Annotated in this window: 61 protein-coding genes and 1 pseudogene (1 of these 62 running past the window's edge); 42 read left to right on the top strand and 20 right to left on the bottom strand. The window is 68.9% G+C overall.

Annotated elements, in window-relative coordinates:
- The 3 genes from MKK49_RS21845 to MKK49_RS21855 all read left to right on the top strand — a co-directional run.
- Positions 1-522, top strand: the 3' portion of a protein-coding gene (locus tag MKK49_RS21845) for a DUF429 domain-containing protein (RefSeq protein WP_244031993.1). Its footprint begins 258 nt before the window's first position; only the last 522 of its 780 coding nucleotides appear in the window; its start codon lies beyond the left edge, outside the window; its stop codon occupies positions 520-522.
- Between the two features lie 111 nt (positions 523-633).
- On the top strand, positions 634-1,179 hold the full coding sequence (locus MKK49_RS21850; protein WP_244031994.1) for an NUDIX hydrolase: 546 nt from the start codon (positions 634-636) through the stop codon (positions 1,177-1,179).
- A 17-nt stretch (positions 1,180-1,196) separates the two neighbouring features.
- The gene (locus MKK49_RS21855; RefSeq protein WP_244031995.1) at positions 1,197-1,889 is read left to right on the top strand and encodes a carbonic anhydrase; all 693 of its coding nucleotides are present in this window, start codon (positions 1,197-1,199) and stop codon (positions 1,887-1,889) included.
- 350 nt (positions 1,890-2,239) lie between these two features.
- Here the strand turns inward: MKK49_RS21855 and MKK49_RS21860 are convergent, their stop codons facing one another.
- On the bottom strand, positions 2,240-2,539 hold the full coding sequence (locus tag MKK49_RS21860) for a PilZ domain-containing protein (protein WP_244031996.1): 300 nt from the start codon (positions 2,537-2,539) through the stop codon (positions 2,240-2,242).
- 150 nt (positions 2,540-2,689) lie between these two features.
- Between MKK49_RS21860 and MKK49_RS21865 the strand changes: the two genes are divergently transcribed.
- From MKK49_RS21865 to MKK49_RS21915, 11 genes are all read left to right on the top strand, one after another.
- Positions 2,690-3,232: a hypothetical protein gene (locus tag MKK49_RS21865; RefSeq protein ID WP_244031998.1), complete on the top strand. Its 543-nt coding sequence runs from the start codon at positions 2,690-2,692 to the stop codon at positions 3,230-3,232.
- Positions 3,233-3,328: 96 nt separating this feature from the next.
- Positions 3,329-4,543 (top strand): DUF1217 domain-containing protein, encoded by a 1,215-nt coding sequence (locus MKK49_RS21870; protein ID WP_244032000.1) that lies wholly within the window; start codon positions 3,329-3,331, stop codon positions 4,541-4,543.
- Positions 4,544-4,546: 3 nt separating this feature from the next.
- Positions 4,547-5,272: a flagellar basal-body rod protein FlgF gene (gene flgF, locus MKK49_RS21875; RefSeq protein WP_244032002.1), complete on the top strand. Its 726-nt coding sequence runs from the start codon at positions 4,547-4,549 to the stop codon at positions 5,270-5,272.
- A 4-nt stretch (positions 5,273-5,276) separates the two neighbouring features.
- Positions 5,277-6,620, top strand: coding sequence for a flagellar protein export ATPase FliI (fliI, locus tag MKK49_RS21880; protein WP_244032004.1), 1,344 nt, complete (start codon positions 5,277-5,279; stop codon positions 6,618-6,620).
- Between the two features lie 85 nt (positions 6,621-6,705).
- Positions 6,706-7,929, top strand: a complete 1,224-nt coding sequence (locus MKK49_RS21885) for a flagellar hook protein FlgE (protein WP_244032005.1) — start codon at positions 6,706-6,708, stop codon at positions 7,927-7,929.
- A gap of 66 nt (positions 7,930-7,995) precedes the next feature.
- A complete protein-coding gene (gene flgK / locus MKK49_RS21890) occupies positions 7,996-9,456 on the top strand; it encodes a flagellar hook-associated protein FlgK (protein WP_244032006.1) in 1,461 nt (486 codons plus the stop codon).
- Positions 9,457-9,461: 5 nt separating this feature from the next.
- Positions 9,462-10,478, top strand: coding sequence for a flagellar hook-associated family protein (locus MKK49_RS21895; RefSeq protein ID WP_244032007.1), 1,017 nt, complete (start codon positions 9,462-9,464; stop codon positions 10,476-10,478).
- A gap of 105 nt (positions 10,479-10,583) precedes the next feature.
- The gene (flaF, locus tag MKK49_RS21900; protein ID WP_244032008.1) at positions 10,584-10,931 is read left to right on the top strand and encodes a flagellar biosynthesis regulator FlaF; all 348 of its coding nucleotides are present in this window, start codon (positions 10,584-10,586) and stop codon (positions 10,929-10,931) included.
- An 8-nt stretch (positions 10,932-10,939) separates the two neighbouring features.
- Complete coding sequence (gene flbT / locus MKK49_RS21905; protein ID WP_244032009.1) at positions 10,940-11,389, top strand: flagellar biosynthesis repressor FlbT; 450 nt, start codon at positions 10,940-10,942, stop codon at positions 11,387-11,389.
- Positions 11,390-11,418: 29 nt separating this feature from the next.
- Positions 11,419-11,838 carry a flagellar hook assembly protein FlgD gene (flgD, locus tag MKK49_RS21910; protein ID WP_244032011.1) on the top strand — a complete coding sequence of 140 codons (420 nt, stop codon included), beginning with the start codon at positions 11,419-11,421 and terminating at the stop codon, positions 11,836-11,838.
- 88 nt (positions 11,839-11,926) lie between these two features.
- Complete coding sequence (locus MKK49_RS21915; RefSeq protein WP_244032012.1) at positions 11,927-12,193, top strand: flagellar biosynthetic protein FliQ; 267 nt, start codon at positions 11,927-11,929, stop codon at positions 12,191-12,193.
- A gap of 59 nt (positions 12,194-12,252) precedes the next feature.
- Here MKK49_RS21915 and MKK49_RS21920 read toward each other — a convergent pair whose 3' ends face one another.
- Both MKK49_RS21920 and MKK49_RS21925 read right to left on the bottom strand, forming a co-directional pair.
- Positions 12,253-12,552, bottom strand: a complete 300-nt coding sequence (locus tag MKK49_RS21920) for a hypothetical protein (protein WP_244032013.1) — start codon at positions 12,550-12,552, stop codon at positions 12,253-12,255.
- A gap of 173 nt (positions 12,553-12,725) precedes the next feature.
- Complete coding sequence (locus MKK49_RS21925; protein ID WP_244032014.1) at positions 12,726-13,013, bottom strand: MTH1187 family thiamine-binding protein; 288 nt, start codon at positions 13,011-13,013, stop codon at positions 12,726-12,728.
- 147 nt (positions 13,014-13,160) lie between these two features.
- Here MKK49_RS21925 and flhA point away from each other — a divergent pair, with 147 nt between their 5' ends.
- The 6 genes from flhA to MKK49_RS21955 all read left to right on the top strand — a co-directional run bounded on the left by flhA (position 13,161) and on the right by MKK49_RS21955 (position 17,812).
- The gene (flhA, locus tag MKK49_RS21930) at positions 13,161-15,248 is read left to right on the top strand and encodes a flagellar biosynthesis protein FlhA (protein ID WP_244032015.1); all 2,088 of its coding nucleotides are present in this window, start codon (positions 13,161-13,163) and stop codon (positions 15,246-15,248) included.
- A gap of 11 nt (positions 15,249-15,259) precedes the next feature.
- A complete protein-coding gene (gene fliR / locus MKK49_RS21935) occupies positions 15,260-16,015 on the top strand; it encodes a flagellar biosynthesis protein FliR (protein WP_244032016.1) in 756 nt (251 codons plus the stop codon).
- A 1-nt stretch (position 16,016) separates the two neighbouring features.
- Positions 16,017-16,421: a hypothetical protein gene (locus MKK49_RS21940; protein ID WP_244032017.1), complete on the top strand. Its 405-nt coding sequence runs from the start codon at positions 16,017-16,019 to the stop codon at positions 16,419-16,421.
- Between the two features lie 82 nt (positions 16,422-16,503).
- Positions 16,504-16,983 carry a rod-binding protein gene (locus tag MKK49_RS21945; protein ID WP_244032018.1) on the top strand — a complete coding sequence of 160 codons (480 nt, stop codon included), beginning with the start codon at positions 16,504-16,506 and terminating at the stop codon, positions 16,981-16,983.
- A gap of 28 nt (positions 16,984-17,011) precedes the next feature.
- The gene (locus tag MKK49_RS21950) at positions 17,012-17,341 is read left to right on the top strand and encodes a flagellar protein FlgN (RefSeq protein WP_244032019.1); all 330 of its coding nucleotides are present in this window, start codon (positions 17,012-17,014) and stop codon (positions 17,339-17,341) included.
- Positions 17,342-17,365: 24 nt separating this feature from the next.
- Positions 17,366-17,812, top strand: a complete 447-nt coding sequence (locus MKK49_RS21955; protein ID WP_244032020.1) for a hypothetical protein — start codon at positions 17,366-17,368, stop codon at positions 17,810-17,812.
- A gap of 43 nt (positions 17,813-17,855) precedes the next feature.
- Here the strand turns inward: MKK49_RS21955 and fghA are convergent, their stop codons facing one another.
- The 4 genes from fghA to MKK49_RS21975 form a co-directional block, all read right to left on the bottom strand.
- Positions 17,856-18,689 carry an S-formylglutathione hydrolase gene (gene fghA, locus MKK49_RS21960; RefSeq protein WP_244032021.1) on the bottom strand — a complete coding sequence of 278 codons (834 nt, stop codon included), beginning with the start codon at positions 18,687-18,689 and terminating at the stop codon, positions 17,856-17,858.
- Between the two features lie 161 nt (positions 18,690-18,850).
- Entirely contained in the window at positions 18,851-19,987 is a 1,137-nt protein-coding gene (locus MKK49_RS21965) for an S-(hydroxymethyl)glutathione dehydrogenase/class III alcohol dehydrogenase (protein WP_244032022.1), read from the bottom strand.
- 308 nt (positions 19,988-20,295) lie between these two features.
- Complete coding sequence (locus MKK49_RS21970; protein ID WP_244032023.1) at positions 20,296-21,435, bottom strand: acyltransferase family protein; 1,140 nt, start codon at positions 21,433-21,435, stop codon at positions 20,296-20,298.
- Positions 21,436-21,959: 524 nt separating this feature from the next.
- Entirely contained in the window at positions 21,960-24,644 is a 2,685-nt protein-coding gene (locus MKK49_RS21975; protein WP_244032025.1) for a heparinase II/III family protein, read from the bottom strand.
- A gap of 196 nt (positions 24,645-24,840) precedes the next feature.
- On the opposite strand from MKK49_RS21975, the gene flgB reads away from it, so the two are divergent.
- The 16 genes and pseudogenes from flgB (at position 24,841) to MKK49_RS22055 (ending at position 38,689) form a co-directional block, all read left to right on the top strand.
- Positions 24,841-25,224 (top strand): flagellar basal body rod protein FlgB, encoded by a 384-nt coding sequence (gene flgB, locus MKK49_RS21980; RefSeq protein WP_244032027.1) that lies wholly within the window; start codon positions 24,841-24,843, stop codon positions 25,222-25,224.
- Positions 25,224-25,640 (top strand): flagellar basal body rod protein FlgC, encoded by a 417-nt coding sequence (flgC, locus tag MKK49_RS21985; protein ID WP_244032028.1) that lies wholly within the window; start codon positions 25,224-25,226, stop codon positions 25,638-25,640. Before flgB ends, flgC begins: the two co-directional genes overlap by 1 nt.
- Before the next feature lie 10 nt (positions 25,641-25,650).
- Positions 25,651-26,001: a flagellar hook-basal body complex protein FliE gene (locus MKK49_RS21990; RefSeq protein ID WP_244032030.1), complete on the top strand. Its 351-nt coding sequence runs from the start codon at positions 25,651-25,653 to the stop codon at positions 25,999-26,001.
- A gap of 69 nt (positions 26,002-26,070) precedes the next feature.
- Positions 26,071-26,859, top strand: a complete 789-nt coding sequence (gene flgG / locus MKK49_RS21995; protein ID WP_244032032.1) for a flagellar basal-body rod protein FlgG — start codon at positions 26,071-26,073, stop codon at positions 26,857-26,859.
- A gap of 116 nt (positions 26,860-26,975) precedes the next feature.
- On the top strand, positions 26,976-27,470 hold the full coding sequence (flgA, locus tag MKK49_RS22000; RefSeq protein WP_244032034.1) for a flagellar basal body P-ring formation chaperone FlgA: 495 nt from the start codon (positions 26,976-26,978) through the stop codon (positions 27,468-27,470).
- Positions 27,470-28,570, top strand: a complete 1,101-nt coding sequence (gene flgI, locus MKK49_RS22005) for a flagellar basal body P-ring protein FlgI (protein WP_056087654.1) — start codon at positions 27,470-27,472, stop codon at positions 28,568-28,570. The genes flgA and flgI overlap by 1 nt, the downstream gene beginning before the upstream one ends.
- Before the next feature lie 419 nt (positions 28,571-28,989).
- Positions 28,990-29,385: pseudogene (locus MKK49_RS24725) on the top strand (MotE family protein); the annotation flags it as partial.
- Positions 29,385-30,101: a flagellar basal body L-ring protein FlgH gene (flgH, locus tag MKK49_RS22015; RefSeq protein WP_244032038.1), complete on the top strand. Its 717-nt coding sequence runs from the start codon at positions 29,385-29,387 to the stop codon at positions 30,099-30,101. The pseudogene MKK49_RS24725 and the gene flgH, both read left to right, overlap by 1 nt.
- Before the next feature lie 54 nt (positions 30,102-30,155).
- Complete coding sequence (locus tag MKK49_RS22020) at positions 30,156-30,641, top strand: flagellar basal body-associated FliL family protein (protein WP_244032039.1); 486 nt, start codon at positions 30,156-30,158, stop codon at positions 30,639-30,641.
- Positions 30,641-31,408, top strand: a complete 768-nt coding sequence (gene fliP, locus MKK49_RS22025; protein ID WP_244032041.1) for a flagellar type III secretion system pore protein FliP — start codon at positions 30,641-30,643, stop codon at positions 31,406-31,408. Before MKK49_RS22020 ends, fliP begins: the two co-directional genes overlap by 1 nt.
- A gap of 122 nt (positions 31,409-31,530) precedes the next feature.
- Positions 31,531-33,213, top strand: coding sequence for a flagellar basal-body MS-ring/collar protein FliF (gene fliF, locus MKK49_RS22030; protein WP_244032043.1), 1,683 nt, complete (start codon positions 31,531-31,533; stop codon positions 33,211-33,213).
- Positions 33,213-33,854, top strand: coding sequence for a hypothetical protein (locus MKK49_RS22035; protein ID WP_244032044.1), 642 nt, complete (start codon positions 33,213-33,215; stop codon positions 33,852-33,854). The genes fliF and MKK49_RS22035 overlap by 1 nt, the downstream gene beginning before the upstream one ends.
- Before the next feature lie 3 nt (positions 33,855-33,857).
- Entirely contained in the window at positions 33,858-35,159 is a 1,302-nt protein-coding gene (locus MKK49_RS22040; protein WP_244032045.1) for a MotB family protein, read from the top strand.
- A 56-nt stretch (positions 35,160-35,215) separates the two neighbouring features.
- The gene (locus MKK49_RS22045; protein WP_244032046.1) at positions 35,216-36,472 is read left to right on the top strand and encodes a chemotaxis protein MotC; all 1,257 of its coding nucleotides are present in this window, start codon (positions 35,216-35,218) and stop codon (positions 36,470-36,472) included.
- Complete coding sequence (locus MKK49_RS22050; RefSeq protein WP_244032047.1) at positions 36,469-38,163, top strand: flagellar hook-length control protein FliK; 1,695 nt, start codon at positions 36,469-36,471, stop codon at positions 38,161-38,163. Before MKK49_RS22045 ends, MKK49_RS22050 begins: the two co-directional genes overlap by 4 nt.
- Complete coding sequence (locus MKK49_RS22055) at positions 38,117-38,689, top strand: transglycosylase SLT domain-containing protein (protein WP_244032048.1); 573 nt, start codon at positions 38,117-38,119, stop codon at positions 38,687-38,689. Before MKK49_RS22050 ends, MKK49_RS22055 begins: the two co-directional genes overlap by 47 nt.
- Positions 38,690-38,729: 40 nt before the next feature.
- On the opposite strand, the gene MKK49_RS22060 is transcribed toward MKK49_RS22055, so the two are convergent.
- From MKK49_RS22060 to MKK49_RS22110, 11 genes are all read right to left on the bottom strand, one after another.
- Positions 38,730-39,026, bottom strand: a complete 297-nt coding sequence (locus MKK49_RS22060) for a hypothetical protein (RefSeq protein WP_244032049.1) — start codon at positions 39,024-39,026, stop codon at positions 38,730-38,732.
- A 328-nt stretch (positions 39,027-39,354) separates the two neighbouring features.
- Complete coding sequence (locus tag MKK49_RS22065) at positions 39,355-40,041, bottom strand: response regulator transcription factor (protein ID WP_244032051.1); 687 nt, start codon at positions 40,039-40,041, stop codon at positions 39,355-39,357.
- A 399-nt stretch (positions 40,042-40,440) separates the two neighbouring features.
- Positions 40,441-40,896, bottom strand: a complete 456-nt coding sequence (locus MKK49_RS22070) for a hypothetical protein (protein WP_244032053.1) — start codon at positions 40,894-40,896, stop codon at positions 40,441-40,443.
- A complete protein-coding gene (gene flhB / locus MKK49_RS22075) occupies positions 40,896-41,954 on the bottom strand; it encodes a flagellar biosynthesis protein FlhB (RefSeq protein WP_244032054.1) in 1,059 nt (352 codons plus the stop codon). The genes MKK49_RS22070 and flhB overlap by 1 nt, the downstream gene beginning before the upstream one ends.
- A gap of 53 nt (positions 41,955-42,007) precedes the next feature.
- A complete protein-coding gene (locus MKK49_RS22080; protein ID WP_244032055.1) occupies positions 42,008-43,051 on the bottom strand; it encodes a flagellar motor switch protein FliG in 1,044 nt (347 codons plus the stop codon).
- A gap of 4 nt (positions 43,052-43,055) precedes the next feature.
- Positions 43,056-43,433: a flagellar motor switch protein FliN gene (gene fliN / locus MKK49_RS22085; RefSeq protein WP_244032056.1), complete on the bottom strand. Its 378-nt coding sequence runs from the start codon at positions 43,431-43,433 to the stop codon at positions 43,056-43,058.
- A 79-nt stretch (positions 43,434-43,512) separates the two neighbouring features.
- Positions 43,513-43,821: a hypothetical protein gene (locus MKK49_RS22090; protein WP_147711438.1), complete on the bottom strand. Its 309-nt coding sequence runs from the start codon at positions 43,819-43,821 to the stop codon at positions 43,513-43,515.
- Positions 43,818-44,756, bottom strand: a complete 939-nt coding sequence (locus MKK49_RS22095) for a flagellar motor switch protein FliM (protein WP_244032057.1) — start codon at positions 44,754-44,756, stop codon at positions 43,818-43,820. The genes MKK49_RS22090 and MKK49_RS22095 overlap by 4 nt, the downstream gene beginning before the upstream one ends.
- 2 nt (positions 44,757-44,758) lie before the next feature.
- A complete protein-coding gene (gene motA, locus MKK49_RS22100) occupies positions 44,759-45,631 on the bottom strand; it encodes a flagellar motor stator protein MotA (protein WP_244032058.1) in 873 nt (290 codons plus the stop codon).
- A 186-nt stretch (positions 45,632-45,817) separates the two neighbouring features.
- A complete protein-coding gene (locus MKK49_RS22105) occupies positions 45,818-46,972 on the bottom strand; it encodes a glycosyltransferase (RefSeq protein ID WP_244032060.1) in 1,155 nt (384 codons plus the stop codon).
- Between the two features lie 253 nt (positions 46,973-47,225).
- Complete coding sequence (locus MKK49_RS22110; protein WP_244032061.1) at positions 47,226-47,402, bottom strand: hypothetical protein; 177 nt, start codon at positions 47,400-47,402, stop codon at positions 47,226-47,228.
- A gap of 171 nt (positions 47,403-47,573) precedes the next feature.
- Here MKK49_RS22110 and MKK49_RS22115 point away from each other — a divergent pair, with 171 nt between their 5' ends.
- Both MKK49_RS22115 and MKK49_RS22120 read left to right on the top strand, forming a co-directional pair.
- Positions 47,574-48,320, top strand: a complete 747-nt coding sequence (locus MKK49_RS22115) for a YebC/PmpR family DNA-binding transcriptional regulator (RefSeq protein WP_244032062.1) — start codon at positions 47,574-47,576, stop codon at positions 48,318-48,320.
- Between the two features lie 98 nt (positions 48,321-48,418).
- Entirely contained in the window at positions 48,419-49,363 is a 945-nt protein-coding gene (locus MKK49_RS22120; RefSeq protein WP_313899197.1) for a glutaminase, read from the top strand.
- A gap of 6 nt (positions 49,364-49,369) precedes the next feature.
- Here the strand turns inward: MKK49_RS22120 and MKK49_RS22125 are convergent, their stop codons facing one another.
- A complete protein-coding gene (locus tag MKK49_RS22125) occupies positions 49,370-49,564 on the bottom strand; it encodes a DUF2735 domain-containing protein (RefSeq protein ID WP_244032063.1) in 195 nt (64 codons plus the stop codon).
- Between the two features lie 469 nt (positions 49,565-50,033).
- On the opposite strand from MKK49_RS22125, the gene MKK49_RS22130 reads away from it, so the two are divergent.
- The 3 genes from MKK49_RS22130 to MKK49_RS22140 all read left to right on the top strand — a co-directional run bounded on the left by MKK49_RS22130 (position 50,034) and on the right by MKK49_RS22140 (position 52,607).
- Positions 50,034-51,074 (top strand): glutamine synthetase beta-grasp domain-containing protein, encoded by a 1,041-nt coding sequence (locus MKK49_RS22130; protein ID WP_244032064.1) that lies wholly within the window; start codon positions 50,034-50,036, stop codon positions 51,072-51,074.
- Between the two features lie 153 nt (positions 51,075-51,227).
- On the top strand, positions 51,228-51,797 hold the full coding sequence (gene ruvC / locus MKK49_RS22135) for a crossover junction endodeoxyribonuclease RuvC (RefSeq protein WP_244032065.1): 570 nt from the start codon (positions 51,228-51,230) through the stop codon (positions 51,795-51,797).
- A 234-nt stretch (positions 51,798-52,031) separates the two neighbouring features.
- Positions 52,032-52,607, top strand: a complete 576-nt coding sequence (locus MKK49_RS22140) for a PilZ domain-containing protein (protein ID WP_244032066.1) — start codon at positions 52,032-52,034, stop codon at positions 52,605-52,607.
- Positions 52,608-52,663: 56 nt separating this feature from the next.
- Here the strand turns inward: MKK49_RS22140 and MKK49_RS22145 are convergent, their stop codons facing one another.
- Positions 52,664-53,281 (bottom strand): YceI family protein, encoded by a 618-nt coding sequence (locus tag MKK49_RS22145; protein WP_244032313.1) that lies wholly within the window; start codon positions 53,279-53,281, stop codon positions 52,664-52,666.
- A gap of 125 nt (positions 53,282-53,406) precedes the next feature.
- Here MKK49_RS22145 and ruvA point away from each other — a divergent pair, with 125 nt between their 5' ends.
- A complete protein-coding gene (gene ruvA / locus MKK49_RS22150) occupies positions 53,407-54,024 on the top strand; it encodes a Holliday junction branch migration protein RuvA (RefSeq protein WP_244032068.1) in 618 nt (205 codons plus the stop codon).
- Positions 54,025-54,153 lie beyond the last annotated feature (129 nt).

Below are 54,153 nucleotides of genomic sequence, written 5' to 3' on the forward strand. Positions count from 1 at the left end.
CGCGCCAGCGTGTTCCCGATGCCGCCGCGCGCGGCCGTCTACGCACCGGATTACGAGACCGCCAAGGCCCTGTCGCGGGCCGCGAGCGACCCGCCCTTCGCCCCCTCGATCCAGGGCTGGAACATCTTTCGCGGTGTGCGCGAGGTCGATGCCCTGCTGCGGGCGCGCCCCGGCCTCAGCGAGCGCCTCCACGAGGTCCATCCCGAGATCGCGTTCCGGCGGCTCAACGGCGACCGGGACCTCGCCGCCCCGAAGAAGCGGCCGGACGGACGCGCCGCACGCCGCGCGCTGCTTCTCGGCGCCGGTCTGCCCGAGACCCTGATCACGGCACGCCCCGCCGGGATCGGCGCCGACGACCATTTCGACGCCCTGGCGGCCCTCGTGGTCGCGCGCGATATCGCCCTCGGCCGCGCCGTGCCGATGCCCGACCCGCCGGGGCGCGACGCGTTCGATCTCCCCATCGTGATCTGGGCACCCGGTGACGTGCTGGAAAACACTGGCCCGCCGACGGTTTGTTGCTAAAGCACGGTCCGACGAGGTGAAGACCGACGCGGACGAAGAAAATTCAATTGTCTGAGGGAATAAAATATTTTTCGTGATCCGGGATTACGGACAATACTTCGGAGTGGACCCATGACATCACACGCCTCCGAGCTGCGCGCGCCCGATTTCACGAACCCGCCCGTTCGCGACATCGCCCGCGCCCTCGTGTTCGATCCGGCCGAGCGCCTCCTCCTCATCGCCTACGAGTCCGTCCGGCCCATCGATCCGGCAGCACCGGACGCGCGCACCTTCTGGTTCATGCCGGGCGGCGGCCTGGAGCCGGGCGAGACCCATGCCGAGGCGTGCCGGCGTGAACTCGAAGAGGAGATCGGCGTTGCCGATGCGCTCATCGGTCCGCAGGTCGCGGCGTGCGAGGGTCCCTTCCACCTGTTCCGGACGTCGCGCCATGCCCGCGAGCGCTACTTCGTGGTGCGTCTGGCCGACGACCGGATCGATACGCGCCGTCTCGCCGAGACGGAGGACAACCCCGTCCTCGGCACGCGCTGGTGGACCCTCGAGGAACTCGAGGCGACGTCCGAGCGGATCGAACCCGCGGGGTTGGCGCAACTCGCCCGCGCCATCGCCGGGGGCACCATTCCTGCAACGCCCGTCGCCCTGACGTGGCACGGCTCATGAGAAAGGCTGATCAACAGATGACCACGCAACAGGCCCGCACGTTCCCCGAGGCGCTCAAGAACGGATACCGCTCGTTCCTCGACGGCCGCCTGCCCGACGAGGCCAAGCGCTACGCCAAGCTCGCCAAGGGACAGGCTCCCGAGGTGCTGCTCATCGGCTGCTGCGACAGCCGCGTCTCGCCCGAGGTGATCTTCGACGCGAGCCCCGGCGAGCTGTTCGTCATCCGCAACGTCGCCAACATCGTGCCCCCGTGCGAGCAGGGCGGCGAGTATCACGGCACTTCGGCGGCCATCGAGTTCGCTGTCCAGGCCCTCGAGGTGAAGCACATCGTCGTGCTCGGCCACGCAACCTGCGGCGGCATCAAGGCCTTCGCCAGCCCGTCGAACCCCCTGTCGAAGGGCGACTTCATCGGCAAGTGGGTCTCCCTGGTCGGGCCGGCTGCCGATCGGGTCGAGAACCAGACCGGGCCGGATTACCTCACCCGTCTCGAATACGCGATGGTCGCCCAGAGCCTCGACAACCTCATGTCCTTCCCGTTCATCCGCAGCCGCGTCGAGAACGGACAGTTGTCCCTGCACGGTGCGCATTTCGGCATTGAGCGCGGCGAACTCCTCGTGCGCGACCCCGAGACCGGCGATTTCAAGCCCGCCGTCGATCGGGCCGGCAAGTCCATCAGCCCGACCGCGCTGATCAACTGCACGGAGCCGTAAGCGCGACGTTGGCCGATCATCCCGATCGACGGGGACGAATTGTCGATCGGGATGACGTGGCGAAGCGAGCGCGGTGGCTCGGCTGGCAAGGTCCTCGCCGGAAGACGCTGCCATGCCGTGCCCGCCCGCCTGCTTCGCTGGGTTCATCCCGGCGTCCACAGCGCACGGCCCCGTGGTGCTCGGGCTCGACGACACGATCGGGCGGCACCCCGGGGCCACGCCATCCGCCACGCCGCACGAATGGCCAAAGTCGCGCCGCGTGTCCCCAACGAAACTTCCGTTGCGTCGCATGCCCGGAATGGGAACTGACCGTGAGGGGGAGTTCTGTCGGGCACGCGGAACGCGCCGCGTCAGGGCGCTGCGTCGTTCGCCGTCACGAATCGCACCCCGGCGACCTCGCCCCTTTGCCAGCGCAGGCGAACCGCGACGGTCCGCAGGTCGTGGGCGGCGATGACGAGGTCGAAGGCGTCCGGCAACCGAACCGGCCGCGACAGCACGATCTTGGCGCCCGCCGGCGAGAGATCGCGCACTACGCAAGGGAGGAGCGTGTCCGGGCCCAGCACGATCCGGCCCTGCTGCATCACCCGATGGCGTCGGCGCGCGCGCGGGGCATCGGCGCCCCGGGCCGTTCCGTCCTGTTCGTCGCCCATCCGCCCAACCTCGCACCCGTCGCGGCGGATATCGGCTCATCATCGTTAACGGTCCATCCCCCGCGAGGCCGTCCGAACGCCGGTGTTAACCTTTTGTAAACCATATCCGCACAACGCTAGCGGATCAGGAACCTCTTCTCTCCAGGCGCCATGCCCGTCCGCCTCACCCCCGCTCCCGCCTATCGTCGTCCGCTGGCCGGGGCGCAGGCCCTGCGGCGCGCCCGGGACGCCGCTTTCGAGCGCGCCGCCATCGGCATCTGCCTCGGGCTCGCCGTCGTCTCCAGCGGGTTCGCCGCCTACACCATCACGGGCGGCACCCGCGACTACGCCGTGCAGCGCTTCCTGCCGGCTTCCATCGGCGCCTTCGCCTGGAAGAAGCCCGTCTCGCCCGTGCGGACCGCCGCCCTCGACCTCGACCCCACGACCACTGGCGCGCTGCCCGACCGCCCCTCCGGTCCGGAGGCCGCCCGTCCCGACCCGGTGGACCGCATGGAGCCCGGCGTCGCGGCGCGCGGCTACGTGCTGCGCCGGGTCGCCGGCGACGGCGCCTGGGTCGAGGGCCCGAACGGCCTGAGGCAGATCGTGCCCGGCGCGGTGCTGCCCGGCGCCGGTCGGGTCATCTCGATCCAGCCCACGGGCGCCGGCTGGGTCGTCGTCACCTCCGAGACCATCATCGGGCCGACACGGCTCTGACCATCGCTCCTCACCAAGGCCGGATCGACGGATGATCTCCCGCGCCGCCCCTATCCTCGCGCGCGCGCCTCGGGCCGCCGACCGGGAGACCCTCGCGTGCTGAGCACCTTCACCAACTACACGCTGATCACGAAGGATCTGACGGCCTCGCTCGCCCGCAAGGCCGCGTCCCCTGCGGTCGCGCGCGAGACCGCGTATTTCCAGGCCAACATCGGCGCCGTGAAGTCCATCGACGACTTCCTCGCCGACCGCCGGCTCTACACCTACGCCATGAAGGCCTTCGGTCTCGAGGAGATGACCTACGCCAAGGCGTTCATGCGCAAGGTGCTGACGGAGGGAACGGATACGCGGACGAGCTTCGCCAACCGCCTCGCCGACGACCGCTACGTCGCCTTCGCCCGGGCCTTCGACTTCGCGCAGGGCGCCTCCGCCACGGGCAGCGCGGGCACGATCACCGAGGCGGGCCGGACCGCCGCCGGCACGGCGCAACTGAATGGCGCCCTCGACCTGTCGGGGACCTTCGATTTTTCTGGCACCAACGCGGTCTCCTTCCAACTCTCGACCGGGGTGGATGCCGCGACGACGAAGTCGGCCACCATCGTCCTGTCCAAGGCGACCCTGGCCTCTGTCGTCGGGGATCTCGCCCAGGTGACGGCCGACGAGATCGCCGCCGCGATCAACGGTCAGATCGCCGCCTCGGGGAAGGGCAACCTCGCGGGCAAGGTCCAGGCCGGCATCGGCGTCCAGAAGAACCTCTTCTTCGAGACCACGGCCTTCAGCGATCTCGGGGACGATGAGGCGCCCGGCGGCACCGGCCTTTCCGCCGATACCCTCTACGAGGCCGGTGGCACCAACCGCACCCTCACCGTCCGGAACGTGGCCCCTGAGAGCGCGAAACAGACAATCCTCGACATCGGGTTCGGCACCGACCTGCCCATCGACGCGAAAGCCAAGAGCGTCACCGAGGCCTACCTGCGCCAGACCCTGGAGAGCGACGCGGGCAACGAGGACACCGGTGTCCGCCTCGCCCTCTACTTCGCCCGCATGGCGGCGGGGGCCACGAGCGGCTACGCGATCCTGGGCGACTCGGCCCTGTCGCAGGTGGTCAAGACCGTCCTGGGCCTGCCCGACGGCGGCAGCTCGTCCGAGGCCCTGGCGCGGCAGGCCGCCCTCATCGAGGCCAAGGTCGATCTCGGGAGCTTCCGGGACCCGCAGAAGCTCGACGCCTTCATCAAGCGCTTCACCGCCATCTGGGACGCGCAGAACAACACCGCGTCCGATCCGATCCTCGCCCTGTTCGGGACCGCCTGACCCATGCAGAACGGGCTTTACGTCGCGCTCTCCGGCCAGATCGCCGTCGAGAAGCGCATGAACGCGGTGGCCAACAACGTGGCCAACCTCGCAACCTCCGGCTACCGCGCCGAGGACACCAAGTTCTCGGCCCTCCTCGCCCAGGCGAGCAAGGGACCCATCGCCTTCGCGTCCTCGGGCGACACCTACATCCAGACCCGGTCCGGACCGGTCACCAAGACCGATTCGCCCCTCGACGTGGCGATCCAGGGCGATGCCTGGCTCAGCGTCGGCGGCGCGAGCGGTCCGGTCTACACCCGCGACGGCCGCCTCACGATGGACGCCACGGGGCGCCTGCGCAACGTCAGCGGCCTGCCGGTGCTCGACGCCGGCGGCGGCCCGATCCTCCTCGATCCCCAGCAGGGGCCGCCGACCATCGGCCGCGACGGCAGCGTCTCGCAGGGCCCCAACCAGGTCGGCTCCATCGGGCTCTTCACCCTCGACCCGAAGGGGACCCTGCGGCGGGCGGACTCGAACGCCGTCGCGTCGAGCCTTCCAGCGAAGCCCGTGCAGGACTTCACCCGAATCGGCATGGTCCAGGGCTTCGTCGAGGGCTCCAACGTCAACCCGATCCTGGAGATGACCAAGCTCATCACCATCCAGCGCGCCTTCGAGAGCGCGGCCAATCTCACGGCCGAGACCGAGACGTCGTTCCAGAGCGCCATCCGCTCCCTGAGCCCGCAGGGTTGAAGTGATGCGGGGCGATTCGACCGGGGCCGACGTGCTCGACCGCCTCACGGCCGCCCTCGCGTCCGGCCGCGAGGCCCTGCCCCTCGTCCGGGTCTCGGGGCCGATCCAGGAGGTCACCGCCACCGCCGCCCGCGTCGGCGGCGTCGCCCCCTTCCTCAAGCTCGGCGACCGGATGGGATTCTGCGCCGGCGGCCGCGAGCAGGTCGGGGAGGTGGTGCGCATCGATGCCGGCGGCGTCACCCTGAAGCCGTTCGAGGCGCGCATCGAGGCCGGGATCGGCACGCGGGCCCATCGCCTCGGCGAGCCGACCCTGCGGCCCCATGCGGGCTGGAAGGGGCGGGTCATCGACGCGCTCGGCCGGTCCATCGACGGGCGCGGCGCCCTCGTTCCGGGGCCGCGCGCGGTGCCCGTCGATGCCGCTCCGCCGCCCGCCATGGCGCGCGGCCGGGTCGAGGCGCCGCTCCGCACCGGTGTCCGGGCGCTGGACCTGTTCACGCCCCTCTGCCTCGGCCAGCGCATCGGCATCTTCGCGGGCTCCGGTGTCGGCAAGTCGACGCTGCTCGCCATGCTCGCCGGGGCCGCCGGCTTCGACAGCGTCGTCGTCGCCCTGGTGGGCGAGCGCGGCCGCGAGGTGCGCGAGTTCCTCGAAGGCCCGATGGCGCCCAATCTCGACAGGGCCGTGGTGGTGGTCTCCACCGGCGACGAGAGCCCGATGATGCGGCGCCAGGCGCCCAAGGTCGCCATGGCCGTCGCCGAGGCATTCCGCGATGATGGCGAATCCGTCCTGCTCATCGTCGATTCCGTGACCCGCTACGCCCATGCCGCCCGCGACGTCGCCCTGGCGGCGGGCGAGCCGGCGGTGGCGCGGGGCTATCCGCCGAGCGTGTTCTCGGATCTGCCGCGCCTCCTCGAACGGGCGGGTCCCGGCCGCGACGGCGCCGGCTCCATCACGGGCATCTTCTCCGTGCTGGTGGACGGCGACGACCACAACGACCCCGTGGCCGACTCGATCCGCGGCACCCTCGACGGCCACGTGGTCCTCGACCGGGCCATCGCCGAGCAGGGGCGCTATCCGGCCGTCGATCTCCTCGGCTCGATCTCGCGCCTCGCCACCATCGTGTGGACCCCCGAGCAGCGCGAACTCGTGCGCCGCCTCAAGGCGATGATGGCCCGTTTCGAGGAAACCCGGGATCTGCGGCTCATGGGCGGCTACCGCGCCGGCGAGGATGCCGAACTCGATCAGGCCATCCTCCTGGTGCCGCGCATCTACGAGGCCCTGCGCCAGGAACCCGGCATGGCGCCGAGCGCGGACGCCTTCCTCGAACTCGCCCAATCCCTGCGGAGCTGATGCCCAAGGACGCGACCAGCCCCGCGCAAGCCATCCTGCCTTTAGTGCCGACCAGCACGGCACACCGTCTCACCGAGGTGACCCCATGAGTCTCATCAGCGTCCTGCGCACCGGCGTCTCCGGCATGAACGCGCAGTCGAGCCGCATCTCGACGGTGGCCGAGAACATCCAGAACGCCAGCACCACGGGCTACAAGCGCACGGGCACCGAGTTCTCGTCCCTGATCCTCGATTCGAGCAGCACCGGCGACTACAATTCCGGCGCCGTCGAGACGGTGATCCGCCGGTCCGTCTCGGCGGGGGGGCCGATCTCCTTCACCACCTCGAAGACCGATCTCGCCATCCAGGGCAACGGGTTCTTCGTGGTGCGCGATGCCAGCGGCTCCACCTCGCTCACCCGCTCGGGCAACTTCGTCGAGGACGGCCCGACGGGCAACCTCGTCAATTCCGGCGGCTTCACCCTGATGGGCTACGCGGTCGGCGAGAACGGCGAGGCGACGCCGGCCCTCAACAGCACCGCCAACATGGTGCCGGTCAACGTCTCGACCCTCGGCATGCGGGCGACCCCTTCGACGAAGGCGTCCATCGGTGGCAACCTGCCGTCGGAGGCGGCTTCCCTCACCGGGGCCCTGTCGGCGACGAACTACACCAAGAAGACCTCGATGGTGACCTACGATAAGCTCGGCAACAAGGTCACGGTCGATATCGCGTTGGCTAAGACCGCAACGGCCGGCGAGTGGAAGGCGGAGATCTATCCGCCCGGCTCCACCACCGCCATCGGCACCACGACCCTGACCTTCGACGCCAACGGAAAGATCGCGCCTGCTTCGGCGGCGGCGGCCAAGACCGACCTCACCTTCGCGGATGGCCGCAAGATCGCCCTCGACATGAGCGGCATCACCCAGCTCGGCGGCACCTACGATCTCACGGGTACGGCGGACGGCAAGGCGCCCTCGGCGGTGACCGGCTCGGACTTCGCCTTGGACGGTTCGGTCTACGCTCTCTACGAGGACGGCAGCCGCATGCTCGCCTTCAAGGTGCCGCTCGCCAACGTCGCGAGCCCCGACAACCTCGAGCCGCGCGCCGGCAACATCTACGTGCCCACCAGCACCTCCGGCGACCTCCAGATCGGCTTCGCCAGCCTCTCCGGCCTCGGCTCCATCAAGTCGAGCGCCCTGGAGCAGTCCAACGTCGATGTCTCCTCCGAGCTGACGGCCATGATCGAATCGCAGAGCGTGTACACGGCGAACTCCAAGGTGTTCATGACCGGCAACGAGCTCCTCGACACCCTGATGAACCTCAAGCGCTGACGCGTCGGCCGGCGCCCCCGCGCCGGCCACACGGCTCGCACCGCCCGCTCCCCCAGGAACCCGACGATGGGCCTCTCCCTGGCGCTCAACAGCGCCCGCACCTCGCTCTCGGCCACCGCCGCGCAGATCGCCGTCACCGCGCGCAACACCGCCGGGGCCAACGATCCGTACTACGCGCGCCGCATCGCCTCGGTGGTGACGGCCGGCGGCGGCAGCGCCGTCAGCGTGCTCCGCGCCGCCGACTCGGCCCTGTTCGGCCGCAAGCTCCTCGGCACCTCGGCGGCGGCCGGCAGCCAGGCCGTCCTCGACGGGCTCCAGACCCTGAGCCGGACCGTCGGCGACACGGATTCGACGACGTCCCCGGCCGCCCGGCTCGGCGCCCTCAATGCCGCCCTGCAGGCGGCGGCCAACAAGCCTGATTCCGTCGATCTGGCGCGCAACGCCGTGGAGAGCGCCCGCGACCTCGCGGACAGCCTCAATACGGCGGCGGCTGCCGTCCACACCGTCCGCCAGCAGGCCGATGCCGGCATGGCGACCTCGGTGGCGCGGATCAACGATCTCCTGGTGTCCTACGAGACCGCCAACCAGACCGTGACCCGGGGCACGGCGCTCGGCTACGACGTCACCGACGCCCTGGACGACCGCGACCGCATCCTCACCCAGCTCTCGGAGGAGATCGGCATCTCCACCGTCGTGCGCGCGGGCAACGATGTCGCGATCTACACCGACAGCGGCGTGCCCCTGTTCGAGCGCGGCGCGCGCAAGGTCAGCTTCGCTCCGACCGCCGCCTTCACCGCGGGCTCGACGGGCAACGCCGTCATGGTCGACGGCGTGCCCGTCACGGGCGCCGCCTCGCCGATGCCCATGCGCTCCGGCCGGCTCGCGGGCCTGTCGACCCTGCGCGACGACGTCGCCGTGCGCTACGAGACCCAGCTCGATGCCATGGCGGGCGGCCTCGTCTCCGCCTTCGCCGAGCCCGACACGAGCGGCGCGGGGGGGGCGGCCAAGGCCGGCCTGTTCACGGACGGGACCGCGACGGTCCCGGCGGCGGGAGCGCTCGCCCAGGCGGGCCTCGCCAGCCGGGTCCGGATCAACGCCGCCGTCGATCCCCGGACGGGCGGTTCGCTCGCCACCCTGCGCGACGGCGGCATGAACGGCCCCGGCTACGTCACCAATGCCGGTGGCGACGCGGCCTATGCCGGTCGCCTGCGCACCCTCGCCTCGGCACTGGGCACCGATCGGGCGTTCGATGCCGCCACGGGGCTGCGCGCCAACGCCAGCCTGCTGTCCTTCGCCACGGATTCGGCGGGGTGGCTCGAAGGCCAGCGCAAATCGGCCGCGTCGCTGGCCGACTACGAATCGACCCTGCTGGCGCGGACAGGCGACGCCCTGTCCAACGCGGTGGGTGTCAACACCGACGACGAGACCGCCCAGGCCCTGCAGCTCGAACGGTCCTACACCGCCTCGGCCAAGCTGCTGACCCTGGTGAACGACCTCCTGAAGACCCTGATGGATGCGGTGCGATAGACGCCATGCGGACGAACGCCACCTCGACCCTGAGCCTCTGGAATGCGCCGCGCGCGGGCGCGCAGCGCATGCAGACGGAGATCGCCCAGGGGACCAAGGAACTCGCCACCGGCCGCTACGCCGATGTCGGGCTCCAGCTCGGCAGCGGGACGGGCTTGGCGCTCGGCCTGCGCCAGCAGAGCGCAGAGCTCCAGGCCCTGAAGGACGGCAATGCCGGCGCGTTCCTGCGCCTGAGCACGACCCAGGCCGCGCTTCAGCAGATCCAGGCGGCGGCGGATTCGACCCTCAAGACCCTCGTCGGCGTGCCCGCCGCCGACCGGGCCAGCGTCGTCAAGGACGCGGCCACGAGTCAACTCGCGGCGCTGACCGCCGTCCTGAACACCACCGCCGACGGCCAGTTCGTCTTCGGGGGGACCAACACGGCAACGACGCCGATGACCGCCTACGTCACCGGATCGGCGGCCAAGACCGCCGTCGATGCGGCCTTCGCGAGCGCGGGCGGCACCGCCATGACGGCCGCGCAGATGAAGAGTTTCCTCGCCGAGGGCGGTCCCCTCGACACGCTGTTCAGCGGTGCCGGGTGGCAAAACTTGTCGAAGGCCTCCGATACCACCCTCGACAGCCGGATCTCCCTCAGCGAGACCGTCGAGACCTCGGCCACCGCCAACGCGGCCGCCTTCCGCAAGCTCGCCATGGCGTACGTCGCCTCCGGCCTCGACCTGTCGAGCCTGCCCGCCGACGTCCAGGCGGTGGCCACCGACCGGGTCGCGGGCCTGCTCGGCGAGGCGAGCAAGGGCCTCGTCGCGATCCAGGCCAATCTCGGCCGTTCGCAGGCGCGGATCACCGACGCGAACACCCGCCTCGACGCGCAGAAGGCGCTTCTCGCCAAGCAGGTCCTGTCGATGGAGGGCATCGACCAAGCCGAGACCAAGACGCGCATCGATCAGCTGACCACCCAGGTGCAGATTTCCTATTCGCTGACCTCGCAGCTGCGCCAGCTCAGTCTGGTCTCCTATCTCTAACGACGTTTTCTTCTCTCCAACGACGTTTTTTTCGACGCGGCGACACGACGGCCCCATTCGCGACCATGGCGCGGCGGGCCGGAGACAGGACGAGGCGGACCCGACATGTACCAGTTTTCCTACGCGGACATCATGGAAGATGCCCCCGAGATCGGCCGGGAGCGCGAGCGCGCTGCCTTCGACCGGGCGCTGGATCTCATGCGCATCGCCGACCGCCCCGACGCGGCGACGGCTGACCGGACGGCGGCGGCCGAGTTCACCCAGAAGCTCTGGGCCGTCCTCATCGACGACCTCACGAGCCCCGAGAACGCCCTGCCGGAATCCCTGCGCGCCGACCTCGTCTCCCTCGGCCTGTGGAGCATGCGCGAATCCAACGCGGTCCTCAGCACCCCCGGCCACAGCCTCGCCGCCCTGATCGAGGTCAACGCCTCGATCCGCGACGGATTGCGGTGAGGTCCGGCATGCGCCTGTCCCTGCGCGCCGGCGAGCGGGTCTTCATCAACGGGGCCGTCCTGCGCGTCGATCGCAAGGTCTCCCTCGAGCTCCTCAACGATGCGACCTTCCTGCTGGAGACCCACGTGCTCCAGCCCGAGGAGGCGACCACGCCCCTGCGCCAGCTCTACTTCGCGGCCCAGACCATGGTGATCGAGCCCGTCAACGCGGCTCGCGCCCGTGAGCTCTACCGCGCGCTTCAGGCCGGCATCCTCGACGCGGTGACCGAACCCGCCATCCGCGACGGCCTCGCGGCGGCGGGAGCCTGCGTCGAGGCCGACCGGCTCATCGAGGCGCTCAAGCTGATCCGGGGCCTCTACAGGTCCGAGGCCGCCCTGTTCGCCGCCGCCCCCGGGCCGGAGATCCCGGTCGGCCCCGCCGGCCTGTCCGGCCCAGAACCCATTCCCCGCACGGCCTGAAGGCCCTCACATCCGGAGACGCAGTCATCATGGCCGTCGGAAGCAGCACCAGCACCCCCACCACGCAGACGGCCACGGCCGCCACCGCCGCGAAATCCGCGAGCGGCGTCGCCGCTTCGATGAACTCGGACACGTTCCTGACCCTGCTGATGGCGCAGCTCAAGAACCAGGACCCGACGAAGCCGATGGATTCCACGGCCTATGTCGGCGAACTCGCGACCTTCTCGCAGGTGGAGCAGGCGACGAAGACCAACTCCAAGCTCGATTCCCTGTTGTCCTCGAGCTTCCTCGCGCAGGCCGACCAGATCATCGGCCGCACCATCACCTCGGCCGACGGCAACACCACCGGCGAGGTCCAGTCCGTGAAGATCACCAGCGAGGGAGCGCTCGCCCGCCTCACCAACGGCAAGGACGTGCTCCTGGCCCAGGGAATCTCGCTGTCGCAGTGAGGCTCTCGCCGCACCCCGAAACGGTGTAGGCAGGGTCGGACGCGGCGCGCGGGCGCGTCGCCGACCGCTTTACGAGGAAGGTCACCGGATGAACGAGGTCGATGCCCTCGAACTCGTGCGCGCCGCGATCTGGACCGTGATCGTCGGCGCCGGCCCCGCCATCGGCGCGGCGATGCTCATCGGCATCGCCATCGCCCTGCTGCAGGCGCTCACCCAGATTCAGGAAGTGACGCTCACCTTCGTGCCCAAGATCGTGGTGATCCTGCTCGTGCTCCTCATCACCTCGTCGTTCATCGGCGCGCAGATCTCGACCTTTGCCGAGAACACCTACGGGCGCATCGTCACGGGGTTCTGAGGGGCGTCGGGGGAGGGGCGGGCCACCTTCCGATCCGCGGGCCTAACTCCTGTCCGGGGTCAGGAATTGTAGGTCACGAGGGCAACCACCCACGATCCGTGCTCGTGGACGAGGGCATGGGCCTCGGTGTCGTTCGTCGTGGCGCGATCGGGATCGGACGGTTCGATCTCGTAGACGTCGTAGCTCGCCGCCGTGCTCGCGGGCCCGACGTGACCGAAGCCGCGCGGCGCCCGTCGGAACTGGCGATCGAACAGGCAGACCGCGTCGACGGGCGAGGCCACATCTCCGGCCTGACCGAACCGGGCCGTGTCGCCGTAGATCCGTCCTGTGATCTTCTCGATCGCGATGAAGCGCGCCATGCCAATCCCTGGGTGTCCTGCTCCGGCCGAGGTGGTGCCGCAGGGCGCCCGGTGCAAGCGACGGGACTCAATCGACCCGAGAACCACCCGGTCGTAATCGTTGGGGGGGAAGCGGCCCCACATCCTCGATCCATTGGACCGCACGCGGTCGGTCGGCCCGCGCGTTCCGCCCCCTATGACACCGCCGCCAGCTTGTCCGCCATGGACTGCTCCTTGTCCCGGCGCGACGAGAACGTCATGGTGAAGAACACGCGGCTCACGCCGAGTTCGGCGAGCCGGGCCTCGCAGGCCTCGGCGAGCGCGCAGATCTCGCTGAGCTCGCCCTCGATGTTGGTGCCGTTGGCATGCATCTCGGCGGTGAGCGGACTGGCCTCGAGGATCGCCTTGATTTCCCGCACGTAGGGCGAGACCGACGGGCCGACCCCCATGGGGACGATGCACAGATCCGCGACGACCTTCATGGGCTTGGCTCCCGGGTGCCCGAACGCCGGGCGAGGGGGGCTTCTATCACGCGCGGTCGGGCCGGGGCGATGACGAGCCGCATCCCCATCCCCACGCAAGCTTGAACCGCGACAAGACCCCGTTCATTCACGGGGTAGGCATCCGCCATGGCGGCAAGCGACGCGATCGTCCTGGAGCGCAGGTCCCAGCGGGATATCGGGTTCGCGGCCGGCATCGTCGCCATCCTGGCGATCCTGTTCCTCCCCGTACCGGCGATCCTGCTCGATATCGGGCTGGCCTTCTCCATCGCCCTGTCGGTGCTGATCCTGATGGTGGCCCTCTGGATCAAGAAGCCGCTCGAATTCTCGGCCTTTCCCACGGTCCTGCTCATCGCGACCCTGCTCCGACTGGCGCTCGGCATCGCCACCACGCGGCTGATCCTCGCCAACGGCCAGCACGGGGTCTCGGCCGCCGGTCACGTCATCCAGGGCTTCTCGCAGTTCGTGATGAGCGGCGACTTCGTCATCGGCATCGTGGTGTTCCTCATCCTCATCACGGTGAACTTCCTCGTCATCACCAAGGGCGCCACCCGCATCGCCGAGGTCGGCGCACGCTTCACCCTCGACGCCATTCCCGGCAAGCAGATGGCCATCGACGCCGATCTCAACGCCGGCCTCATCGACGACAAGGAGGCGCAGTCGCGCCGGCGCGAGCTCGAGGAGGAGAGCGCGTTCTTCGGCTCCATGGACGGTGCCTCGAAGTTCGTGCGCGGCGAGGCCATCGCCAGCTTGATCACCATCGCCGTCAACGTCTTCGGCGGCATCATCATCGGCACCACCCGCCACGGCATGCCAATGGGCCAGGCGGCCGACGTGTTCACCAAGCTCTCGGTGGGCGACGGCCTCGTCTCGCAGATCCCGGCCCTCATCGTGTCGCTGGCGGCCGGCCTCCTCGTCTCGAAGGGCGGCACCAGGGGCACGGCCGAGCAGGCGGTGCTCGGCCAGCTCGGCGCCTATCCCCGCGCTCTGGCGGTCGCCGCCGCCCTGATGTTCATGTTCGCCCTGGTGCCGGGCCTGCCCTTCGTGCCGTTCATGGTGCTGTCGGGCCTGATGGCGTTCACCGCCTACGCCATCCCGCGCAAGATCGCCGCGCAGAAGGCCGTGGTCGACGCAAGGGCGCTCGCCGTCGAGGACCAGAAGCAGCTCGCCGCCCGCGAATCCCTCTCGGTCAAGGAATCTCTGAAGACCCCCGAGATCGAGCTCTGCCTCGGGCGCCAGATCTCGGCCCAGTTCGCCACCTCGCAATCCGAGCTGTCGCACCGGGTCGCCAAGATGCGCCGCAAGTTCGCGCGCCAGTACGGCTTCGTCGTTCCCGACATCAAGCTCACGGACAGCGTGGCGCTCGCGCCGAAATCCTACCAGATCCTCATCCACGGCACGATTGCGGCGACCCAGGACATCCGCCCCGGCGAACTCCTCGTCGTGGTGGGCGAGGGGCCGGTGCCGGACGTGCCGAGCGACGAGGTCCGCGAACCGGCCTTCGGCATGAAGGCGCGCTGGGTGCTCGATTTCTACGCGGCGGAGGTGCGGCGCGGCGGCTTCGAGCCCATCGACGGCGCCTCGGTCCTCCTCACCCACCTCTCGGAGGTGATCCGCAACAACCTGCCTCAGCTCCTGTCCTACAAGGACATGCGCGGGCTGCTCGAACGCCTCGACCCCGAGTACAAGCGCCTGCTCGACGAGATCTGCCCGTCGCAGATCTCGTATTCGGGCCTCCAGGCGGTCTTGAAGCTGCTCCTGTCCGAGCGGGTCTCCATCCGCAACCTGCACCTCATCCTCGAGGCGGTGGCCGAGATCACGCCGCACGCCCGCCGCGCCGAGCAGATCGCCGAGCATGTCCGCATGCGCATCGCCCAGCAGATCTGCGGCGATCTCGCCGAGAACGGGACGCTCGCGGTCCTGCGGCTCGGAAGCGCCTGGGACCTGTCGTTCCACCAGAGCCTCAAGCGCGATGCCAAGGGCGAGGTCGTCGAGTTCGACATCGACCCGCGCCTCGTCGAGCAGTTCGGCACGGAAGCCGGGGAAGCGATCCGCAAGCACATGCGCGAGACCCGCAGCTTCGCCCTCGTCACCGCGCCGGATGCCCGCCCCTACGTGCGGATGATCATCGAGCGGCTCTACCCGACGCTCGCCGTGCTCTCGCACCTCGAGATCGCCCGGGGCGTCGAGATCCGGTCCCTCGGGACCATCTCGTAGGGCCGCCGCGCGTGACCGCCGCGGCACCCGAGAGCATTCTGGCCGCCTTCCTCATCTTCTGCCGGGTCGGCGGCTGCCTCCTCGTGGTGCCGGGGTTCTCCAGTCCGCGCGTGCCGGCCCAGGTCCGCCTCCTGATCGCGCTTACCGCGTCGCTCGCCATGACGCCCCTGGTGCTGCCCCTGTTCCAGGGCCGCCTCGCGGCGCAGGACCCGGCCACCACCCTGGCCTGGATCGCCAGCGAGACCATGACCGGCCTCGTCATCGGATTTCTCGGGCGGATCTTCTTCACGGTGCTGGAGACGGTGATGAACGCCGCCTCCACCATGGTGGGGTTCGGCGGCATGCCGGGCGCCGTGGCCGAGGGCACCGATCCGGTGCCGGCGGTGGAGGCCCTGATCATGATGGCGGCCACCGCCCTCCTGTTCGCCGCCGACCTGCACTGGGAGCTGTTTCGCGGGCTCGTCGATTCCTACGGCCGCCTCCCGCCGGGCGAGGGCATCGGCACCCAGGCCGCCCTGGTGCGGATCGTCGACCAGGTCGGCATCGCCTTCGTGCTGGGGTTGCGCATCACCGCGCCGTTCATCGTCTACGCGGTGGCGGTGAACCTGGCGGCCGGCTTCGTCAACAAGCTCGTGCCGCAGATCCCGGTGTACTTCATCGCCACGCCGTTCATCATGTTCGGCGGCCTGCTGCTGCTCTACTACCTCTCGAACGAATTCATGACGCAGTTCCTCATGGGCTACGTCGATTACCTGCGGCGGGGCTGACATGGCCGTGACCACCCGCCAGCGCCTGGAGCGCGCCCGTCGCCTGCTCACCGTGCAGGAGCAGATGCGGGGGATCGCCGAGCGGGACCTCGCCGCGACCCGGCGCGAACTGGCGCGCGTCGAGGCCGACCGCGCGGCGATGCTCACGACGCTCGCCGGCGAGACCATGCACGGCCTGTTCCTCGACGCCGCCGCGCGCCGGCTCCGGGGCCTCGCGGGGGAGGCGACGCAGCTCGACGCCACCGCCGCGCAGCAGGCCGGGGCCGTGCGCGAGCGGGGCCTCGCCGAGAAGCGCGTGGCGCGCCAGGTCGAGACCCTCGCCCGGACCCGTACCCGCGAGCGGGAGCAGGCCGACGCGCTGGAGCAGCTCGACCTCATGGCCGCCCGCGGCGGCGGCCTGTCGTGAGGGCGGCCGGCTCAAGCCTCCCGCAAGCCACGGGGCCTATCCCTCTGCGCCGACGATCTTCCTCCGACTCTCCGCGGCATCCATGAGCATCTCCACGCCCACCGATATCGTCCTCGACGTGGCCCGGGCCGCCGATCCGGCCCGGTACCAGGAGGCGACCGCCAAGCTCGGGGCGCCCGGCGCCACGGACCCGGCCGCCTTCGGGGACGCCTACCGCATGGCCGGTGCCTCCGTGCACATGCCTCTGGACGCGCGCAGCACGCTCACGGCACTCCAGACCGACAACGTGGTCTCCGGGGCGGGCAAGATCGGCGATCCCTACAAGCAGTTCGAGGCCTTCGTCCTGCGCCAGTTCGTCGAGACGATGATGCCGTCGAAGGCCGCGTCGGTGTTCGGCAAGGGCAATGCCGGCGGCATCTGGAAGTCGATGCTCGCCGATCAGATCGGCACCCAGGTCGCCAAGGCCGGCGGGCTCGGCATCGCCAAGATGCTGGAGGCCGCGCGACCCCTCGATAAGACGACCCCCGCCGCGAGCCCGGCCAGCCCATCATCCGGCGTGTGATCGTCGTTCACATCATCGAAGGCCCCCCATGCTGATCGCGTCCCTGAAGCGGCTCGAGGCCACCGTCGTGGCGGAGACGGAGGCCTTGCTGTCGCACCGCCCGTTCGACCAGGAGGCGGTGAACCGGCGCAAGAGCCAGAGCCTGCTCGAACTCAGCCGCCTGACCCGCGGCCTCGACCCGGACGAGGTCGCGCCCGAGGTCGCCGACCAACTCGCCCGCCTGAGCCGGGCGCTCGCCCGCAACCAGGGCGTCGTCTCCCAGCACCTGCGCGCCGTCGAGGAGATCTCGGAGATCGTCACCCAGGCGATCCGGGATTCGGAATCCGACGGCACCTATTCCGGCCACCCGCGCCGCTGACATCGCTCCCACCGGGCCGACCGCATGAAAATCCTCGTCACCGGCCTGTGGATCTGCGCCGTCACCATCCTGTCCTGCTACGGCGCGGTGACGTGGGGCAGCGGGCTCTTCTCAAAGAAGGAAGAGCCGTATCTGGAGGGTTTGCAGTATCAGAAGCTGGCGCCCATCAATGTTCCCATGGTGGCCGATGGGAAGGTGCAGGGCTACATCGTGGCCGTGCTGGTCTTCACCGCCGATGCGCGCCTGATGCACACCCTGCCGGTCCCGCCGAACGCCTTCGTCATCGACGAGACTTTCCGCCAGATCTACGCCGACCCGCAGATCGATTTCAAACGCCTGTCGCGTTACAACGTCACCCAGCGCCTCGCGGAGGTCCGCAAGGCGGTCAACGAGCGCCTCGGCGCCGACGTGGTGAAGGACGTCCTCGTCGAGGAGTTCAACTTCGTCGCCAAGCGCGAAGTCCGCTCGTGATTTTAGGGTCTCCCCGGCCTTGGATGCTGGAGAGACCCGAAAACTACTTCAGGCGGGCTGCGGCCCAGGCGATGTGATCGTCCATGAACGTCGAGATGAAGAAGTACGAGTGATCGTAGCCCTCGCGCATGTTGAGGGTCAGGGGAATGCCTGCCTTCTGACACGCCTCTTCGAGCAGCCAGGGCCGCAGGCCGTCCTGTAGGAAGCTGTCGCCGGTGCCCTGATCGACGAGGAATTCCGAGAAGCGGTGGCCGTCCGCGATGAGCAGGGTGGCGTCGTGGGCGCGCCACTTCGATTCGTCGGGTCCGAGGTATTTCTCGAGGGCCGGCTTCGACCAGCCGGCCGTGGAGGGCTGGGCGATCGGCGCGAAGGCCGAGCAGGACTTGAAGCGGTCGGGGTAGGTCAGCGCGATGGTCAGCGCCCCGTGGCCGCCCATGGAATGGCCGAAGATGCCCTGGCGGCTCATGTCGGCCGGGAACTCCTTGGCGATGAGGGCGGGCAGCTCCTCGGTGACGTAGCTCCACATCCGGTAGTTCGTGGCGTAGGGCGCTTGCGTGGCGTCGACGTAGAAGCCCGCACCCGAGCCGAACTGCCAGTTGCCCTCCTCGTCGGGGATGCCGGAGCCGCGCGGGCTGGTATCGGGCGCGACGATGATCACGCCGTGCTCGGCCGCGGCCTTACGGTACTCGCCCTTGTCCATGACGTTGGCGTGGGTGCAGGTGAGGCCCGACAGGTACCATAGGACCGGCACCGGGCCGGCCTCGGCCTGGGGCGGCACGAACACCGCGAAAGTCATTGGGCAGCCGGTGGTCTCGGACTCGTGCTTGTAGACGCCCTGCGTGCCGCCATGGGCGCGGGCCTTCGAGATGGTTTCCATGTGTGCTCTCCTGCTGGGGGCAAGAATCGCCCCTCCCCGTTTTGGGGAGGGGTCAGGGGTGGGGGGTGGATGACCCTCGCGCTGCGGAGGCCGGCGGCACCACCCCCACCCTCAATCCCTCCCCGCGCGGGGGAGGGAGGCAGCGTCGGCCAAGACCCGTCTCAGTAGACCACTACCGAGCGGATCGACTTGCCCTCGTGCATGAGATCGAAGCCGTGGTTGATGTCTTCCAGCGGCATGGTGTGGGTGATGAGATCGTCGATATTGATCTTGCCCTCCATGTACCAGTCGACGATCTTCGGCACATCCGTGCGGCCGCGGGCGCCGCCGAAGGCCGAGCCCTTCCAGACGCGGCCGGTGACGAGCTGGAACGGACGGGTCGCGATCTCCTTGCCGGCCTCGGCCACGCCGATGACGATCGACTCGCCCCAGCCGCGGTGGCAGCATTCGAGCGCCTGGCGCATCACGTTGACGTTGCCGGTGCAGTCGAACGAGAAGTCGGCGCCGCCGCCGGTCACGTCGAGGATCGCCTGGACGACGTGATCGTTGCCGACCTCCTTCGGATTGATGAAGTGGGTCATGCCGAACTTGCGGGCCATCTCCTGCTTGTCCGGGTTGATGTCGACGCCGATGATCTTGTCGGCACCGACCATCCGGGCGGCCTGGAGAACGTTGAGGCCGATGCCGCCGAGGCCGAACACCACCACGTTGGCGCCGGGCCAGACCTTGGCGGTGTAGATCACCGCGCCGATGCCGGTGGTGACGCCGCAGCCGATGTAGCAGATCTTGTCGAAGGGGGCGTCTTCGCGGATCTTCGCCAGCGCGATGGCCGGCAGCACCGTGAAGTTCGAGAAGGTCGAGCAGCCCATGTAGTGGAACAGGGAGTTCGAGCCGCCCGGGCTGCCGCCGGTGGAGACGCAGGAGAAGCGCGAGGTGCCGTCCGGCATCACGCCCTGGCCCTGCGTCGCGCGGATCGCGGTGCAGAGGTTGGTGCGCTGCGACAGGCAGGACTTACAGCTGCGGCATTCCGGGGTATAGAGCGGGATGACGTGGTCGCCGACCTTCAGGTCGGTCACCCCGGCGCCGACCTCGCGGACGATGCCCGCGCCCTCGTGGCCCAGGATCGCCGGGAACTTGCCCTCGGAATCGAGGCCCGACAGGGTGTAGGCGTCGGTGTGACAGATGCCGGTGGCCATCAGTTCGACGAGGACTTCGCCGGCCTTGGGGCCTTCGATGTCGATGGTCTCGATGGTGAGGGGCTTCTTGGCCTCCCACGCCACCGCTGCGCGCGTCTTCATGCGTGTGTTTCTCTTGTTTTGGACGATCACGGACGGCGTCGAACTGCCGACTCTTCGGTTCGCGTCATCGTCACGATGGCGATCCGAACGGCCCGAAAATCTGGGTCGTGTGATGATGCTTCTGGCGGGGATATGCAACGCCCCGCTGCCGCGGTTTCCCTCGCGCCGGCGGATTTGAGGCTCGCGCGGACGCCCCGCCCTGCCCCGAAGGGCGTGCGGCTGAGCCTCGATGCCTCTTAGGGAACGCCCGTTGGGCCGTCTTGCGCAGAGTGGAGAACCGACCGCGATGGGGCGGCGTGTAGGGTCTCCTAACCGGGCCGTGCGACGTAGGATGTGGCCGACCTGTTCTTCACGAATGTCGCCATGTAGGCACCGACCCGATAGTGGTGCCGCTCGAAGCACAGATAGAAAGCATATGCGAAAACGTGCGAGACGATGAACGCAACTGCAAGTGCCTCGATGGAGGGAGCGTTGACGATTTGTGTATAGATGACGATGATGATCGTGTTGTGAACCAAGTATAGACTGTAACTGTAGCTGGCGACGAACACGACGGGTTTGGAAATGAATTTCCATTCTCCCTTGTTGGCACCCAGGATCATGAAGATTCCGAACAGACACATCGCGATGAAGGCGATGGTCTGCAGTTCGTAGGTCAATTCCCCGATCTTCAGGATTCGTCCGGCAAAGCCGATGAGCCCGACCAAGGCGAGAATGTAGTATCGTCTCACGCCATAATCACGTTTTCTGTTGGTGATGACGAAAATGTATCCAAAGACGGACCCGATCACCCACACCAGGCTAAGACACTGACCGGCATTCGCGAACGAGCTGTAGATCACCACCGGGACGAAGATCATGATCGGGAAGATGATCAGCGGATTAGAAATCTTTTCTTTGCGTGCTCCGACAAAGAAAGCCAGAGAGAATGCGAAGTAGATCCAGTATTCGATCGAGACGGTCCAGAAGGGCTCGGCGGTGTTGTAGGAGTGAATGCGGAAGGAATCGTTGTGCGTGAGGCGCGCCAGGATCTGGAATAGTGGATAATCTTCCAGCATCAGCAGGTTCACGATGATCGTTTCGAGCCCCGTGTTCGTGCCGGGCTGCCCCCAATGCCCGACGGAGAACAGGGAGTTGACGGCAACGGCCAAGGCGATGGCGGGAACGTAGGGCGTGTAGATCCGCGCAGTTCTGTCGATCATGAACGGCACGAGTTGCGGCCCGGGCAGATAGATGCGACGGCAGGCCGCAACCGTGATCAGGAATCCCGACAGCAGGAAGAAGACCGTGACGGCCGATATGCCGAGGAAGGAGACGGACTTGATCCTGAATATTTCCAGGCCGTGCTCGATCATGACCATCGTCGCCGCAACGGCCCTGAGAAAGTCCAGATAGATCCGCTGCGCTGGCGAGATCTTGTAGGGCGTGTCCGGAGAAATGTTCAGCAACTTCAATTCTCTTTGACGGCCGTGTGATGTGCTGGCGTCGGGTGGGTCTCAGAGAAAGCGAGGTCTCGCGGCTGCCGCGCGCGGGATTTTCGGAGGGATGGGGGCTCATTCATCGCTTGGAGGCATGGGTTGCCCGCAGGCCCTCACCGATGGCGCACGGAGCCTCAAAACGCTGAACCATTTCGGGTTCCCCGCCAAGCAATGATTTCGATCGCATTGAAATCAACGTGGATAACACAGGCTTGGTTTGTCGCGCTCAAACTCAGCAAATCTTTAAGTAGTCCGACTTTATTCCGTCGGCAAAAGACGGAAACGCTTTAGTGTTCTCTCGAAAATGTGACCCGAGTATCCATCGGCGACGATCGTTTTTCCCCGAGTTTCGGTCCTGTCGTCGCGGACGGAGCAGCGTGTTTTGTCCGGAACTGATCGGTGGCGAGGGCAGTCGGCCTTCAGGCCCTCTGATGGGGGCGGAACGCGCGCGTGCCGTCATCGCAACGGGACGCGATGGGCGATCGAGGGTGGTCTCAGGTCCCCGCAAGCAACCGCGCCACCGCCTCGCTGGCCACGAGCCGGCCGAGATGCGCTTCGCCCGACGCGTCGGCGGCGAGGATGAGGCCGCCGCAGGCGCCGTCCCGGCCCGCGATGGCGTAGCGCAGGACGCTCGTCGGCTGGAGCGGGCCGGAGCCGTCCGAGACGAAGCCGCGCAGGGCGCCCGGGTGTTCGCTGCAGCCGATGGCCAGCGACAGGCCGGCGGTCCGGCCCGTCAGCGCCACGGGCACGAGGGAGAGCCGGGCGCGTGCCGCCTGCGCCACCGCCCGGCGTGGGCCGGCCAGCGCCACGACGATCTCCGGCCCGACATGCACGAGCCCCTCGAAGGTCACCGGTCTGTCCCCGGCCGTGAACCGGTCGAGGACAGCCAAGCCCGATAGGTCGTCGAGGAGGACGAAGACGCGGATGTGGCCGTAATCCGGACCGTGCACGTTGGTGCCGATGGCGCGGACCTGGGCCCCGTCGAGGCGGATCGATCCGGCGGCCCACGCCTCGCCGGCCCCCGGCTCGCGCCCGTCGGGCCACGCGACGTTGTGGCCGTGGGCCGACAGGATGTGGTGCCGCGCCGCGCCCGTCTCGATCTGGCCCGAGCCCCCGGACTCGACGATCCAGCGCACGCCCTCGCTGGCATGGACGAAGGAGGTGCAGTCGCGATGGGCCTGACCCGAGAAGCCCTGACTCGAGAAGGTGCAGGCGAAATGCGACCAGCCCCGCCCCGGTGCGTCGGAGCGGGCCGCGATCATGCCGGTGCCGGACTCGGACCACAGGGGCGGGGTACGCGCCTCGGGGCGCCCGCGCGGGTCGCGGCGCTCGGCCACGAGGGAACTGCCGGACCGTGCCATGAGGCGGCCGATCCAGGCCGCCGGATCGCCGCCGGGCGGCGTGTCGCCGAAGGGCGGCAGTCGCCCGCCCGGATCGAGCAGGCGCGCGAGCCCGGGCAGGGCCTTGGCGACCCGCGCCGCCAGGAGGGGGGCGAGACCGTCCGCATCCAGGCTCTGGGCGAGCACCCGCAGGAGGGTGGCGCATTCGAGGCGTTGATGGAGGGAGGGGTCCGAGAAGCGCCCCTCGGCGTCGAGCTGGCTCTCCAGGCCGGCGCGGAGCCCTGCTCGTGCAAGGCTGAGCCAATGGGCGGAGAGCGGCAGGCGCGGCAGGGCGCGGGCGACGCCCATCAGCACCGCCGCCGCCTGGATCTGGTGGAGCGCGCGCCCGAACGTGTTCTGGCCGACGATCTCGGCCAGGGCGAAGCCGTGGCGCACCACCTCGCCGGTGAGCACCAGGGAGGCGGCGCCGCCGGCCTTGCCCGCCCGCCCGAGGAGGTGGACCAGGGCCTCGGTCCGGACCGTGAGGGCGGAGGGGTGCAGGGCGAGGCCGTCGGCGGGCGATCCCCACGGATTGGTCCGCGACCACGACAGGGCGAGAGCCAAGGCCGTCGCCGCACCCCCGGGCGTGCCCGCCAGGGGCACGAGCCAGCCGAGCCCCTGGTACGCGATCCGCCACGCCACCGACCGGAACGGGTCCTCCGTCCAATCGGGCGCCTCGGGCACGGTCCAGGCCGGGTGTGAGCCGAAGCGCAGCACCCGGTCGAGGCCGGTGCGCGGGGCGCCCTCGCCGCGCTGCAGGCTCCTTGCTGTGGCCAGGACCTGCGGGATCGCGGCGGCCGCCTCCGGGGTCGGGCACCAGCCGGCGATGGCGGCGGCTGGCAGCCCGAGACGCTCTGCGAGGCGGGCGAGGAAGTCCGGCGCCTCCAGGGGGTCGTCGCCGCACAGGCTCTCCAGGCGCAGGCGGTCCTCCAGGGCGATCTCGGGCGCCGCGAGCAGTTCCGCCTCCGGGCTTGCGTCCTCCCAGGTGGCGAAGCCGACCTCGACCCGGTCGGCGCCGGGCACGGGGGCCAGTTCCAGGGTGAAGCGCCGGGCCTGCTGGTGGGCCGACAGGTCGATGAGGGCGCCGAGCGCCGGCACCGAGATCGTGCCCGGATAGGGCGGTGCCAGCACGGCGCCGTGGGCGTCCCTGTAGACCACCCGCGCCAGGGCCGCGTGGGCGCCGGGGGTGGCGGTGAAGATCTGCCCGCGCAGGACGAGGCCGCAGCCCGGAACCAGGGCGTGGCCGATCCAGTCCGGCTCCGGCCCGAGGCGGCGGCGCATTCTTGCAGCGGGGGAATGACCCGGGGCGAGGGACTGCTGCATCTGCGCGAGGCGAACCTGCGCCACCGTGAACGGCCGGGTGTTGCGCCAGGACCGAACCGTCACGGTGATCCCGGTGGCCGGCGCGGGCAGCAGGAAGGCGAGGCGGATGATGCCGGCGCGCAGGGGCAGCGCGTCGGCCGGCAGGTAGGCCGGCCCGGGAATCCAGGTGCCGTGCGGGTCGAGCAGGGTCCGGTCGAGGCCCGGCACGTGATCGAAGTCGAGGCTCGATCCGTCCGGCGCCAGGCAATCGATGCCCACGAGGGCGAAATCGAGGGCGCTCACCGCGGCCTCCCCGGCCTCCCAACCGAGGCGGAAGGCGAGGCTGCACCACGCGTCACCGGCGAGATCCGGAAAGCCGAACACCACCCGCGAGAAGCGGTTCTTCTCCGGAATCCAGTGCTCGTCCTCGCCGGGGCCGATGGTGGCGCCCCCGGCATGGCGGGCGGCCTGCGGGCGTTGGCCGTCGCGATCGCTCAAGCGGAACGGCCGGGAACGCGGGGCGGGACGGGCATTGGGCGGCTCGATGGTCGGGCGCGGTTGTGCGGAAGGGCCTTGCCGGCACTGAGGCGCGGCGGGCGAGACTGTCAAGGTGCCGGGGCCGATCACGCTTGCGTCAGCCTGGGACAAGATTGGTTCCCTAGGAACCGAGCATGGACCGAAACCGGAGCGCAGGGTGACTGGCGTCTATCTCTTCGATCTCGCCTCGCAGCAGGCGCGCTACCTCGGCGTGCGGCAGGCGACCATCGCCAGCAACGTGGCGAACGCCAACACGCCCGACTACAAGGCGCGCGACGTGGTGCCCTTCGCCGACGTGATGGCCCGCACCGGCGCCGCCGGCCTCGCGATGACGGCGAGCGCCCATGTCGCCTCCGAAGAAGGCCGCATCCCGACGAAGCCCGTCACGGCGGCCGACGCCTGGGACGCCCTGACCACCTCGAGTTCCGTGAGCCTGGAGCAGGAGATGCTCAAGGCCGGCGAGGTCAGCCGCGACCACAGTCTCAACATGGGCATCGTGAAGGCGTTCGACCGGATGCTCAAGGCGGCGGTGAAGAGCTGATGATCGATCCGCTCGCCGCCTCGACCCGTTTCGCCAGCGCCGGCATGGAGGCGCAGTCCCTGCGCCTGCGCATCGCCGCCGAGAACGTCGCCAACAGCCAGTCCGTGGGCGATTCCCCCGGCGCCGATCCCTATTCGCGCAAGACCGTGAGCTTCTCCGCCGCCCTGGACCGGGCCGCCGGCGGCGCCAGCGTCAAGCTGCGTGCCATCGGCACCGACAACGCCCCGTTCCGCATCGAGCGCGACCCCGGCAGTCCGGCGGCGGATGCCGAGGGCAACGTCAAGCTGCCCAACGTCAACACGCTGATCGAGATGGCCGACATTCGCGAGGCCAACCGCTCCTACGAAGCCAACGTGCAGGTGATCAAGCAGGCCCGCGCCATGGTCTCCAGCATTATCGACCTCCTGAGAACGTGAGACCCCGCCGATGATCGACGCCCTCGCCTCGCTGTCGGCCTTCGACAGGGCCGCCGGCCTCTCCGGCCCCAGCGCCGCCGCCCCCTTGCGGCCGGCGAGCTTCGCCACACTGCCGACGGCGTCCACGGGCGGCGCGCTGCCGGGCGCCGATTTCGGCGACGTCATGGCCCAGCTCGCCGCCGGGGTGCGGACCTCGCTCCGCACCGGCGAGGCCACCGCCATCTCGGGGATCCAGGGCAAGGCCTCGACGCAGCAGGTGGTGGAGGCGGTGATGTCCGCCGAGCAGAGCCTACAGACTGCCATCGCCGTGCGCGACAAAGTGGTCGCCGCCTACCTCGAACTCAGCCGCATGCCGATCTGAGTCTCCCTCGGCCTTTTTCGAAGACCGGTTCCCACTGTTCGGGCTGACGCTCGAAGGACTCTGAAAGCCATGAGAGCACTCGCCATCGCCGCGACGGGCATGAACGCCCAGCAGATGAACCTCGAGGTCATCGCCAACAACATCGCTAACCTGAACACCACCGGGTTCAAGGGCGCGCGCGCCGAGTTCACCGATCTGCTCTACCAGGCCGAGCGCCAGCAGGGCGTACCGAACCAGGCCGGCCAGGAGCCGGTGCCCGAGGGTGCCATGCTCGGCCTCGGCGTGCGCACGGCCGCCATCCGCAACCTGCACCGGCAGGGGCCGCTCGCCAACACGGCGAACCAGCTCGATGTCGCCATCAACGGGCGCGGCTACTTCCAGATCACCAACCCCAACGGCGAGATCAACTACACCCGCGCGGGCTCGTTCAACCGCAACAACACCGGGCAACTCGTGACCCTGGAGGGCTACACCGTCGAGCCGGCGATCACGATCCCGACCAACGCGGTCGACGTGGTGATCAACGGCTCCGGCCAGGTCTTCGCCAAGATCGACGGCCAGGTCCAGGCGCAGAACATCGGCCAGATCTCGCTCGCCAACTTCGCCAACGAATCCGGCCTCGAGCCCCTCGGCAACGGCCTCTACCGCGAGACCGCCGCCTCGGGCGCGGCCGTGACCGGCGTCGCCGGCGACCTCAGCTTCGGCAAGATCCAGCAGGGCTATCTGGAGAGTTCCAACGTCGATCCGGTGAAGGAGATCACCAACATGATCACCGCCCAGCGCGCCTTCGAGATGAACTCCAAGGTGATCCAGGCGGCCGACGAGATGGCCGGCACCGTCTCGAAGGGCATCCGCTGACGGGGCGGACGCCGCCCCTGCCGAACCTTTTCCGATCCCGACGACACCGCACCCTGCCGGCGACGGCGGACCGGCCGCGCGCGGCGCCCCGGCTTTCACATCAAGGCACGACCACCATGGGCCAAACGACCTTCGGAGGCGGACTCGCCGGCGGCCTCACAGCCTTGGTCGCGGCCTTGGCCCTGGCCCTGGCCGGCGCCGCCCCGTCCCGGGCCACCGAACTGCTCCTGCCGGTGCCCACCGTGACGATCTATGCCGGCGACGTGATCAAGCCGGGCATGCTGCGCCTCCAGGCCTACCCCGAGAGCTTCAAGGCCCGCACCGCCGTCATCGACGCGCCCATGGCCATCGCCGGGCGCACGGCGCGGCGGATGCTGTTGCCGGGCGAGCCCGTTCCGGTCAACGCCGTCGAGGACCCCCGCCTCGTCAGCCGCAATGTGGCGACGCAGATCGTGTTCGAGGAGCAGGGCCTCCTCATCACCGCCGTCGGTTCGCCCCTCCAGAACGGGGGCCTCGGTGAGACCATCCGGGTGCGCAACGCCGATACCGGGCGCATCATCCTCGGCACGGTGATGGCCGACGGACGCATCCGCACCGGCGCCGGCCAGTGATGCGTCTCGGGTTCCTCGTCCTCGCGCTGATCCTCGCCGCCCTTCCGGCGCAGGCCATGGGCACGCGCATCAAGGACATCGCCAATCTCAAGGGCGTGCGCGACAACCAGCTCGTGGGCTACGGCCTCGTCACCGGCCTGCAGGGCACGGGCGATACCCTGCGCAACGCCCAGTTCACCGAGCAATCCCTGCAATCCATGCTCGACCGCATGGGCATCAACGTCCGTGACGCCCGCCTGCGCACCCGCAACGTCGCCGCCGTGATGGTGACGGCCGACCTGCCGCCCTACACCGGCACCGGCTCGCGCATCGACGTCACCGTGACGTCGCTCGGCGACGCCACCTCGCTGAAGGGCGGCACCCTGCTGATGACGCCCCTCATGGGCGGCGACAGCCTGACCTACGCCGCGGCCCAGGGGCCGCTGGCCGTCTCGGGCTTCGCCGTGGGCGGCGCCGCCGAGACCATCACGCAGGGCGTGCCCACCGCCGGCCGCATCCCCAACGGCGCCATGATCGAGCGCGAGGTGCCGGGCACCTTTCGCGACCTGCCCGAACTCGTGTTCGAGCTGAAGAACCCCGACTTCAAGACCGCCACCATGGTGGCCGACGCCATCAATGCCTACGCCCTGCAGCGCTTCCGCCGCCGGGTCGCCACCGCCCGCGACCAGCGCGCCATCGCCCTCGTCCGCCCGCCACAGGTGACCCAGACCCGGTTCGTGGCCGAGATCGGCGACGTCACCGTCCAGCCCGATGCGCCCGCCCGCGTCGTGGTGGACCAGCGCACCGGCACGGTGGTCATCGGGCGCAACGTCCAGATCTCCACCGTGGCCGTGACCCACGGCAACCTCACGGTCCGGGTGACGGAAACCCCCGAGGTGTCCCAGCCGGCGCCGTTCTCCAACGGCGTCACGGCCGTGGTCCCCCGCACGGAGGTCGCCGTCAACGAGCAGTCCGGCCGGATGGCGATCATCGGCGGGTCCGACCTCCAGACCCTGGTGCGCGGCCTCAACAATGTCGGCCTCAAGCCCAGCGACATCATCTCGATCCTCCAGGCGGTGAAGACCTCCGGAGCCCTGCAGGCGGAGCTCGTGGTTCAATGAGTTCGACGAAAGTGCCGCGCATCGCCGGCGAGGCGGCCCGGATGATCGTCCCCGGCCGTGCGCCGGCCGTCTCGTCGCGATGGCTCGCTCTGATGGCCGCGCGGATGCTGGCGGTCCTGGGGCTCCTGGCCGTGGTTTCCCTCGGCCTCGGTCCGGTGCGCGCCCAGGGTGGAAAGTCCGAGGGTGGCAAGTCCGAGAACGGCAGGTCCGAGGGTGGCAAGCCGGCCGTGTCCGGCCTGAATCCCGGTCCGTTTCCCAAAGCCGGGGCGAGCCGGCCTAAACTGGCCGATTTCAAACCGGTCGAACCGGCCCCGGAAACCAAGCCCGTCGCCGAAGCCGGCAAGCTCCCCGAGGTCGTGCAGGTGGCCGAGGTCAAGGCAGCGGAGGCGCCGCCCGAACCTGTCAAACCCGCCCCGAAGCCGTCGGCGTACTGCGCCAGCATCGCGGATGCGGCGGCCGATGCCCGCTTCGCTTGGCAGAAGGAGCAGCTCGCGACCCTGGAGAAGCAGGTCGACGAGCGCATCCGCCGCCTGGAGGAGAAGCGCGCCGAGTACGAGACTTGGCTTGCCCGCCGCAACGAGTTCCTCGCCAAGGCCGATACCGGCGTGGTGGCGATCTACCAGAAGATGCGCCCCGACGCCGCCGCTCTCCAACTCGCCAACATGCCCGACGAGGGCGCGGCGGCCATCCTGACCAAGCTCAACGCCCGCACGGCGAGTGCCATCCTGAGCGAGATGGAGGCGGCCCGTGCCGCCCAGCTCGCCCGGATGATGACCGATGCGGGCAAGAAAGCCCGTGAAAGCGAGAAATCCTGATGTCCGCCACCCGTCTGCGCGTCGGCTTCGTCCTGGCGGTCCTCGCGCCGGCCCTCGGCGCCTGCCACGCGCCCCTGGACCCGCTGGGCCAGCCGCCGCTCCTCACCCCCATCGGCACGGGCCTCGCCCCGCCCCGCGAGGCCCTGCCGACCACCTTCGGGTCGCTCTCACGCCGCACCTACCACTCGACCTGGTCGCCCGCGAGCGTCGACCTGTTCCAGGACCCGCGCGCGCGCAACGTCGGCGACGTGATCACGGTGTCGATCCTCATCGACGACAAGGCCCAGTTCGGCAATTCGAGCGACCGCTCGCGCAGCCAGAAATCGAGCCTTGGCTTCGATTTCGGCTACGGTGTCTCGGGCGTGAAGGACGCGGCCACGGCGGATGCCGGCATCCGTTCGGGCACGGAGACCAAGGGCGCGGGCAACATCGACCGCTCCGAAGTGCTGCGCCTGTCGGTGGCCGCCATCGTCACCGAGCAGATGCCCAACGGCAACATGGTCGTCTCCGGCTCGCAGGAGGTGCGGGTCAACAACGAGGTCCGCGTCCTCAACGTCGCCGGCATCGTCCGCCCGCGCGACATCTCGCGCAAGAACACCATCGACTACGACAAGATCGCCGAGGCGCGCATCTCGTATGGCGGGCGCGGGCGCATCACCGACGTGCAGGGCCCGACCGTCGGCCAGCAGATCTTCGAGACCCTGGCCCCGTTCTGATTGTCCGTGACGGTCTAACGCGCTGACGACGCCCCCTTTCCGGAAAACCACACGATGGCGGCCAAGGACGAGACGAAGACGGGCGGCGGCAAGGGCTGGATCGCCGCCCTGGCCCTGGTGAGCCTCGTCGCCATCGGCACCGGCGGGGGCCTCGGCCTGTACCTTCTCTCCACGGTGGAGAAGGCGGTGGACGTGAAGACGAAGGATGCGGAGAGCAAGGCGGTCAAGGTGCTGAAGTACACCGGCGACCTGTCGCTGCGCCCCGTCGGCTCGGTGGTGACCAACCTCGCCGATTCCGGCGATGCCTGGGTGCGCCTCGAATCCTCCGTGGTGTTCAAGACCGGCGCCGTGCCCAACCCCGACGTGGCGCTCGCCGAGATCCGGGCCGATATCGTCGCCTACCTGCGCACGGTCTCCATGCGGCAGATCGAGGGGGCGAGCGGCCTCCAGCACCTGCGCGAGGACCTCAACGAGCGCGTCGCCCTGCGCACCAAGGGCCAGGTGCGCGAACTCATCGTCGAGATGCTGGTGGTGCAGTGATGTTTCGTGGGCCCATCGTCAGAACCCTCGCGCTTTTCCTCGTTGCCACCCTCGCCCTCACGGGGGCGGCCGGGGCGCAGTCGGCCACGGGCCTGCCGGCCCTCGATGCCCTGCTGCCCGCCGGCAACGGGGCCGCGAGCGGGCGCATCCTGCAGCTTGTGGCCCTGCTCACGGTGCTGTCCCTCGCACCCGGCCTCCTCGTGATGGTGACGAGCTTCACCCGCTTCGCCATCGCGTTCTCGTTCCTGCGCTCGGGCCTGGGGCTCCAGAGCACGCCGGCCAACATCTTCCTCGTGAGCCTGTCCCTGTTCATGACGTTCTACGTCATGTCGCCGACCTTCGACCGGGCCTGGAACGAGGGCCTGCGCCCGCTCACCGAGAACAAGATCACCGAGCTCGAGGCGATCCCCAAGATCGTCGAACCGTTCCGCGAATTCATGGTGGCGCATGTGCGCCCGAAGGACCTCCAGACCTTCACGGATCTGGCCAGCCGCACCATCCCCAAGGCCGAGGGCGGCGAGACCGTCGACCTGCGCATCCTGATCCCGGCCTTCATGATCTCCGAGCTGCGGCGCGGCTTCGAGATCGGGTTCCTCATCGCCCTGCCGTTCCTCGTGATCGACATGATCGTGTCCACGGTGGTGATGTCCATGGGCATGATGATGCTGCCCCCGACCGTCATCTCCCTGCCGTTCAAGGTGCTGTTCTTCATCCTCATCGACGGCTGGAACATGCTCGTGAGCGGGCTGGTGCGATCGTTCTTCTAGCCACGCGGCCAAAGGTTCCCGCCCGGCATCACGTTTTCACGAGGCGGCGCAATCTCCGCGCAAGGCAGCATCGTGAAAAGGGCTCCATCAGATCGCGGGTCTGAAGCGGAGCAGCCCACCGAATGTCCGGTCTCCAACACGCCGAACGTCTCTGGAACAACATCCTCGCGCTCGGAGGCCGGCGGATCGCCGCCCTCTCCCTCATCGGCGTGGTGGTCTTCCTCGCGGTGGGGCTCGGAGCGTACTACCTCAGCCGCCCGGCTCAGGAGACCCTCTATACCGGCCTCAGCCGCGAGGATGTCGGGCGCATCGGCTCCGTCCTGAAGGACGCCAACATCCCGTTCGACGTCAGCGCCGACGGCGCCGCCGTCCTCGTCTCCTACGGCAACACCGCCACGGCCCGCATGCTGCTCGCCGAGAAGGGTCTGCCGCAAAGCGCCAAATCCGGCTACGAGCTGTTCAACGATCTCGGCTCGCTCGGCATGACCTCGTTCATGCAGGAGGTGACCCGCGTCCGGGCGCTGGAGGGCGAGATCGCCCGCACCATCCAGGGCATGAAGGGCGTGAAAGCCGCCCGCGTCCACATCGTCCTGCCCGACCGGGGCTCGTTTCGGCGCGACCAGCAGCCGCCCTCGGCCTCCGTGGTGGTGCGCACCGAGCCCGCCGACGACGTCAGCGGCGCCCAGTCCATCCGCCACCTCGTCGCCTCGGCCGTCCCCGGCATGAAGCCCGACCGCGTCACCGTCATCGGCTCGGACGGCGCGCTGCTCCTGTCGGGCGACGACGCCAACGCCCAGCCGACGGGCAAGATGGCGACCCTGGAGAAGACCATCGGCCACGAGGTCCAGGACAACATCCGCCGGACCCTGACGCCCTACCTCGGCGTCGGCAACTTCGAGGTCAGCGTCGCCGCCCGCCTCAACACCGACAAGACCGTGAAGAACGAGACGATCTTCAACCCCGACCAGCGCGTCGAGCGCTCGACCCGGGCCGTGCGCGAGACCGAGAACGCGCAGAACCGCAACGCCAACAAGACCACTTCGGCCGCGCAGAACCTGCCCGACGCCCGCACCCGCTCGGACGGCAACGATTCCTCCAGCAACGAGACCCAGAAGCGCGAGGATCTGACCAACTACGAGATCTCCTCGCAGACGATCCAGACGGTGAGCGACGGCTACGCCATCCGCCAGATCTCGGTCGCGGTCCTCGTCAACCGCGCGCGCCTCGCCTCGCTCGCCGGCCCGGACGCCACCAAGGCCCAGATCGACGCCCAGGTCGCCGAGATCGAGCAGCTCGTCGGCTCGGCCGCCGGCTTCAACAAGGAGCGCGGCGACAACGTCAAGGTCGCGGCCGTCGGCTTCGTCAACGACGGCCAGCCCCTGGAGGCGGTGCCGCCGCTCGGGATCATGGACGTGCTGATGCGCCAGTCGGCCACCCTCATCAACGCCGGCACGATCCTGCTCGTCGCCGGCCTGCTGATCTGGTTCGGCCTGCGCCCGGCCATGCGCGCCATCCTGGAGATCCCCGCCGCCCAGCAGGAAGAGGTTCTGGCGCTCGCCGCCGCGACGGCCGCCGCCAACGGCAACGCGGCGCTCGTCGACGGCACCGCGCCGGCCCTGGCCCTCGGGGGTGCCAGCGATGTGCCGAGCCTCGCCGCCCCCGCCGGCGGCGTCGCCGGCATGATCGAGGATCTCGCCGACAAGCTCGCCCGCTCGCCCCAGAAGCGGCTGGAACAGATGATCGAGACCGACGAGGCCCAGGCGGCCGAGATCCTGAAGCGGTGGCTCCTGCGTGAGGCCGCCTGATGGCCCCCGCGCTCGCCCGCCTCCTGCCCGACTTCTCCGTCGCTCCCATCAGCCCCCGCGCCCCGGACGGCCTCGCCCTCCTCATGCGCGCTGCCGTGCCGCCCGCTCCCGCCCCCCCGCCGGAAGAGGATCGCGCCGCTCTGCTGGCGGAGGCGCAAGCCCGGGGCCGGGCCGAGGGCCGCGCTCAGGCTCAAGGCGAATCCGCGGCGGCCCTGGCGTTCGCCCAGGCCGATTTCGACGCCCGCCTCGCTGCCGCGCGTCAGGACTGGTGCGCTGCCGAGAGCGACCGGCTCGCCGCCGGCCTCTCCGCCGCGATCCAGGCCCTCGGCGACCGGCTCACCGACCGCGTCGGCACTCTGCTGGTCCCGGTGCTGTCGGCGGGCCTGCGGCGCCAGGCCGTGGACGAGCTCGCCGTGACCCTCGGCCAGCTCCTCGCCGACCCCCGCCACGCCCCCGTGCGCATCAGCGGACCGGCCGACCTCCTCGACGCGCTCGCGGGCAAGCTCGGCGCTGCACAGTCGAGCGTGGTCTTCAGCCCATCCGAGACCGTCGAGGTCACGATTCAATCGGACCAGACCGTCATCGAGACGCAGTTCGGCGCCTGGGCCGGCCTGCTCGCCGCCGCCGTGGAAGGAGCCTGAGCGATGGCGGACGACCACCACGAGATCATCATCATCAAGCGCCACGGCGACCACGACGAGGGTCACCACGGCGGCGCCTGGAAGATCGCGCTCGCCGACTTCATGACGGCGATGATGGCCCTGTTCCTGGTGCTGTGGCTCATCGGCTCCACCACCAAGGAGACGAAGACCGCCATCGCCCAGTATTTCAACCCGGTGAAGCTCGCCGACGTCACTTTCGACCGCAAGGGCGTGCGCGACTCCACCAACACCCCCGGCGAGCCGACCCCCGAGGACGGCAAGCCGGAGGAGGGCAGGGGCGAGGGAAGCGGCAAAGGCGACGGCAAGAGCGACGGCAAGGGTGCCGACGCGGCCCCCGGCAGCCGTGCCCGCGAGGCCGCCCTGTTCCAGGACCCCTACGCCGTGCTGGCCAAGCTCGCGGCCGAGGCCGAGGCCGAATCCGCCAGCGCCGACACCGTGGCCTCCGAGACCGGCGAGCCCGGTTTCAAGGGCGGGGAGGCCGCGCGCGACCCGTTCGATCCGCTCTACTGGCAGGTCGCCCCCGTGATGAAGGCTCGCACGGAGCAGCCGGGCTCGGCCGCGACCGTCAGCCCCCTGCCGCAGGAGGCCCGCCTCGATGCGCGCGCCGCCACCGTACCGTCGAAGGGCACCGCATCGACCGGCGCGCCGAAGCCCGTCCCCGTCCAGCTCGCCTCAGCCCTGCCCGAGGACGGCGAGATTCGGCTGCCCGCGCCGGCGCTCTCGAACATGACGCCGAAGCCCGCCGAGGCCGCCGTGCCGAAGCCCGGCAAGGAGAGCCGGGAGGCGAACGCGGCCAAGGCCACGGCGGAAGCCGCCGAGACGGCGGCCGTCGCCGCGCTCAAGGCCGAGATCGCCAAGGCGATGCAGACCCAGGGCAACGCCCCGGCGCCGCGGGTCGAGGTGCGCCGTACGGGTGAGGGAATCCTCATCAGCCTGACGGACGATGTCGCCTTCAGCATGTTCGGCGTCGGCTCCGCCGAGCCCCAGGCGAAGGTGGTGCGCGCCCTCGAACAGGTGGCCCGCATCCTCAAGGACCGGCCCGGCCAGGTCGTCGTGCGCGGCCATACGGACGGACGGCCGTTCCGCTCCGAGACCTACGACAACTGGCGCCTGTCCTCGGCCCGCGCCCAGATGGCCTCCTACATGCTCGTGCGCGGCGGCCTCGCCGATGCCCGCCTGGAGCGGATCGAGGGCTACGCCGACCGCCAGCCGCGCAACCCCGCCGACCCGAAGGCCGCCGAGAACCGCCGCATCGAGATTCTCCTGCGCGGGCGGCCGGAGTGAGACCGTTCTGGGGGACTTGCCGGGGACGCCCGCCTGGACCGGTCCGGCGTGCGGACGTGGCCCAATGGCCGAGCCTCGCCGTTCTCGCCCTCAGCATGAGCCTCGTCGCCCAGACACCCGCTCGCGCCGCCGAATCCCACGGCGGCGGCCACGAGGCCGGCGGGCACGCCGCCGCGCCGGCCGCGCCCATCGAGCCCCTGCCGGTTAAGCCCTACACCCTGCCCGTCGAGATGGTGCGGACCCTGCAGTTGCTGCAGGACCGCATCGCCCAAGGCTCCGGGCCGGCCCATACGGGCCAGCGCGCCCTCCTGGCCCATGCCGAGGAGCGCATGCGCGCCCTCGAACCGGAGGCGTGGGCCGACCCGGTGAACATCCGCGCGGCCGTCACCTTCGCCCTCGGCGGTGGCGGACCGGCGCTTCTGCGCCACATCCTCGCCTCGTCCAAGGTGCCGGCGGACGGCACCCCCCTGGTGCTCGGGTCGCTCGCCTTCCTCGAAGGCCGCGAGAAGGAGGCCCGCACCCTGCTCACCAAGATCGATGCCGCGTCCCTGCCCGTCGGCCTCGGGGCGCAGCTCGCCCTGACCCAGTCGGCCCTGGTGGTGCGCGACGATCCGGCCCAGTCGATCCGCCTCCTCGACCTCGCGCGCCTGCTGGCGCCCGGCACCCTGGTGGAGGAGGGGGCGCTGCGCCGCGAGATCTTCGTCCTGGCCCAGGGCAACGATCTCGCGAAGTTCGAGGCCCTGGCGGTCCAGTACCTGCGCCGGTTCCGCCATTCGGTCTACGCCGGCAACTTCCGCCAGCGCTTCGCCGCCGCCCTGACCCGCCTCGATTTCGGCACCGATTCGGGCCGCTTCGCCCGGCTACAGGCCATGCTCGACGAGATCGAGCCCGAGGGCCGGCGGGACCTCTACCTGCTGATGGCCCGCGCCGCCCTCGACCAGGGCAAGAACGCCACCGCCGTCTTCGCCGCCGAGCGCACCGTCACCCTGACCGAGCCCGGAACCGTCGCGGCGGTCCGGGCCCGCCTCTACCGCGCCGCCGCCCTCGTGGTGGTGGACGGCCGGTTCGAGGAGAGCGTCGAGACCCTGCGGATGACCGACCGTTCCGTCCTGGTGCCGGCCGACCGCGACCTCCTCGACGCGGCGTTGGCCACCGCCCGGGAGATCCGCGACGTGCCGGGTGCGCCGGGCACGCCTCCCTCGCCGGAGCCGCCCCGGCTGGCCGCCCGCGAGCTTCCGACCACGCCTGCCATCGCCCGCGCCCAGGGGGTGATCGGCCAAATCGACGATCTGATGAGGAAGAGCGGTCGATGAACACGTTCGCTGCGATGATGCCGGCCCCGCGCCCCACCGACGCCGTGGCGCCCCGGGGCGGCACGGACGCCGTCGAGGTGTCCTCCGAGGCCACCGCCGAGGCGTTCGGTGCCGTGCTCGGCGCCCTCAAGGAGGGTCGCCCGGTCAGGGATGCGGCCCGCCGCGACGGAGAGACCGCCGACGATGCAGCCGCCAGCGCGGGTTCGGCTCCCGCCGAGCCGGCCAATTCCGTGCTGAGCCTCGTCGTATCCGCCGATGCGGGTACCATCCCGCCGGCGGCCATGGACCCGGCGGCCCTGCTGGCCCTCATCGCCCGGGCGGTTCCCGGCGCCCCGGCCGCCCCCGCTCCGACCGCTTCTCCGGCTGGGCAAGCCGCGTCGGAGCAGATCCTGCCGGGGCGGATCGCGTCGGTCCCGGCGGGGGTGGCGGAACTCGCCGCCGGCATCGTCCTCGCGGCCGGGGAGAACGGGCATGCGCGGGACGGTCTTCAGGGTCTCTCGGCCCCGGGCGTTCCCGGACAGGACATCGCGTCTCAAACCGTCCCGGCCCAGGGTGACATCGGGCCGCGCGCCCCCGTCGAGACGCGCCCCCAGGTGACGATCCTTCAGCAGGAGACCCACTTCGCGCCGATCAAGCCGCGGCTCGTGGCCGGACAGGCCGCCGCGATCCCGGCCATGGCGGGACCAGCCGACGCGGCTCCGCCATCCGTCGCGCCCGCACCGATCCTCCCGGCGCTTCCCGCCACCGCCGTGGCGGAGGCCGTGCCCACGCGCGATGTGTCTTCGCCCCTGAGCGCCCCGCCTGGCATCGCTGCATCCTTCGGCCCGGCAAGCGCTGCCGCCGCCGTGCAAAACCAAGCGCCCATCACCCAGGCTCAAGCCGCTGCCGCGCTGCCCCCGGCCGACGCTCCGGTGCCGCCGACCGGGTCGCTCCCCGTGTCCGCGCCGACGCCCGAATCGTCCGGCAAGCCGCGCCGGGCGGAGTCCACGCCGGTTTCGGGAGAGACCGCGGCGGTGGCTTCCCCGTCCGCCCAGCGCATCGCCGGCGAGGCGGCGCCCGTCGAGGCTGCCCGGCCGTCTCCGGGTGAGGGGACCACCACCGAGGCCGGCCCCCACGCCTCCCTCACCCCCGTCGCGACCGCGCCGGGGGGCACCCTGCCGTCCGCCGCCGCCCTCGGCGAGCCGGCCCGTCAGGTCGCCGAGGCGGTGGCCGCCGAACTGGCCCGTCCGGCGTCCACGGCCAGCGCTGCCGCCGCAACGCCCGGCACCGAGGGACCCCTGCGGCTCCTCACCATCCAGCTTCGGCCGATGGACCTCGGTACCGTCCTCGTCCGCATGCGCCTGCGCGACGGCCAGCTCGAGATGACCCTCCATGCCAGCCGCGAGGAGACGGCCGCCCTCCTGCGCCAGGACGGCACCCTCCTCACCGACCTGCTGCGCAGTTCCGGTTACCAGCCCGACAGCGTCACCATCGGGGCGAGCGGCCAATCCCAGGGCGAGGGCGGCCGGCCCGGTTCGGGCGCGGCGTTCCAGCCGGGCGCCGGTGGCGGTCAGGCCCAGAACGGCGCCAACCCCGACCAGACGTCCCGGCGCGAGGGCGAGGGGGCCAAGGACGAACGATCAGACCCGACCAGCGAGCGGATTCATGAGACGACTTCTTCCGGCCCTGACCGCAGCGGTCTGTACCTTTAGCGGCCTCGCGTCCGCCGGCGTTCCCCCGGTGGCGAGCAAGGTCTGCGAGCGCGAGATGGCGAGCGCGGCGACGAAGCACGGCGTGCCGCTCGGCGTACTCTACGCCGTGGGGCTCACGGAGAGCGGCAACCGCGGCTCGCTCCAGCCCTACGCCATGAACATCGCCGGCAAGGCGTATTTCGGCGCCAACGCGGCCGACGTGGTGGCGCGCCTCGCCGAAGCGCAGCGCAGCGGCGTGAAGCTCGTCGATCTCGGCTGCATGCAGATCAACCACCATTATCACCGGGCGAAATTCACGTCCCTGGAGGGGATGATCGACCCGGCCCAGAACGTCGAGTACGCCACCCGCTTCCTCAAGGAGCTGAAGGCGCGCGAGGGCAGCTGGACCTTGGCGGTGGCCCGCTACCACGCCGGACCCAACAACAACCCCGCCCAAAAGACCTATGTCTGCCGGGTCATCGCCAACATGGTCGCGTCGGGCTTCGGCACCTGGACGCCGGGGGCCAAAAGCTTCTGCCAGTCCTGAGCTTGCGCCGGGTGCGAAGACCCGTGGGCCGCCGTCGCCGTTACGGTCCTGGCGCCTGCATCCGCCGCGTCGCGAGGGACACATCCGTATCCTTCGCCGAAGCCTCCCCTTCCGGGTCCAGGGCCGGGAAATGCTCGATGAAGCGCACGCCGTCCCAGAGCTCGACGGCATGCCCATCGACCATGGCTTCCGCCAGGCGCAGGGCATCCTTGTCGTCGCCGGCAATGAGGTTGACGAGGGAGGCGATGCGGCCGGTGGGGCCCAGAAGGATCGCGCGATAGCGTGGCGGCCTGCGATCCGATCCATCGTGCCGACTGCCGGACAAATCATCGGACATCGTAAATTTCCTCAGTCGAAACAGAAACATCAGCGTGTTCCGGCATCACTGATGATAAAAATCAACCGTCCGATTCTTTGCAGAAAAAATGAATATCGCCTAGAGATTTAAAAAATCCAATTGTGTACGGTTTCGCGCAGGCGCCAGTTGTCGGAATACTTACCAAGAGGCTGAATCGCTCCGCCCGGCTTGCCGGCCGCCGCGACCGGCGAACAGGCTCATGCAGAGGCCGGACGAGCCATTCCGTCCTCTCGGCCGAGTACCCCTGCGTCGGACGCCCGATCACGCCAGCGCGCGCGGCTTTTCGCCTGACAATCGCGCGCCGGCCCTACCCGACGAAGGTGTAGCCCATGAAGCGCTTGGCCTCGATGGGGTCGAAGCCGAGGCGCTGGCTGAGCTTCTTGCGCAGCTTGCTCACGTGCCCCTCGATGACACTCTCCTCGACGCCGTTGCTGTAGACGCCGTAGACCACGTTGTAGATCTGGGTCTTGGTCATCCGCTTGCCCCGGTTGCGCACCAGGCACTCGAGGATATGGCGCTCCCGGCGCGGCAACGGCAGCACCGTGCCGTCCACCTCGGGGTCGCGCCCGTCGAAGAACACCTTGAGGCGGTCCGTGGGGGCCGGCATGTCGCGGGGCGCCAGGGGCGCGCCGCCGTTGACCCGGCGCCAGATCGCCTCGGACCGGGCCAGGATCTCGCGGACATGGACGGGTTTCGGCAGCACGTCGTCGATGCCGGCTTCGAACAACAGCAGGGTCTGGTCGAGGGAGCGCACGTCGCTGAGGGCGATGATCGGCGCGCGCGAGAGCCTGCGGATGGTGCCGGCGCACTTGGCCCGGTCCTCGAAATCGCCCAGGAGGAAGCCCTGGATCGCCTCGCGGTCGAGGCGCGAGGAAGCCTGGAACCAGTTCGCGAACTCGTCCGGCGCCAGACCGAGGGAGGAGATGCCCTCCCGGTCGAAGCTGGCCTTGTACCCGGCATTCACCGATTGCCGGGTGTCGACCAAGATATACATCCACCGCCTCCCCAGACGATCAAGCTCCGGCCGGCAACCGATCATCGCTCGCGTGAAGTTTGCGTCTCAAATATTTCAAGGGCTCGTTGATTTACCCGAAATATCGCCCAATTGATTCGGAATAATTTTCGGATAACTCAAGAATATTGAGTTTTTATTGTAGATTTTCTGCTGTTTAACCAGCGCTCCGTGCGGTCTCGGTCAAAGTTTTTTATCACCTCGTGATTCGCGCCCGCTGGACCATCCATGTCGGGCGCACAGGGGTAGGTCAATGGCCTGTCTGACATAGGTCATCGATCGTCCCGTCCTGGGTCGATTGGAACAGGTGGCAGATCAAGTCTTGGTTGTATCGAAGGAGGACGATCCGGGCCGCTGTTGGCTGCACGCCTCCGCGCGGAATCAGACCGAAGCGGGGGCGATCCGGGCACCGTCGAGGGCGCTAGCAAATCCGTCGAGGCAGAAGCCCGGCCCCTTCTCGACCCCTTCGTCGGCCAGGATGCGCTGGATCGCGACGCCGACATAGATGCCGTCGAGGACGAGCTTGAAGAACACCGTCACGGGCGCAGTGACGAACTCCATGTCGAGGACGACCGTGAGCGAGCGCCCCCAGTCGAAGCGCACGTCGGCCCCATCGGCATACGCGATGGTCGCCTCCTTGAAGAAGGGCTCGGCCGAGGAGGCGACGAGGTCGGCGATGTTGCCGTGCCGCCCGCCCTGCACCCATCCGATGAGGATGCCGCCGTCGAGGAGGCAGAGTTCGGCGATGAAGTCGCGGATCGCCGTGGCGAAGACGCGCTCGGCCGCTGCGAGCACATCTTCGGTGCCACCCTGATTCGGCGTGGGAGAAACGCTCATCAGCGGGCTTTCGAGAACAGGAAGAACAGGACTTGGGCCACTGCGCTGTAGAACTCCGCCGGAATCATCTGGTCGACTTCGACACTGTCGTACAGGGACCTTGCGAGAGGCTTGTCTTCCACCACCGGAACGCCGTTCGCCTCGGCGATTTCACGGATGCGCAGGGCGAGAAGATCCTTGCCTTTGGCGAGCACCAGGGGCGCGGGCTGCTCGTCCCGGGCGTAGCGCAGCGCGATGGCGTAGTGGGTCGGGTTGGCGATCACCAGGGTGGCATTCTTCACGTTGGCGAGCATGCGCTTGCGCGAGCGGTCCTGCGCCATGGAGCGCAGGCGGCCCTTGACCACGGGATCGCCCTCGGACTGCTTGTGCTCGTCCTTGAGGTCCTGCTTCGACATGCGGATCGAGCGCTGCCAGCGCAGGCGCGACCAGACGAGGTCGGCCGCCACGATGACGATGGTGGCGATGCTGACCACCGACACGAGGCGGATCGCCACGGTGAGGATCAGGTCGGGGATCTGGCTCGGGTCGGAGAACATGGCATTCACGGCTTTGTTGCCCTCCGAGCGCAGGAGCAGCAGGGCGACGACGGTGACGCTCAAGAATTTAAAGAGCGATTTCAGGAATTCGACCTGACCCGATTTTCCGAAGATCCGTCCCCAGCCCTTCGCCGGCGAGATCCTGGACCATTGCGGCCGGATGCGCTCGCCCACCACGCTCGGCACGTTCTGCACCAGGGAGGCGACGAGGCTGCACCCGCCGAGGATCGCCAGGATCGGGATGAGGAATCGGGCCGCCGCCAGGGCGGTGCCCTGGAGGATCATGGCCGCGTCCTGGCTGTTCTCCAGGGAGAAGTCGCGCGGGTGGTCGATGAACGTCATGAGGTCGCGGACCAGGGGGCCGGTCCCGTCGCGCACCACGAGGCTGAGCGCGATGAGCAGCCCGAGGATCGAGGCGAAGACGGGCGCCTCGCGGGAGAACGGGACGTCGCCCTTCTCGACGGCGTCGCGCACCCGCTTCTCGGTGGCGTCCTCGGTCTTGCTCTCCTGATCGTCAGACATGCGGGCGGCCGCGTAACCCGACCGTGGTTTTGCCGGTCACGGGCTCGCCGCACTCAGCGGACGAGGGGCTCAACCTCGCCTCCGGCGTTGATCTCGATGTCGCCGCGTCCGGCCATCTCCATGGCCAGATCGGTGATGGACCGGCGGGCCTCCAGCACGTCCTTCTGCGCCGCCGGCTCGCCACCGTTGAGTTCGTGCTCGACCATGCGCTTCACGCGGGCCGAGAGGGCGCCGAGGACCACGGTGCGGAACTCGGCATCGGTGCCCTTGAGGGCCATGACGAGGCGGTCGTTGGGCACGGCGTCGAACAGGGTGGTGCGCGCGCGGGGCGCGAGCTTGACGATGTCGTCGAAGGTGAACAGCAGGCCCTTGAGGATCTCGACGGATTTGGGGCGGGATTCTCCCAGGCTCGTCAGGACGTCGTCGATCTGCGTGCGCTCCATCTTGTTAATGATGTCGGCCATCTTGGCATGGGTGTCGGCCCCCGAATTGCGCGAGCCGTTGATGAGGAAGTCCTCGTGCAGGGCGCGCTGGACCGACTGCATGATCTCGTCGACCACGGGCTTGAACGTCAGCATCCGGCGCATCACCGTGTTGCGCAGGGGCAGGGGCAGGTGGGCCATCACCTTGGCGGCGGTGGCCGGCTTGATCCGCGACAGAATCAGGGCCGCCGTCTGGGGATGCTCCTTGACGAGGGTGCTCGCCAGCACGGTCTCGGAGACCTCCGACATCCGCTCCCAGACGGAACGGGTGGAATCACCCCGCACGTCGGCGAGGATCTCGGCGAGCTGGGCCGCCGGGATCAGGCCGGTGAGGAGCTTCTCGACTTCCTGCACGGTGCCGACGAGGCTGCCGCCGTTGGAGAACTCGCCCGAGAACGCGTCCACGATGGTGTCGAGCTGATTGGCGCTCACCGAGCCGAGCTGCATCGCCGAGCGGGTGATGCGCTTGATCTCGTCGGCCTCGAAATACTTCAGCAGGCGGCCGGCCGCCGGCTTGCCCATGGCGAGCAGCAGGGCCGCGACCTCGTCCACGGGGGCGAGCTGGCGCGGGAGTCCCGGGGTCTTCTGGGGGATCGGCACGCTGCCCACGCTCATCGGATCAGCCATTCTGTCCGGATTCGGCCGGGCCGACGATCTCCGTCAGGGAGACGCCGAAGCGGGAATTGTCCTCCTCCACCACGACGATCTCGCCACGGGCGACCACGCGCCCGTTGACGGTGACGTCCACGGGTTCGCCGACCCGGTGGTCGAGGGAGACGATGGCGCCGCGCCCGAGCTTCATCAGGTCGGCCACCGGCATGGTCGCCGAGCCGAGCACCACCTGGATGAGGACCGGGATGCGCAGGATCGAATCGATGTTGCGGGTGTCCCCGATGCGCGCCTCGGCGGCCGGGGCGGATGCCGGCGCCACGCTCGGGAAGACGGGGGCGATGCCCGCCGGGGGGCCTTGCGCGTCGTCGAAGGGGCTGTTGCTCATCGTCCGCTCGTCAGGGGGTGGCGTCGCGCATCTGGATCAGGCGCGTCGGGGATCAGGGTCGGCCGAAGGGATGTCGCGGTCAACCGCCGACCCGCGTCTGCCGGTCGAGGTCGCTCGCCAGGGCCCGCCGGCCCGCCTCCAGGGCGGAAAGGGTGGCGCGCGCCTCTTCGATCTTCCCGTCGAGGGCCTCCAGGATCGCCCGCCCCTCGGTGCTGAAGCCGCGCACGGCCTCGCCCGCCTGGTTCAGGGCGTGTCCCGACTGAGTGAGGATGCGGCCGTACTCGGCCTGGGTCCGGTCGAGGCGCTTGAGCTTGAGGTACATCGGCACCACGCAGGCGCTCGTCGCGATGAGGGCGACGAGCAGGATGGTATCAACCAGCGGCGTCATGGCACGAGGCCTTCCTTCTCGGGGGCGATGGCTTCGTCGACGCGCAGGACGTAGGAGCCTTGCGCCTGCCCCATATGGCACCAGAACAGCGGCCTGTCGTTGCCCTCGAGTTTCACCCGGGTGGTCGGGGTGGCGTCGAGCCCGATGACCTGACCGACCTTGAGCTCGGAGATCTCGCCGAGCGTCAGGGTGCGCTCCTCCAGGACGGCGCGGAGGGTCACCTCGGCCTTCTGCACCTCGGCGGCGATCTGCTGGGTCCAGATCGGATCGCGGGCCGCCGAGTCGCCGGTGAGCACCTTGGACAGGCTCGGGCGCATGGGGTTGATCACCGATTGCGGGATGATGAGGAACATCTCGCCGCTGCGGTTGAGCGCCTGGAGCAGGAATTTGGCCTCCACCGCCTTGTTGCCGCGCCCGCCGATGACGGCGAACTCCATGCGCGTCTCCGTGCGTTCGAGGCGGAACGGCGTGGCGGCCACGAGGGAGAACGAGGATTCCAGCGCCTTGCCGACCTGCTCCAGCACGATCTGGGCGATGCGCGTCTCGATGCCGGAGAACGGGCGCTCGTCCTCCACCGGCGGTTCGCCACCATCCGAGCCGAGCAGTACCTCCACCATGGTGAAAACGAAGTCGCGGTCGAGGCCGACGAGGATGTGGCTGTCCCATTCGGGGGCGTGGAAGAGACCCGCGATGGCGTTGTTGTCGTAGGCGTCGAGCATCTCGCCGATGCGCCCGCTCTGAATGCCGCCCAGCGAGACGTGCACCGGCGAGGCGACGAGGTGCTTGAGGTTGTCCGAGCAGCCCGTGGTCAGGCGGTCGAACACCACGCTGAGCATGGGGAGCCGGTCGAGGGACAGGCCGCCGGCCTCGATGAGGCGGGCGCGGATGTCGGTGCTCGGTCCCTTCTGGCCGGACGACTCCTCGGGCGTGTCCATGGTCAGGCGGCCTCGCGCTGGGCGCCGCCGTTCACGGTGGCGTTCTCGACCTCGTCGATGGTGGGGCGGTCGCCGAGCGAGATGCCCTTGCGGCCGTGCTCGACGGCGATCTGCGGCACCGCTCCGCTCATATACGCCAGCAGGCTCTGCTTGACGATGATGTAGACGTGGGCCTGCTTCTCGCGGATCACCTTGATCTTCGTCGCGAACGGCGCAAGCACCCCGTAGGACATGAAAACGCCGAAGAACGTACCCACCAGCGCGGCGCCGATGAGGCCGCCGAGGATCTGCGGCGACTGGTCCAGCGCCCCCATGGCCTTCACGATGCCGAGCACCGCCGCGACGATGCCCAGCGCCGGCATCGCCTCGGCCACCATGGTGACGGCGCCGTACGGCTTGAGCCGATCCTTGCGGTAGCCCGAGATCTCCTCGTCCATCAGGGCCTCGATCTCGTGGGCGCGGGCGTTGCCGATGAGGATGAGGCGGGCGTAGTCGCAGATGAACAGGACGAGGTCGGCGTTCTTGGCGATGGCCGGATAGGCCTTGAACAGCTCGGAATTCGCCGGGTCGTCGAGGTGCGGCTCGACCTCGTTGCGGGGTTTCGCCTTCAGTTCGCGCATGAGGGCGTGCAGCAGTCCGAGGAGCTCGAGGTAGTCCTTGCGTTTCGGCACCTTGCCGGTCAACGCGTCCAAGCTCGCCTTGCCGGAATCGACCACGGTCTTCATCGGGTTTGCCATGACGAAGGCGCCCGCCCCCATTCCGCCGATGATCACGAACTCCCACGGCTGCCAGAGCACCACGAGGTGTCCACCCATGGCGACGAACCCGCCGAGCATGCAGCCGATTCCGATGACGAGGCCGATGACAATGCCCAAGGTCTTTGGCCTCCGCCGGAGTGAACGCGTGTCACGTTAGGCAGCGGGAGGTATCGGGGGAGGCTTGCGCGGGGCTGGGTGGGGGATCGGGGATTGCATCTCCGACGTCCCCCGAAGCTTTTGCCGTTCGACGTCTCCCCTCGGCGGGTGTCGAGCAGGGGGCGTTGGGCAGGGGCGTCGGGATCGTCACCGATCTTCGCTGGCGGAATCCCCATTGGTCGATGCGGGTGTGGACAAGGGTTTCTGGAGACTTCCGGAGAGTTGGTTCTCGAATTCCGAGAGCAGTCCGAAGCGCGAGAGCTTATGGAAGTAGTTGAATGACCAACGGGGGTCCAAGCGCTCGATCTGTCTTCCGCGTATCTCGTCGATGAACGTGTTGAAGCGCTCCCGTTCGCTCGCCATCAGGCGCAACGTCGTGGCACGCACGTAATTCGGCGGGATGGCGCGCGCCTTCATCGCGGCCACGCCATCCTGGACGGCGCGTGGATTGTCGTCCACGATCAGGGTCGTATCCGGATGGAAAAAGGTATCGCGTCCCCCCTGACTGCGGGTCGATACCACCGGCAGTCCGGCCAGCAGATACTCGATACTCGCATACATGGCGCCTTCGAGTTTCGAGAGGCACAGACCGACATGGGCGGACGCCATCGCTTCGTTGACCCGGATATGGTCCATCGACATGACGTCGTTCCCGCTGAAATCGTTGAGGATCGCGTGACCTTGCGGCATCGAGCGGACGAACTTGTCGAGCTGGGCTTTCTTCAACTGCTGGGACCAGCTCGTGAACATCTTCGTCACATAGGCGCAGCTCGGCACGAACCGCGCCAGTTCGTGCCGTTTGAACGGGGCGAGTTGAGCGTTGTAGATCGCATCGAACCGTCGTTCATGCCCTGGGATCGGATGGTACATGGTTTCGTCGATGAACATGTTCTGTGGGACGAGTCGCACATCGACCCCGAGCTTTCGCAGCAGCCGCTCTTCCTCCGGCGTGTTCGCCATGACGATCAGGCGCGCGTTGGGATGTGCTTTTCGGAAGCGGCGATGCTGCACCGCAAAGGCGAGCGCGAACGTCCGGCGCTCGAGGCTCATGGTGATCGGCTGCAGGCAGATGAGCGGCTCGTTGGGAAAACACGCCGCAAGATAATGGGCGGCTCCGAATGGCCAAGGTTGTGGTTGGCAGCAGAAGATGGGCGGATCGAGGCTGAGGAACAGCCCCATGACCGGCGTGGCGTCCGTCCAATTTCTCGGGCTTCGCGCGAACAAGCCGCGCAGCCCAATCACTTGGCTGACAACGGGCACACTGAACAAGAACGGATACTGGAGGGTGTGTAGTCCGAGCATGCGCGCCAGCCTTGTCGCCGCTGCCGAAGGCGGGCGTCGTTGTCTTCGAGGGACCGATTGAACGCGACCTCGAATGACCGGCGAATGTCTCGGATTGATCTCAACTCTCTGCCAAACTCCTTGCCGCGCCGCCAGGAATTTCTTGTCGCGAGGAACTTCTTGTCGGCGGATTTCCTGTCGGCAGGACAGGGTCGGCTGCCCAGCCGGAGGCTTGAGGGATCGCGGTCCGCTTTCGATCAACCGTCTCGGGACGCTATCCGTCCAGGCCGCGCCCTTGCTCGGCCGTGCGCTTGCTCCGCCCACGTGCCGGGGTCGGAAGCAGCAGCGTTCCGGCCAGGAATCCGAGCAGGGCGGTGAGGCCGAGGCGGCCCCACCCCATGGGGCGCGGTTCGGAGGGTGTCGGAAGCGGGGTCCCGGTGTCGCGCGCCATAGTGGCTCTCCATCGAGCGGAGGCCGCCCGTCCCATCAACGCTGCGGCCGTGCCCGCGTTGCCACGCCGCACGGGCCCGGCCTATAACCGCCGCCCATTCCCGACGCCGCGTGCCGTCGAGGAGATCGTCCTCCTCCGGCGCCGCCACCTTTCGCGAGAGTCCGTCACGCCATGGCCGGCCATTCCCAGTTCAAGAACATCATGCATCGCAAGGGCCGCGTCGATGCGGTCCGCTCGAAGATGTTCGGCAAGCTCGCCCGCGAGATCACGGTCGCGGCCAAGCTCGGCCTGCCGGACCCCGCCATGAACGCCCGCCTGCGCGCCGCCATCATCGCGGCCCGCGCCGAGAACGTGCCCAAGGACAACATCGAGCGCGCCATCAAGAAGGCGCAGGGCGCCGATGCCGAGAGCTACGACGAGATCCGCTACGAGGGTTACGGCCCCGGCGGCGCCGCCCTCATCGTCGAGGCGCAGACGGACAACCGCAACCGCACGGCCTCCGACGTGCGCTCAGCCTTCACCAAGTCCGGCGGCAGCCTCGCCGAGACCGGCGCCGTCTCGTTCATGTTCGACCATGTCGGCGTGGTGGAGTTCGAGGCCAAGGTGGCGGATGCCGACACCATGCTGGAGGCCGCCATCGAGGCCGGGGCCGACGACGTGCGCTCGTCCGAGGACGGCCACGAGATCACCTGCGCCCAGGATGCCTACGGCGAGGTCTCCAAGGCCCTGGAAGCGCGCTTCGGCGAGCCCCGCCGCACGGCCTTGGTCTGGAAGGCACAGAACACCATCGAGGTCGACGACGAGACCGGCGAGAAGCTCCTGCGCCTTGTCGAGGTGATCGAGGACCAGGACGACGTCCAGAATGTCTTCGTGAATTTTACCCTGTCGGACGCTCTGATGGAGAAGTTGGCCGGCTGACCAGGTCGCGAAGTCCGGGCACCACGTCGCGAAGTCCGGGCTTGGCAGTTTCATTGCGTCGCGGCGGGAAATCCCTCCCACCCGCGTGAGTCCCTACCGTGCCGCAGACCCCCAGCCCCGACCTGCACGCCGTGGTTCGGGAAATCGCCGAGGAGATGCGGGCGAGGCCCGACCGGGGCGAGGTCGCGACCTACATTCCCGAACTCGCCCGGGTCGATGCGAGCGCCTTCGGTCTCGTCGTCATCGACGCCGACGGCACGATCGCGGCCGGGGGCGACGCCGACGTGGCGTTCTCGATCCAGAGCATCTCGAAGGTGTTCACCCTGACCCTGGCGCTCGGCATGGTCGGCGACCGCCTGTGGCGCCGGGTCGGCCGCGAGCCCTCGGGCAGCCCGTTCAATTCCATCGTCCAGCTCGAGCGCGAGCGCGGCATCCCGCGCAATCCCTTCATCAACGCCGGTGCCATCGCGGTCACCGACGTGATCCTGTCGGGCCACCAGCCGCGCGAGGCGCTCGGCGAGATCCTGCGCTTCATGCAGTTCCTGGCCGAGGACCCGACCATCGCCATCGACGAGGCGGTGGCGGCCTCGGAGCTCCGCACGGGGTTCCGCAACGTGGCGCTGGCCAACTACATGAAATCCTTCGGCGTCCTCGACAACCCGGTGGACTTCACCCTGGGCGTCTACTTCCACCACTGCGCGATCAGCATGACGTGCCGGCAACTCGCCAGGGCCGGGCGCTTCCTCGTCCATTCGGGCCGGACGCCCTCGACGGGCCATTCCGTGGTCTCGGCCGAGCGGGCACGGCGCATCAACGCCGTGATGCTCACCTGCGGGCACTACGACGGCTCGGGCGAGTTCGCCTACCGCGTCGGCCTGCCGGGCAAGAGCGGCGTCGGCGGCGGCATCCTGGCCGTGGCGCCGGGGCGCGCCTCCATCGCCGTGTGGTCGCCGGGCCTCGACGCTTCGGGCAATTCGCACCTCGGCCGAATCGCCCTCGAAATCCTCACCCGGCGCCTCGGCTGGTCGATCTTCGGCGTGTGATCGGCCTCAGGACTTGCGGGAGCGGTCGGCGTCCATCAGGGCGGCCTCGTGATAGCCGCACGCGGCGAACGCGGCCGGTCCGGGCTGCATCGCCTTCGTTTCCCCGGCGGGGCGGCCGGTCACGCGGCGGTCCGCGCCGAGGCGGCCCCCGGTGGGGAAGGCGTAGATCTTGGCGGTCTCACGCGTGACGGACGGCGTCATCGAACTGGGTCTCCCTGGGAGCGGAGCCGACGGCGCCGCTCGAACGCTGAGCACAACATAGACTCTCTGCACCGGGAATGCGCGGCCCGACGCGAATAAAACGCGCATTTGCCGGAAATATGCGCATGGCGGCGATTGCTAAAACGAGATGCAATAGTGGGACGGAGGAATTTTTGTCCGGAGCGCATGAGTTTTCGGCGCATCTATATCAGGCCTATGCTTTGCCATGTCTGCTCACGAACATGGCACAGGCAGATATTGATTAAAAAGTATGCAATTTGCCTTTAAATTGGGCGATGACACCGCCCGAAGGCCGAATTTGCCCCCGGTTCCTGTCGATAGGAACGAGCGGACGGACCTGAGATTGATTGGCATAGCAAATGCTTTTGCGAGGGCGGCAGTTCCCTGAGGCGGTCGACGGTCCGCGCTTGCCGGTGGTCCGCATCGCGAATGGAAGAGAGACTTCACGATGACGAAGTACAAGCTCGAGTATATCTGGCTGGACGGCTACACGCCCGTCCCCAACCTGCGCGGCAAGACGCAGATCAAGGAATTCGACGGCTTCCCGACCCTCGAGCAGCTTCCCATGTGGGGCTTCGACGGCAGCTCGACCATGCAGGCCGAGGGCGGCTCCTCCGACTGCATGCTGAAGCCCGTGCGCCATTTCCCCGACTCGACCCGCAAGAACGGCGTCCTGGTCATGTGCGAAGTGATGATGCCGGACGGCGTCACCCCCCACGCCTCCAACAAGCGCGCCACCATCCTGGATGACGACGGCGCCTGGTTCGGCTTCGAGCAGGAATACTTCTTCTACAAGGACGGTCGTCCGCTCGGCTTCCCGACCGCGGGCTACCCCGCTCCGCAGGGCCCGTACTATTGCGGCGTCGGCTACAAGGAAGTCGGCAGCATCGCCCGCAAGATCGTCGAGGAGCACCTCGACCTCTGCCTCGACGCCGGCATCAACCACGAGGGCATCAACGCCGAGGTGGCCAAGGGCCAGTGGGAATTCCAGATCTTCGGCAAGGGCTCCAAGAAGGCCGCCGACGAGATGTGGGTCGCCCGCTACATCCTCCAGCGCCTGTGCGAGAGCTACGAGATCGACGTCGAGTACCATTGCAAGCCGCTGGGTGCCACCGACTGGAACGGCTCGGGCATGCACGCCAACTTCTCGACGGAGCACCTGCGCACGGTGGGCGGCAAGGCCTACTTCGAAGCGCTGATGGCCGCCTTCAAGGAGAACCTCGACGACCACATCGCCGTCTACGGCCCCGACAACCACATGCGCCTGACCGGCAAGCACGAGACCGCGGCGATCAACGAGTTCAGCTACGGTGTCGCCGATCGCGGCGCCTCGATCCGCGTGCCGCACAGCTTCGTCAACAACGAGTACAAGGGCTACCTGGAAGACCGCCGTCCCAACAGCCAGGGGGACCCCTACCAGATCGCCTCGCAGATCCTGAAGACCGTGGCGTCGGTTCCGACCGCCGCCGGAGTCTCCGCCGCCGCCTGAAGCGCGACGGAACCTGTCTCGTGCGATGCGCGGCGCGGCCCTTCACGGGCTGCGCCGTTCGCGTTTCGGGGAGATGCGTTTGGCGAAACCTCCCGTTCACGGTATGTGCCTAACGCTCGACGCAGGCGCCCTCCGCGCCCCAGGGCCACCATCATGACCGCTCCCGTCCGCATCCTCGGAATCGACCCCGGATTGCGCCGCACCGGCTGGGGCGTGATCACCGTGACGGGGACGAAGCTCGCCTACGTCGATTGCGGCGTCGTCACCTCGGACGGCGATCTGCCCCTGGCTCTGCGCCTGCGCGAGTTGCACGAAGGGATCACCCGGATCGTCCGGGGATTCTCGCCCGACGAGGTCGCCGTGGAGGAGACCTTCGTCAACAAGGACGCCCAGGCGACGCTGAAGCTCGGCCATGCCCGCGCCGTCGCCCTGCTGGTGCCGGCGCTCGCCGGCCTGCCCGTGTCCGAATACGCCGCCAACCTCGTCAAGAAGACGGTCTGCGGGGCCGGCCACGCCGACAAGGTGCAGATCCAGGCCATGGTGAAGTTCCTGATGCCCAAAGCCGAGTTCAGGACGGCCGATGCCGCCGACGCCCTGGCCATCGCCGTCACCCACGCCAACCATCGCGCCTCGCATGCCCTCAAGAGCCGGCACGCCCCCGTGCCGGGGATGAGTGCGCTTGCCGCCGCCCGCATCGCCGCGGCCCTGGCCAAGGCGGGGTGATCGCGCCGAAGCGCCACCCGGCGCACGGGTTTGCGGGACATGGGTTTGCGGGACATGGGTTTGCGCGATGGGAATTCAAATCCGCCCAGCGCCGGGAGTCCCCTTCGCGTGGGAAAGACCGACAGGGAAGGAAAGACACGTCGCTCGGCGGAATCGTTACAATTTTTCCTATCCCGCCAGAGCGATCGAAAGACTCCCGATCCTACGATGCCTGCGAGCGGCACAGTGAGATCGATGAGACATCAGCACGCGAAACCCCATCATCACACGGTGGTCGTCCCGGCCCTGTGCTGGGGACGGGATCGCTCCGAGTTCTACGCCGTGACGGACATCGTTTCCCCGGACGGAATTCACTTCCGTTCCGCCACCACGCCGCTCGTCGACGAGGAACTGACCTGCAACATCCGCCATATCGGCGCCGTGGAAACCCGCGTGGTCAGCATCGGGGGCTGCGCCTTCGTCGTCCGCCTCCTCGCGCGAAGGCAGGCGGTGGCCAGCATCGCCCGGGAGTTGCGCCTGCTCTCGGAGCAGCAGGAGGCGACCGTCCCCGTCCGCGCCCATCCGCGGGTCACGCCCCTGAAGACCGACGTCACCATCGAACTGGCGGATGGCCGGATCGTACCGGCCAAGCTTCTCAACATCTCGGCGTCCGGCGTCGCCTTCACCCTCGACGCGCACGTCGCCATCGGCGCATCCATCACCATCGGCCGGACGGCGGCCCGCGTCGCCCGCCACTTCGAGCACGGGGTCGGCGCGGTGTTCGACACAGCGTTCGACCCCCAGGCGTTCGACCAGCACATCACCCTCTGAGATCGGCCGGTCCCGCCGTGCGCCCGCCCTCGCCGGACACCCGGCTTGGCCGGGCGTCAGGGCACCGCCTTGAACTCGCCCTCCAGGCGCAGGGTCACCTCGTCGCCCACCATCGGCAGGTAGGCGGTGATCCCGAACTCCGAGCGCTTGATCACGGCGCGCCCGTCGAAGCCCACGGTGTAGAGCTTGTCGACGGGGTGGAACCCGGCCTGGTTGAAGGTGGCGTCGAACGAGACCGGCTTGGTGACGCCCTTGAGGGTGAGGGTGCCGTTGATTCGCGCCGTCGTCGGGCTCGTCGGCTCCACGGCGGTGCTGATGAAGGTCGCCGTCGGGAATTTCTGCGTGTCGAAGAAGTCCGGGCTCCTGAGATGGGCGTCGAGCTTGTCGTTGAGCCCGGTGATGCTCGGCGTGCCGATGGTGACGCTGATGCGGCTCTTGTCCGGAGCCTTCGCATCGAGATTCGCCTCGGCCGCCACGTCGGTGATCTGCCCGTAATAGGTCGAGAAGCCGAGGTGACCGAGCGACCAGGTGATCTTGCCGTGGGCCGGATCGAGCCGGTAGGTCCCGGAGCGGACCTGCGTCGGGTCGGTGGTGGGGGCTGGCGGCGGCGTGTCCTGCGCGCGGGCGCCGGCGAGGCCCAGCAGCGTCAGGGCGAGAACGGTGGTACTGCGCAGGCCTGTCAGGCCGGTTCGCGCCTTCGGACTGATGACGGATCCATGCTTCATGTCGCCCCTCGGTTTCCCGGGCCGCCCGGCCAATCCTCGGACACCGCCCCGTCCCCTCTGATAAGAGACTTCGCATGATCGGCAAGCTGAAGGGCGTGGTGGATTCCTACGGAGAGGACTTCGTGATCCTCGACGTGCAGGGGGTCGGCTACGTGGTGCATTGCTCGGCTCGCACGCTCCAGCGCATGCCCGCCCTCGGCGAGGCCGCGAGTCTGGCCATCGACACCCATGTCCGCGAGGACATGATCCGCCTCTACGGTTTCCGCTCGGACCCCGAGCGCGAGTGGTTCCGCCTACTCCAGACCGTGCAGGGTGTCGGCTCGAAGGTGGCGCTGGGCCTGCTCTCCGTGCTGGAGCCGGAGGCCCTCGCCTCCGCCATCGCGCTGGGCGACAAGACGGCGGTGGCCCGCGCCCCCGGCGTCGGCCCGCGCCTGGCCGCCCGGCTGGTCGCCGAACTCAAGGACAAGGCCCCGGCCTACGCCCCCATCGATCCGTCCGTCATCGCCCTCAACGGCGCCGTGCAGGACCGCTCCGCCCCCCAGCCCGTGGCCGACGCCGTCTCGGCCCTCGTCAATCTCGGTTACGCGCCGGTGCAGGCCTCTGCCGCCATCGCGGCGGTGCTGGCGGGCGCGGGGGAAGGTGCCGAGGCCAAGACCCTGATCCGATTGGGACTTCGCGAACTTGCCCGCTGAAACGCCCGCAAGAGATAGCTGACGCCCAATGCAATTGTGTGCTTGACGGGGGCGCGAGCATTGCCAGATTCACCCCAGGCCGCTAAGGTCCTGTAAATAAAGCAGTTTCTAGTAATTCTAATCTAGCGT

Source organism: Methylobacterium sp. J-090 (assembly GCF_022829345.1).
Taxonomy (GTDB): domain Bacteria; phylum Pseudomonadota; class Alphaproteobacteria; order Rhizobiales; family Beijerinckiaceae; genus Methylobacterium.

What these genes read in the sequence shown, in the direction of transcription:
- MKK49_RS21850 (WP_244031994.1), top strand. Translation starts at nt 634, where the DNA reads ATGACATCACACGCCTCCGAGCTGCGCGCGCCCGATTTCACGAACCCG.
- MKK49_RS21855 (WP_244031995.1), top strand. Translation starts at nt 1,197, where the DNA reads ATGACCACGCAACAGGCCCGCACGTTCCCCGAGGCGCTCAAGAACGGA.
- MKK49_RS21860 (WP_244031996.1), bottom strand. Translation starts at nt 2,539, where the DNA reads ATGGGCGACGAACAGGACGGAACGGCCCGGGGCGCCGATGCCCCGCGC.
- MKK49_RS21865 (WP_244031998.1), top strand. Translation starts at nt 2,690, where the DNA reads ATGCCCGTCCGCCTCACCCCCGCTCCCGCCTATCGTCGTCCGCTGGCC.
- flgF (WP_244032002.1), top strand. Translation starts at nt 4,547, where the DNA reads ATGCAGAACGGGCTTTACGTCGCGCTCTCCGGCCAGATCGCCGTCGAG.
- fliI (WP_244032004.1), top strand. Translation starts at nt 5,277, where the DNA reads ATGCGGGGCGATTCGACCGGGGCCGACGTGCTCGACCGCCTCACGGCC.
- MKK49_RS21885 (WP_244032005.1), top strand. Translation starts at nt 6,706, where the DNA reads ATGAGTCTCATCAGCGTCCTGCGCACCGGCGTCTCCGGCATGAACGCG.
- flgK (WP_244032006.1), top strand. Translation starts at nt 7,996, where the DNA reads ATGGGCCTCTCCCTGGCGCTCAACAGCGCCCGCACCTCGCTCTCGGCC.
- MKK49_RS21895 (WP_244032007.1), top strand. Translation starts at nt 9,462, where the DNA reads ATGCGGACGAACGCCACCTCGACCCTGAGCCTCTGGAATGCGCCGCGC.
- flaF (WP_244032008.1), top strand. Translation starts at nt 10,584, where the DNA reads ATGTACCAGTTTTCCTACGCGGACATCATGGAAGATGCCCCCGAGATC.
- flbT (WP_244032009.1), top strand. Translation starts at nt 10,940, where the DNA reads ATGCGCCTGTCCCTGCGCGCCGGCGAGCGGGTCTTCATCAACGGGGCC.
- flgD (WP_244032011.1), top strand. Translation starts at nt 11,419, where the DNA reads ATGGCCGTCGGAAGCAGCACCAGCACCCCCACCACGCAGACGGCCACG.
- MKK49_RS21915 (WP_244032012.1), top strand. Translation starts at nt 11,927, where the DNA reads ATGAACGAGGTCGATGCCCTCGAACTCGTGCGCGCCGCGATCTGGACC.
- MKK49_RS21920 (WP_244032013.1), bottom strand. Translation starts at nt 12,552, where the DNA reads ATGGCGCGCTTCATCGCGATCGAGAAGATCACAGGACGGATCTACGGC.
- MKK49_RS21925 (WP_244032014.1), bottom strand. Translation starts at nt 13,013, where the DNA reads ATGAAGGTCGTCGCGGATCTGTGCATCGTCCCCATGGGGGTCGGCCCG.
- flhA (WP_244032015.1), top strand. Translation starts at nt 13,161, where the DNA reads ATGGCGGCAAGCGACGCGATCGTCCTGGAGCGCAGGTCCCAGCGGGAT.
- MKK49_RS21940 (WP_244032017.1), top strand. Translation starts at nt 16,017, where the DNA reads ATGGCCGTGACCACCCGCCAGCGCCTGGAGCGCGCCCGTCGCCTGCTC.
- MKK49_RS21945 (WP_244032018.1), top strand. Translation starts at nt 16,504, where the DNA reads ATGAGCATCTCCACGCCCACCGATATCGTCCTCGACGTGGCCCGGGCC.
- MKK49_RS21950 (WP_244032019.1), top strand. Translation starts at nt 17,012, where the DNA reads ATGCTGATCGCGTCCCTGAAGCGGCTCGAGGCCACCGTCGTGGCGGAG.
- MKK49_RS21955 (WP_244032020.1), top strand. Translation starts at nt 17,366, where the DNA reads ATGAAAATCCTCGTCACCGGCCTGTGGATCTGCGCCGTCACCATCCTG.
- fghA (WP_244032021.1), bottom strand. Translation starts at nt 18,689, where the DNA reads ATGGAAACCATCTCGAAGGCCCGCGCCCATGGCGGCACGCAGGGCGTC.
- MKK49_RS21965 (WP_244032022.1), bottom strand. Translation starts at nt 19,987, where the DNA reads ATGAAGACGCGCGCAGCGGTGGCGTGGGAGGCCAAGAAGCCCCTCACC.
- flgC (WP_244032028.1), top strand. Translation starts at nt 25,224, where the DNA reads ATGATCGATCCGCTCGCCGCCTCGACCCGTTTCGCCAGCGCCGGCATG.
- MKK49_RS21990 (WP_244032030.1), top strand. Translation starts at nt 25,651, where the DNA reads ATGATCGACGCCCTCGCCTCGCTGTCGGCCTTCGACAGGGCCGCCGGC.
- flgG (WP_244032032.1), top strand. Translation starts at nt 26,071, where the DNA reads ATGAGAGCACTCGCCATCGCCGCGACGGGCATGAACGCCCAGCAGATG.
- flgA (WP_244032034.1), top strand. Translation starts at nt 26,976, where the DNA reads ATGGGCCAAACGACCTTCGGAGGCGGACTCGCCGGCGGCCTCACAGCC.
- flgI (WP_056087654.1), top strand. Translation starts at nt 27,470, where the DNA reads ATGCGTCTCGGGTTCCTCGTCCTCGCGCTGATCCTCGCCGCCCTTCCG.
- flgH (WP_244032038.1), top strand. Translation starts at nt 29,385, where the DNA reads ATGTCCGCCACCCGTCTGCGCGTCGGCTTCGTCCTGGCGGTCCTCGCG.
- MKK49_RS22020 (WP_244032039.1), top strand. Translation starts at nt 30,156, where the DNA reads ATGGCGGCCAAGGACGAGACGAAGACGGGCGGCGGCAAGGGCTGGATC.
- fliP (WP_244032041.1), top strand. Translation starts at nt 30,641, where the DNA reads ATGTTTCGTGGGCCCATCGTCAGAACCCTCGCGCTTTTCCTCGTTGCC.
- fliF (WP_244032043.1), top strand. Translation starts at nt 31,531, where the DNA reads ATGTCCGGTCTCCAACACGCCGAACGTCTCTGGAACAACATCCTCGCG.
- MKK49_RS22035 (WP_244032044.1), top strand. Translation starts at nt 33,213, where the DNA reads ATGGCCCCCGCGCTCGCCCGCCTCCTGCCCGACTTCTCCGTCGCTCCC.
- MKK49_RS22040 (WP_244032045.1), top strand. Translation starts at nt 33,858, where the DNA reads ATGGCGGACGACCACCACGAGATCATCATCATCAAGCGCCACGGCGAC.
- MKK49_RS22050 (WP_244032047.1), top strand. Translation starts at nt 36,469, where the DNA reads ATGAACACGTTCGCTGCGATGATGCCGGCCCCGCGCCCCACCGACGCC.
- MKK49_RS22055 (WP_244032048.1), top strand. Translation starts at nt 38,117, where the DNA reads ATGAGACGACTTCTTCCGGCCCTGACCGCAGCGGTCTGTACCTTTAGC.
- MKK49_RS22060 (WP_244032049.1), bottom strand. Translation starts at nt 39,026, where the DNA reads ATGTCCGATGATTTGTCCGGCAGTCGGCACGATGGATCGGATCGCAGG.
- MKK49_RS22065 (WP_244032051.1), bottom strand. Translation starts at nt 40,041, where the DNA reads ATGTATATCTTGGTCGACACCCGGCAATCGGTGAATGCCGGGTACAAG.
- MKK49_RS22070 (WP_244032053.1), bottom strand. Translation starts at nt 40,896, where the DNA reads ATGAGCGTTTCTCCCACGCCGAATCAGGGTGGCACCGAAGATGTGCTC.
- flhB (WP_244032054.1), bottom strand. Translation starts at nt 41,954, where the DNA reads ATGTCTGACGATCAGGAGAGCAAGACCGAGGACGCCACCGAGAAGCGG.
- MKK49_RS22080 (WP_244032055.1), bottom strand. Translation starts at nt 43,051, where the DNA reads ATGAGCGTGGGCAGCGTGCCGATCCCCCAGAAGACCCCGGGACTCCCG.
- fliN (WP_244032056.1), bottom strand. Translation starts at nt 43,433, where the DNA reads ATGAGCAACAGCCCCTTCGACGACGCGCAAGGCCCCCCGGCGGGCATC.
- MKK49_RS22090 (WP_147711438.1), bottom strand. Translation starts at nt 43,821, where the DNA reads ATGACGCCGCTGGTTGATACCATCCTGCTCGTCGCCCTCATCGCGACG.
- MKK49_RS22095 (WP_244032057.1), bottom strand. Translation starts at nt 44,756, where the DNA reads ATGGACACGCCCGAGGAGTCGTCCGGCCAGAAGGGACCGAGCACCGAC.
- MKK49_RS22105 (WP_244032060.1), bottom strand. Translation starts at nt 46,972, where the DNA reads ATGCTCGGACTACACACCCTCCAGTATCCGTTCTTGTTCAGTGTGCCC.
- MKK49_RS22110 (WP_244032061.1), bottom strand. Translation starts at nt 47,402, where the DNA reads ATGGCGCGCGACACCGGGACCCCGCTTCCGACACCCTCCGAACCGCGC.
- MKK49_RS22115 (WP_244032062.1), top strand. Translation starts at nt 47,574, where the DNA reads ATGGCCGGCCATTCCCAGTTCAAGAACATCATGCATCGCAAGGGCCGC.
- MKK49_RS22125 (WP_244032063.1), bottom strand. Translation starts at nt 49,564, where the DNA reads ATGACGCCGTCCGTCACGCGTGAGACCGCCAAGATCTACGCCTTCCCC.
- MKK49_RS22130 (WP_244032064.1), top strand. Translation starts at nt 50,034, where the DNA reads ATGACGAAGTACAAGCTCGAGTATATCTGGCTGGACGGCTACACGCCC.
- ruvC (WP_244032065.1), top strand. Translation starts at nt 51,228, where the DNA reads ATGACCGCTCCCGTCCGCATCCTCGGAATCGACCCCGGATTGCGCCGC.
- MKK49_RS22140 (WP_244032066.1), top strand. Translation starts at nt 52,032, where the DNA reads ATGAGACATCAGCACGCGAAACCCCATCATCACACGGTGGTCGTCCCG.
- ruvA (WP_244032068.1), top strand. Translation starts at nt 53,407, where the DNA reads ATGATCGGCAAGCTGAAGGGCGTGGTGGATTCCTACGGAGAGGACTTC.